This window comes from Ruminiclostridium sufflavum DSM 19573 (assembly GCF_003208175.1).
Classification (GTDB): Bacteria; Bacillota; Clostridia; order Acetivibrionales; family DSM-1351; genus Ruminiclostridium; species Ruminiclostridium sufflavum.
This window is the reverse complement of sequence record NZ_QKMR01000001.1, coordinates 1-40,491: the sequence shown is the minus strand read 5'-3', so window position 1 is coordinate 40,491 and position 40,491 is coordinate 1. Positions and strand designations below refer to the sequence as shown.

The 40,491-nt window shown below is 39.9% G+C and carries 49 protein-coding genes; 45 read left to right on the top strand and 4 right to left on the bottom strand.

The features are described 5' to 3' along the window. Positions 1-171: 171 nt before the first annotated feature. From LY28_RS00220 to LY28_RS00205, 4 genes are all read right to left on the bottom strand, one after another. Positions 172-663: a CHAP domain-containing protein gene (locus LY28_RS00220; protein WP_110460154.1), complete on the bottom strand. Its 492-nt coding sequence runs from the start codon at positions 661-663 to the stop codon at positions 172-174. Positions 664-838: 175 nt separating this feature from the next. Beyond that, complete coding sequence (locus tag LY28_RS00215; RefSeq protein ID WP_110460153.1) at positions 839-2,236, bottom strand: recombinase family protein; 1,398 nt, start codon at positions 2,234-2,236, stop codon at positions 839-841. Positions 2,237-2,262: 26 nt separating this feature from the next. After that, positions 2,263-2,739: an ImmA/IrrE family metallo-endopeptidase gene (locus LY28_RS00210; RefSeq protein ID WP_110460152.1), complete on the bottom strand. Its 477-nt coding sequence runs from the start codon at positions 2,737-2,739 to the stop codon at positions 2,263-2,265. A 60-nt stretch (positions 2,740-2,799) separates the two neighbouring features. After that, positions 2,800-3,363 carry a helix-turn-helix domain-containing protein gene (locus LY28_RS00205; protein ID WP_110460151.1) on the bottom strand — a complete coding sequence of 188 codons (564 nt, stop codon included), beginning with the start codon at positions 3,361-3,363 and terminating at the stop codon, positions 2,800-2,802. Positions 3,364-3,535: 172 nt separating this feature from the next. Here LY28_RS00205 and LY28_RS00200 point away from each other — a divergent pair, with 172 nt between their 5' ends. The 45 genes from LY28_RS00200 to tnpA form a co-directional block, all read left to right on the top strand. Further along, positions 3,536-3,790, top strand: a complete 255-nt coding sequence (locus LY28_RS00200) for a helix-turn-helix domain-containing protein (RefSeq protein WP_110460150.1) — start codon at positions 3,536-3,538, stop codon at positions 3,788-3,790. Then, entirely contained in the window at positions 3,791-3,952 is a 162-nt protein-coding gene (locus LY28_RS18980; RefSeq protein ID WP_165835443.1) for a hypothetical protein, read from the top strand. A gap of 332 nt (positions 3,953-4,284) precedes the next feature. After that, positions 4,285-4,482, top strand: coding sequence for a BOW99_gp33 family protein (locus LY28_RS00195; RefSeq protein ID WP_110460149.1), 198 nt, complete (start codon positions 4,285-4,287; stop codon positions 4,480-4,482). Between the two features lie 29 nt (positions 4,483-4,511). Then, entirely contained in the window at positions 4,512-4,661 is a 150-nt protein-coding gene (locus LY28_RS18975; RefSeq protein WP_165835442.1) for a hypothetical protein, read from the top strand. 33 nt (positions 4,662-4,694) lie between these two features. After that, complete coding sequence (locus LY28_RS00190) at positions 4,695-7,295, top strand: hypothetical protein (RefSeq protein ID WP_133250164.1); 2,601 nt, start codon at positions 4,695-4,697, stop codon at positions 7,293-7,295. A gap of 11 nt (positions 7,296-7,306) precedes the next feature. Next, positions 7,307-7,504 carry a DUF6906 family protein gene (locus LY28_RS00185; protein WP_110460147.1) on the top strand — a complete coding sequence of 66 codons (198 nt, stop codon included), beginning with the start codon at positions 7,307-7,309 and terminating at the stop codon, positions 7,502-7,504. Between the two features lie 44 nt (positions 7,505-7,548). Next, positions 7,549-7,803 carry an AbrB/MazE/SpoVT family DNA-binding domain-containing protein gene (locus LY28_RS00180; RefSeq protein ID WP_110460146.1) on the top strand — a complete coding sequence of 85 codons (255 nt, stop codon included), beginning with the start codon at positions 7,549-7,551 and terminating at the stop codon, positions 7,801-7,803. A 136-nt stretch (positions 7,804-7,939) separates the two neighbouring features. Beyond that, positions 7,940-8,476, top strand: a complete 537-nt coding sequence (locus tag LY28_RS19320; protein WP_207658039.1) for a hypothetical protein — start codon at positions 7,940-7,942, stop codon at positions 8,474-8,476. Between the two features lie 42 nt (positions 8,477-8,518). Beyond that, positions 8,519-9,673 (top strand): DUF2800 domain-containing protein, encoded by a 1,155-nt coding sequence (locus tag LY28_RS00170; RefSeq protein WP_110460145.1) that lies wholly within the window; start codon positions 8,519-8,521, stop codon positions 9,671-9,673. Then, on the top strand, positions 9,663-10,472 hold the full coding sequence (locus LY28_RS00165) for a DUF2815 family protein (RefSeq protein WP_110460144.1): 810 nt from the start codon (positions 9,663-9,665) through the stop codon (positions 10,470-10,472). Before LY28_RS00170 ends, LY28_RS00165 begins: the two co-directional genes overlap by 11 nt. Beyond that, a complete protein-coding gene (locus LY28_RS00160) occupies positions 10,462-12,447 on the top strand; it encodes a DNA polymerase (RefSeq protein ID WP_110460143.1) in 1,986 nt (661 codons plus the stop codon). Before LY28_RS00165 ends, LY28_RS00160 begins: the two co-directional genes overlap by 11 nt. Positions 12,448-12,600: 153 nt before the next feature. Continuing rightward, positions 12,601-15,009, top strand: a complete 2,409-nt coding sequence (locus LY28_RS00155) for a virulence-associated E family protein (protein ID WP_110460142.1) — start codon at positions 12,601-12,603, stop codon at positions 15,007-15,009. A gap of 254 nt (positions 15,010-15,263) precedes the next feature. Continuing rightward, entirely contained in the window at positions 15,264-15,584 is a 321-nt protein-coding gene (locus tag LY28_RS00150; RefSeq protein WP_340162523.1) for a PDDEXK family nuclease, read from the top strand. Next, complete coding sequence (locus LY28_RS00145; protein ID WP_110460141.1) at positions 15,581-16,960, top strand: SNF2-related protein; 1,380 nt, start codon at positions 15,581-15,583, stop codon at positions 16,958-16,960. Before LY28_RS00150 ends, LY28_RS00145 begins: the two co-directional genes overlap by 4 nt. 42 nt (positions 16,961-17,002) lie before the next feature. Beyond that, positions 17,003-17,260 (top strand): hypothetical protein, encoded by a 258-nt coding sequence (locus LY28_RS18920; RefSeq protein ID WP_133250163.1) that lies wholly within the window; start codon positions 17,003-17,005, stop codon positions 17,258-17,260. Further along, positions 17,211-17,522 carry a sigma-70 family RNA polymerase sigma factor gene (locus LY28_RS00140; protein WP_110460140.1) on the top strand — a complete coding sequence of 104 codons (312 nt, stop codon included), beginning with the start codon at positions 17,211-17,213 and terminating at the stop codon, positions 17,520-17,522. Before LY28_RS18920 ends, LY28_RS00140 begins: the two co-directional genes overlap by 50 nt. A gap of 348 nt (positions 17,523-17,870) precedes the next feature. Beyond that, positions 17,871-18,383 (top strand): terminase small subunit, encoded by a 513-nt coding sequence (locus LY28_RS00135; RefSeq protein ID WP_110460139.1) that lies wholly within the window; start codon positions 17,871-17,873, stop codon positions 18,381-18,383. A 3-nt stretch (positions 18,384-18,386) separates the two neighbouring features. Continuing rightward, positions 18,387-19,742 carry a terminase gene (locus LY28_RS00130; RefSeq protein ID WP_110460138.1) on the top strand — a complete coding sequence of 452 codons (1,356 nt, stop codon included), beginning with the start codon at positions 18,387-18,389 and terminating at the stop codon, positions 19,740-19,742. Then, positions 19,743-21,425: a capsid protein gene (locus LY28_RS00125; RefSeq protein WP_242981102.1), complete on the top strand. Its 1,683-nt coding sequence runs from the start codon at positions 19,743-19,745 to the stop codon at positions 21,423-21,425. A 112-nt stretch (positions 21,426-21,537) separates the two neighbouring features. Next, a complete protein-coding gene (locus LY28_RS00120; RefSeq protein ID WP_422784974.1) occupies positions 21,538-22,644 on the top strand; it encodes a phage minor capsid protein in 1,107 nt (368 codons plus the stop codon). A 115-nt stretch (positions 22,645-22,759) separates the two neighbouring features. Further along, entirely contained in the window at positions 22,760-23,347 is a 588-nt protein-coding gene (locus LY28_RS00115; RefSeq protein ID WP_110460136.1) for a phage scaffolding protein, read from the top strand. Positions 23,348-23,371: 24 nt separating this feature from the next. Then, a complete protein-coding gene (locus LY28_RS00110; RefSeq protein ID WP_110460135.1) occupies positions 23,372-24,337 on the top strand; it encodes a major capsid protein in 966 nt (321 codons plus the stop codon). 16 nt (positions 24,338-24,353) lie between these two features. Beyond that, positions 24,354-24,650: a hypothetical protein gene (locus tag LY28_RS00105; RefSeq protein WP_110460134.1), complete on the top strand. Its 297-nt coding sequence runs from the start codon at positions 24,354-24,356 to the stop codon at positions 24,648-24,650. A gap of 2 nt (positions 24,651-24,652) precedes the next feature. Next, positions 24,653-25,015: a head-tail connector protein gene (locus LY28_RS00100; RefSeq protein ID WP_110460133.1), complete on the top strand. Its 363-nt coding sequence runs from the start codon at positions 24,653-24,655 to the stop codon at positions 25,013-25,015. A gap of 2 nt (positions 25,016-25,017) precedes the next feature. Next, positions 25,018-25,335: a hypothetical protein gene (locus LY28_RS00095; protein WP_110460132.1), complete on the top strand. Its 318-nt coding sequence runs from the start codon at positions 25,018-25,020 to the stop codon at positions 25,333-25,335. Next, on the top strand, positions 25,335-25,718 hold the full coding sequence (locus LY28_RS00090; protein ID WP_110460131.1) for a hypothetical protein: 384 nt from the start codon (positions 25,335-25,337) through the stop codon (positions 25,716-25,718). Before LY28_RS00095 ends, LY28_RS00090 begins: the two co-directional genes overlap by 1 nt. Continuing rightward, positions 25,715-26,116, top strand: a complete 402-nt coding sequence (locus LY28_RS00085) for a phage tail terminator protein (RefSeq protein WP_242981099.1) — start codon at positions 25,715-25,717, stop codon at positions 26,114-26,116. The genes LY28_RS00090 and LY28_RS00085 overlap by 4 nt, the downstream gene beginning before the upstream one ends. A 26-nt stretch (positions 26,117-26,142) precedes the next feature. Beyond that, positions 26,143-26,562: a phage tail tube protein gene (locus LY28_RS00080; protein WP_340162522.1), complete on the top strand. Its 420-nt coding sequence runs from the start codon at positions 26,143-26,145 to the stop codon at positions 26,560-26,562. A gap of 39 nt (positions 26,563-26,601) precedes the next feature. Next, positions 26,602-26,904, top strand: a complete 303-nt coding sequence (locus LY28_RS00075; RefSeq protein WP_110460129.1) for a hypothetical protein — start codon at positions 26,602-26,604, stop codon at positions 26,902-26,904. Further along, on the top strand, positions 26,873-27,262 hold the full coding sequence (locus LY28_RS00070) for a Gp15 family bacteriophage protein (RefSeq protein WP_110460128.1): 390 nt from the start codon (positions 26,873-26,875) through the stop codon (positions 27,260-27,262). The genes LY28_RS00075 and LY28_RS00070 overlap by 32 nt, the downstream gene beginning before the upstream one ends. Beyond that, entirely contained in the window at positions 27,249-29,771 is a 2,523-nt protein-coding gene (locus tag LY28_RS00065) for a phage tail family protein (RefSeq protein WP_110460127.1), read from the top strand. The genes LY28_RS00070 and LY28_RS00065 overlap by 14 nt, the downstream gene beginning before the upstream one ends. Before the next feature lie 15 nt (positions 29,772-29,786). After that, a complete protein-coding gene (locus tag LY28_RS00060; RefSeq protein WP_110460126.1) occupies positions 29,787-30,146 on the top strand; it encodes a DUF6711 family protein in 360 nt (119 codons plus the stop codon). Positions 30,147-30,157: 11 nt separating this feature from the next. Then, positions 30,158-32,269 (top strand): S-layer family protein, encoded by a 2,112-nt coding sequence (locus tag LY28_RS00055; protein WP_110460125.1) that lies wholly within the window; start codon positions 30,158-30,160, stop codon positions 32,267-32,269. A gap of 149 nt (positions 32,270-32,418) precedes the next feature. Next, a complete protein-coding gene (locus tag LY28_RS00050; protein WP_110460124.1) occupies positions 32,419-33,087 on the top strand; it encodes a DUF5067 domain-containing protein in 669 nt (222 codons plus the stop codon). A gap of 87 nt (positions 33,088-33,174) precedes the next feature. After that, on the top strand, positions 33,175-34,512 hold the full coding sequence (locus LY28_RS19315) for a hypothetical protein (protein WP_207658038.1): 1,338 nt from the start codon (positions 33,175-33,177) through the stop codon (positions 34,510-34,512). A gap of 17 nt (positions 34,513-34,529) precedes the next feature. Further along, positions 34,530-34,871 (top strand): hypothetical protein, encoded by a 342-nt coding sequence (locus LY28_RS00040; RefSeq protein ID WP_110460123.1) that lies wholly within the window; start codon positions 34,530-34,532, stop codon positions 34,869-34,871. Continuing rightward, the gene (locus LY28_RS18970) at positions 34,872-35,012 is read left to right on the top strand and encodes a hypothetical protein (RefSeq protein WP_165835441.1); all 141 of its coding nucleotides are present in this window, start codon (positions 34,872-34,874) and stop codon (positions 35,010-35,012) included. It begins immediately after the preceding gene. Positions 35,013-35,117: 105 nt separating this feature from the next. Continuing rightward, positions 35,118-36,191, top strand: a complete 1,074-nt coding sequence (locus tag LY28_RS19430) for a fibronectin type III domain-containing protein (RefSeq protein ID WP_242981097.1) — start codon at positions 35,118-35,120, stop codon at positions 36,189-36,191. A gap of 90 nt (positions 36,192-36,281) precedes the next feature. Continuing rightward, positions 36,282-36,686, top strand: coding sequence for a phage holin family protein (locus LY28_RS00030; RefSeq protein ID WP_110460122.1), 405 nt, complete (start codon positions 36,282-36,284; stop codon positions 36,684-36,686). After that, a complete protein-coding gene (locus LY28_RS00025) occupies positions 36,679-37,374 on the top strand; it encodes a D-alanyl-D-alanine carboxypeptidase family protein (RefSeq protein ID WP_110460121.1) in 696 nt (231 codons plus the stop codon). The genes LY28_RS00030 and LY28_RS00025 overlap by 8 nt, the downstream gene beginning before the upstream one ends. A 4-nt stretch (positions 37,375-37,378) precedes the next feature. Further along, positions 37,379-37,549 (top strand): hypothetical protein, encoded by a 171-nt coding sequence (locus tag LY28_RS18965; RefSeq protein WP_165835440.1) that lies wholly within the window; start codon positions 37,379-37,381, stop codon positions 37,547-37,549. A 165-nt stretch (positions 37,550-37,714) separates the two neighbouring features. Next, entirely contained in the window at positions 37,715-38,365 is a 651-nt protein-coding gene (locus tag LY28_RS00020) for a hypothetical protein (protein WP_110460120.1), read from the top strand. Then, the gene (locus LY28_RS00015; RefSeq protein WP_110460119.1) at positions 38,355-39,515 is read left to right on the top strand and encodes a helix-turn-helix domain-containing protein; all 1,161 of its coding nucleotides are present in this window, start codon (positions 38,355-38,357) and stop codon (positions 39,513-39,515) included. The genes LY28_RS00020 and LY28_RS00015 overlap by 11 nt, the downstream gene beginning before the upstream one ends. 190 nt (positions 39,516-39,705) lie before the next feature. After that, the gene (locus tag LY28_RS00010) at positions 39,706-40,101 is read left to right on the top strand and encodes a hypothetical protein (RefSeq protein WP_110460118.1); all 396 of its coding nucleotides are present in this window, start codon (positions 39,706-39,708) and stop codon (positions 40,099-40,101) included. A 224-nt stretch (positions 40,102-40,325) separates the two neighbouring features. Then, the coding region (gene tnpA / locus LY28_RS19785; RefSeq protein WP_422784975.1) for an IS66 family insertion sequence element accessory protein TnpA at positions 40,326-40,491 on the top strand (166 nt) is incomplete at its 3' end.

The following is a 40,491-nucleotide window of genomic DNA, read 5'->3' as shown; positions in this document are numbered from 1 at the left end:
TACTATTATAGAGGTATTCTATTCCAAATTGGAGGAATAAGCATAAAAAATGAAGGGCTGTTTTTAGCTAAGCCCTTCATTTCCGCTGGTGAGCTTGAAAGGATTTGAACTTCTAGCCTGCGGTTTAATTCTTAAGCTTCATCCTTTATATGTAATGATAAGCGTATTTGTTCATTTGCTCCATCTGTAAATCTTTAAACCACTTGAAGTTTTAGATACTTGTCTATCGATTGTGGCGTACCACTTGCCCCCACTTTTGTATTTCCAATTTTGTTCAATAAGAATAACCTTATCTCCAGATACAGACTTCACAATTGCACTGTGGGGAGTTGAAGGCCAGAAGGCTAAATCCCCTTTTTTGGGATCTGTCACTACTGTAAGTTTTCCGCTTGTAACAGTTGGAGTTCCATTTTCACTAAGACCTGATAAGCTAACACTGTATAGTTTTTTAAAGTATTTAATTGGATATGCTGCACACTTATATGTACTATCTCCATAATCATCCGCAACGGTTCCGGGTCTATAAAGAGCGTCAACATTGTCGAGAGTATCTACTACTTGCATGCTTTTAGTTATCTCCACATCACTCTGTGCTACACATAATAGACTAAACGATAGGATTAAAAGAGCAGATAGACATAAACTTATTGCTTTCTTTTTCAAAGAAATTCCCCCTTTGTGTTTTGTTTTATATATTATAACATAAATGTAATTATAAGTAAATTAACTTGTGCATTTTTATTTTATAGTATTATATTGTTGGTAAGCAAAAAAAGAAACACTATTACAGAATTAGTTTAACCATACACATAGTAAAACTAATTCTGTAATGAGAGTATCAAAAAGAAAAGTGGATATCCAGAAACTCTCCGTCAACTTCGATATAATCAACTAAAGAGCTAATATAAAGCCTTTTCTTAGCTATATCACCGGTGGTGAAAACTTCTTCGGCATTGGATAGCAGAGCTTTGGCCTTGGTGATAGTCAGCCTTTTATCTTCCTTATCAGCAAGATCCTCCGCGAGAGAATCCTTTTCATCTTTGAGCTTTGCTATTCTGTCTGTTATTTCAGAAAGAGGAATGCCTCCGACTTGATACAAATCCATCATGCGGGATATCTGTTTGTCTATCTCGGTAACTCTATTTAGTAGTATGGCTTTATCTGATTTGACCGGCAAAGCTTTTCCCTTAACTTTTTCGTTAAAGTATTCTTCATTATAGGCCAGCTTTAAGATTTCATTTTGAACAAATTCGTCAAGCTCTCCTATAGGCCACTTTTTATTTTTGCAGTTAGGGTCCTTTATCATTTTAGAATCTGTCTTACCTCTGGAGTGGCATACATAATTGCCATGATTCCCGCAAAAACGAGCTCCACATCTTTTACAGTATATCAAACTGGTTAAGAGATTGTTTGCTCTAAAAGGATTCTTTTGAAAGATAGTTTTTGAATCTTCTCTTTCGGGGCTTTGTAAAAATTTTTGAGTCGCTTCAAAAGTATTTATATCAATAATAGGGGTGTGATTTCCGGCATATTCCTGACCGCTAAATTTAACTTTTCCAATATATACTGAATTACGAAGTACATTTAAAACGAGAGTATGGCTAGCCCAGTTTCCGTACTTATTTGTGTACTTACTACTCATGTATTTCCGTATAGAATTAATGCTCTGTCCTTCAAGAAACAACCTGAAAACTTCCTTGACCTGTAAAGCTTCATACTCATTAATAACCAATTTACTGTCAATATAATCATATCCTGTTGGTGGTGTGGGTCCTCCATGGAAGTTACCGTTTCTGGCCCGGCCTATTCGGCCCATTGTGAAACGCTCAGTAATCTGATCCTTTTCCAACTGGGCAAAAACTGACAGAATGCCTACCATAGCTCTGCCGAATGGGGTACTGGTATCAAAATTTTCACTCATCGATACAAAATCAATTCCGTTTGCAAGGAAGACATCTTCTATAAGTGTAAGCGTATCTTTTTGTGATCTGCTTAAGCGGTCGAGTTTATAGACAACTACAATATCAAGATTTTTGCTTTCAATATCGACTAGGAGCTGTTGTAGTGCCGGACGATTTGTGTTACCGCCGGAATATCCGCCATCGGTATAAAACTTATATACAGCCCAATCCTTTGCTGTGCAATAGGCTTTTAAACGCTCAATCTGTTCCTCTATGCTGTAATTCTCAAGTTGGTTTTCTGTAGATACCCTAACATAGCAACCGACTCTTTTCATTTATGATCACTCCCCTTATTATATAGTCATTGCTTATCTATCATTTTCCTAAACACACCAAGAGGCTCAAAGTAAATTATGTAATCATCATATATACGGCATAGACCATACTTTTCTTTGTAATGGTTGATTGCCTCTTCCAAAAATTCTTCTATGACATCTAAGTACAAAGCAAGTTCATACCTGTTACGGACTCCTGACTCATAGGCTTCAATCAGCTTATCCGGGGGCACTAACTTTTCATAGGCCCAGTTACGTGCCCGTTTTTCCTGCTTCACGTTTTCTGTTTTTGTCTGGTCAAGGATATCTCCGCAGCTAGTGTAATAATGGCCGAGTTCTTCAGCTAAAATGCAGGTCTTTTCAGTTAAGGTGGGTAAGTCCTTGCGGATACCGATTTTTTTGTCTTTTATAAGACCTTTAGCTCTTGACTTAAATTGTTTCTCTTCTACACATAAATTATCGCTTTCGGTTTTTACGAGAAGCTTTTCATATTTATTCAGCATAGTTTACCTCAATATTGTCAAAAAATTTTACAATAAATACAGCATACAGATTTAAACCTTTTATAACTCGTCCAGGTCTTGACGCATTAAGCCTTCTTCTTCCTCCGTCATAGGAGCATCGTTGTGAGCAGCTGCAAGGTAGGGTTCATCTTTGCTATCTTTTATATTTGTTTCAATTCGTCTGTAAATTTCATTTCTGATAAAATTTGCATTATTATTTATAAATGTTAGTAAATCATATAAAACGGGTTCTGTAACTTTTTCAAATATGGTTCCGTTTTTTTCATCAAGTACCCTGTAAACTGGTTGATATCCTCCGCACCTATATATAGAAAATGAAAACTGCTTAAATACATTTTTGTATTCATTTATACTAGATAAATCGCATTTTGTTTCAATTTCTTTTTTTGTGTTTTGATCATCACTTGTCCATCCCATTAAATATGCTGGTGTAGTCTGTAAAGCTTTAGCAAAAGAAGCGATTTTTGATTGAGGGATATCGCTTTTTCCTAATTCAATTTTATTAATTGAGGATCTTGATTTATATCCCATTTTAGCTGCTAATTCTTCTTGAGACATGTTTAATTCCTCACGGCGAGATTTTATCCTATCATACAATTTCATAATTTTTCTCCTATACGCTATAAACTTTTGTTTACTTAAAATATAGCATTGAGTAGATTTAAAGTCAACAAAAATATGCTTTTTATAAAAAAAGTGTTGACAATAATTCTACATGATGCTAAATTTAATATGTAGAATATAATTCTACAAAAAAGAAAGGGGTATGATAAATATGACGAACACGATTGAATTAGAAATAGCTATTAAAAGAGCAGGTTTTACAAAACGAGAGTTGGCGAAAAAGTTAGGATTGTCAGAGATGGGGCTTTATAAAAAAATAAATAATATAACAGAATTTAAAGCAAGTGAAATTTCTACATTATGTGAAGTGCTTTCAATTGAAAACAAAGATGAGATTTTTTTTGCTCAAAAAGTAGAATTTAATTCTACAAAAAATCAACAAGCAGCGTGTAGGGAGGTGAGTTAAGTGGATTTAGAAGAAGTGTACGAAAAAACTCCTTTATTTAAAAAGAGAGACCTGAAAAAAGCCGAGCAGATTATGGGCATCTTAGATGGGTTATCAGTAAAAGATGCAAAGAATTTGCTCAGCGGAATATCCAGTTATTTGGAGAGTATAGCAGTTATTTAATTAGACAAGTATATATCTCAGTTTGAATCTTGTTGAATTTGTCTATAAATTCTTCAACAGTAAGCTTTGAGATATCAACAGTTTTCTCCAAGTAGAAAAGAGTTAATTTATCAATACGTTCTTTAATGTATTGTTCAGGCATTAGCTTTAACCCTCCCTTCAAACAAATTTTATCATACTTTTGTAAGAAGGGGCAAGCAGCAACCAGAGAAGTACCTTAAATAAGAGTTGATTAGGTGGATTGCGAAGATTATCCAGTTATTCTGATAAAAATAAGAACAGTAATAGTGTACAAACAGTAGTAAATACAGTAATAGAGGGGGGTGCATTCCATGAAAACGAAAAAGGCAAAAACGACAAGCAAAAATGATAATAAAGCAAAAAAAGATGTGCCAGAAAAGAAAGCACCTATAGTCCGTTTTTTCTTAAAAGATGGAACGCAACTTGATACTCTTGAGGGGGTTGTCGTTCCAGTAAATGAGAGAACAGAAACGGCTTACAGAATGCTTGCTGAAATGTATATGAAGTAATTTTTTTTAAGGAATGGAGGGACAAGAGGATGACAAACTGTGCAGCGATTGGTTACATGATTCTTGCAGCCAAGCCTATTTTGAGCAACGACCAGATCGAAAAAATAGCTGCCGAGATGGATTACCTGATGGACATAGTAACTGACCAGCAAGCAGAAATTGAGTATGCTGAGTTTTAGTCAGACCGTGAGTTTAAAGGGGGAGGGATTGCCGTGAGTATGGGTTGTAGCAGTAATCGATGCCCGGCGAACAGCAATTACCGTTATGGGGATACCTATCTCGGCTCAGGAGTCTGCTGTAAAAATAGCACATCACCGGATATGCTCGACCAATACGCAGAACATTGCGGCTTTATCCGAGTAACAGATTCATGGATACTCTGGAAGTGGGGTGTTTCATATGATGACCTGAAATGCGGTAATTGCTTACACTACGAAGGCGAAACGCACGGAGTATGCACCAATGAGAAAGTTAAGCCCCATACGAAGGGCGTAACTGTAAATGGTAAAAAGATGTACATAGACTCTAAAGAATACTATAGCGGAGCTCGTGCCTGCAATGAATTTAAGAAAAAAGAAGGTGAAAGGTTGGCAAAGAAAACATATTGGACGAAGTGCGGAATTGAATTTCAGAAATCTTCAAACGCCGATGTAACAGGTTATAAGGTTGATGTAACAAATACTGAATGTACAAGCTGTCCATTTACAAATGCAGTTACAAAAGGTTGGCCGGCTGTTTTCGATCATTGGGAATGCCGAGCCGGCTCACAAAAACCTAACCACAAAACAGAGTGGACCGGCAGCTTGGAGGATAAAAATACAATTGGTATAAACAGCCTTGATAATCAACTTATGGAGAAAATACGCCAGTACTGTACTGAGCATCCTGATTTGAGTGCAAATTATAATGCTGACCATCTGGCCGACTGTCGACGAACGTTATCCATAGGCTGCAGCTCAAATAAAAAAGGCATCGCTGCTAAAAAGGTTTTAATTGAAAAGTTCTTTCCGGATAAAAGTGAGTCTGACATACCGCTTTTGTGTATAGACTGCATTTCTTGTAAACCTGCAGAGCATGGAGAAGGACATCCTTTTCAGCATAAATGTTATAATGCTTCCCACCGAGTTGGAGCCGAATTTTATTTCGATGAAAGTTCAATAGCTTGTAAAAATTTTGTACAGGTAGGAGATGCTTCCTACGAAGATATTGAGTCAATGGACTTAGAAGACCAACTCGATTGCTTGCTGGAGGATGGGGATAGAAAAGATAAACAGGATGAAATTCAAAATGCCTGGACAACTGGGATGGATGAGGATGGTAATAGGATGGATATCTTTGAACCAGTTGAAATGGAATCTATACCTACCCGGTCATGTGGGAAATGTGATGCAGGTCACTGGTATAGCGAAGAAAACACATACGTTAGTGTAGTTGCCGATGATGGGATAAAAACTACAAAACGTCCCTGTGAGCCACATACCCATTACTGTTATCAGTTTACCGAAGGACAGAAAAAGATTGCCTCAGATAAAGATTTTAATTCGGATACGTGTCCCGAATGGTGCCCGTTGGAGAGAGAAAAAGCAGCAAAAACTATGCTGGAAACGACAGATGCTAACCAGAACGCTACCGAAAAGAAAAAGCCCCGTATCGGTTCGAGTGGCTGCGGAAGAATGAGAGAGGATTGCCCGTATTTCTGCAAGCATAATGATGGCTGCTCGGTTCTGTTGTGCCGAGGAGAAGCGCTAAAAGCTACAATTAAGCTCTTTGGTGATGTTGACTGTGATGTTTACAGTATGGCTGCTGAAACAGTGAGAAGTAAGCCAGAGAACACTCCTCTGGATAGCGTTAGCAGATTTATTCGAGGTCAGGAATCGGAAAATGAAAATGTAATAGAAAGTACAGACATTGTAAACAAAGAGGGTGAGAAAGCTTTTGACTATTCCACAGTGGATGCCGATACGGCAGAATTCCTGCATGATAAGGCTAATAAAATTACTGAAATCAGAATCAAATCAGTAATATCTATTGGCAAAGAGCTTAAAGAAGCACAGGACAAGCTTGCTAATAACAAAAACGGTACCTTTGGAGCTTGGGTCAGTAGCATTGGCATTACACGTCAAACAGCATACAACTATATAAACGGTTATGAATTTATTGCCAAAAATTTTGACAATATCGGAGCAGCCGAGGATATTTCTCCATCATTATTATTTGCAGCAGCCAAAAAGGATGCTCCTCAGAAACTCACAGAGCAGGTTGTCTCGGGGGATATAACTTCACTTAAAGAGTACAAGGTCATGGAAGAAAAGCTCAAAGCTGCTGAAAAACGAGTTGAGATAGCTGATAACGAAAAATTCATTGCTGAAAATAAAGCGATAGATGCGGCACAGCAGGCAAAGAAAGCCAAAAAGGATAGGGACGATGCACTTCGCGCATATGAGCGCGACCTTGATTCTCTTCACCAGCAGCTTGAGCAGTCCAAGCGTAACTCTAATCCGACGAAGATTAAAGAGCTCGGTAACATTATATCCGAGAAGCAGCAGGAGATTGAAGACCTCAGACAGCAGCTTAGGGACAAGCCAATTGAAGTACTGGCAGTAAAAGAAGTCATTCCGGAAGAGGTCAGATTGGCAATATACGAAAAAGTGTCCCGGCTCTATGAAGGACTAGGAAAGCTTACTGAAGCTGAAATCCAGATTTTTGCTGAGGATGTTTGCGAAGATTGCCGGGAAGAAGTCATAAAAGGCACAGAAGATGCTTCGGAGGTACTTGCAGATATTGCCCATACCATCTGGAAATTGACAGAGTGAGGTGATTAAGAATGAAACATGGTAAAACCCCTACTGTAGCGCAGAAAATTCTTATTGCCGGTTATAAGCATAGAAGTAAGAACTTGAATCCGGACAATTGGATGGTAGTTAAAAATCTTCCGGACGAGCTGGTGATAAAAAACAGAAACAGCAATTCAATAATACATATCGCTATTGACAGAAAGCGATGTCCCTACAAAGGCAATTGAAAAGTAAATTAATAAATAATTAAAAAATTTAGGAGGATGTAATTATGAAAGCATTAGGAATTGTAAGAAGAGTAGATGAGTTGGGCAGGGTGGTTCTGCCAATTGAATTAAGAAGAACTTTCAGCATTGAGGAAAAGGACGCATTAGAAATTTACGTTGATGAGGACTCAATCATTTTGAAGAAGTATGAACCGGATTGTATATTCTGCGGAGAAGCCAAATACATTCAAAATTTTAAGGGAAAGAATATCTGTAAAAAGTGCCTTGAGGAACTTAAGGAGGGCAAAGGAAACTCATGAAAATGAAATCTGATATTCAAAGAGTGCACCCGCAAATAGAGATATGTCGCTATAAAAAAAGAAAGCACCTTAAAAAGGCGCTAACTAAAATACTCAAATTAAGTATAACACTATTAAAGAAAAGAGGTCAATCATTATGAAAATTTCAATTGAATTTAATGCAACAGAATTAAAAGATGCAATAATCAGCGGTACTCTTCTCCACCTTGTAGAAAGTGTTAAGACTGCTGATTCAGAGGCAAGACAGGCAGTTGAAACTATTAATGGTGCAGTACCGGCACAGCAAACACAAGCAATGGCACAGCCGCAACAGCAGCTAAACAATGCTGCTGCCCAGCCACAGCAACAAATTTATAACTCGCCGATTCAGCAGCCCCAACAAATGCCACAGCAGCAGGCATATCAACAACAACAACCGGTAACTAACCAACAAGCCACTCCCGTTCAGTTCCCGGTGCAGCAACAGCCTGTTCAAGGAGCTATACCAATTACCGCTCCGGTCTATACACTTGAACAGCTAAGTGTTGCAGGTACACAGTTAGTTGACTCAGGACGTATGGCAGAGCTTCAGCAATTACTTTCATCATTTGGAGTAAGTTCTCTTATGCAGCTCCCTAAGGAACAGTACGGAACATTTGCCACTCAGCTACGCGCAATGGGGGCGAAGATATGACCGAGAAAGTTCTTGTAAAAAAAAACTGAAAAGAAACACGCCCTGCTGAGTGCCAGCGGGGCGCATCGCTGGCTGAACTGTATACCCTCTGCCAGATTAGAAGAAAAGATTCCGGAAACAAAATCTGAATATGCCGATGAGGGCAGTCTGGCTCATGATATATGCGAGCTGAAGCTCCGGAAAGCATTTATTGAACCGTTAAGCACCCGGGCATTCAACAGCCGGCTTAAGAAGCTTCAGGAAAATCCACTATATCAGGATGAAATGATGAGGCATACAGATACATATGTGGACTATATTTCCGCAATCGCCCACAGCTTTCCGTCTACTCCATACATAGCGGTTGAGAAGGAAGTAAAGTATGAAGCGTATGCACCTGAGGGCTTTGGTACAAGTGACTGCATAATAATCGGGGGGCAAACAATGTATGTCATTGATTTCAAATACGGTAAGGGTGTACCGGTGAGTGCGTATAAAAATCCACAAATGATGCTTTACGCACTGGGAGCCTATACCGCATATGCAATTTTGTTTTTAATTACTAATATAAAACTTGTGATAGTTCAGCCTCGATTAGACAGTATTTCTGAATGGGAGCTATCGCTTGCGGATCTGCTTGCATGGGGTGAAAGCATAAAGCCCATAGCTGAGAAAGCTTTTAAAGGTGAAGGAGAATATATCCAGGGGGAACATTGCCAGTTCTGCAGAGCAGCAGCCATCTGCAGAAAGCGTATGGATGAAAACTTGCAATTAGAAGAATGCGGAGGAATAACGCCTCCTCTTATCACAAATGAGGAAGTCGGCCAGATACTACTCCGGGCTCAGAACCTAGCCTCCTGGGTTAAAAAATTAGAAAGTTACGCTCTTAATGAGTGCCTAAATGGTAATGGAATAACTGGATGGAAAGCGGTACATGGTAAAAGCACCAGACAATTTACTGATCAGGACTCGGCTTTTAACACTTTAAAAGCAAATGGTACCAATGAGGTAATGCTTTATGAAAGGAAACCGCTAACGATAACTCAGCTTGAAGATTTAATAGGTAAAGCAAAATTTAAAGAGCTGTGCTCTCCATACATAGAAACACCGCCAGGCAAGCCAACATTGGTTTTAGAAAGCGATAAACGAGAAGCGATACAGCAAATAAGGGCTGCGGATATTTTTAAAGACGAAGGGAGAAACGATAATGAGCAATAGTATTCTTGATGTAGTGACCGGGACGGTAAGATTAAGTTATGTGCACCTTTTTCAGCCTTATTCAGCACAAGCAGGACAGGATCCTAAATACAGTTGCACCATACTCTTGCCAAAATCAGATATAGCAACAAAACAAAAAATAGATGCTGCTGTCAATGCAGCTATTCAACAAGGTATATCAGGGAAATGGAATGGGGTAAGACCTCCTGTTTTAGCCATACCTGTTCATGATGGTGACGGAGTAAGGCCAAGTGATGGGATGCCATTCGGGAATGAGTGTAAAGGACATTGGGTATTTACAGCTTCGAGTAAGCAAAAGGTAGAAGTAGTAGATATAAATTTAAATCCAATAATTGACCAGACGCAAGTGTATTCAGGAATATATGCGAGAGTATCAATCCGCTTTTTCCCTTTCAACACAAACGGCAAAAAAGGTGTAGGCTGTGGACTATATCCGGTGCAGAAATTAGAGGACGGTGAGCCTTTAGGTGGCCACGTATCAGCTGCAGAGGCATTCGGCGGCGGAGCTCCTGCATATCCGCAGCAACCATATGGGCAGCCGGCACCAAGTCAACCATATGCAGCACCTGCACAGCCGATTTATCAACCACAGCAACCAAACTATGGGCAACCGGGCTACGGACAGCCGACATATAATCAGCCGCAGCAGCCTAATTATGGAGGGCAACCGGCATTTATACCGTCAGTAGCTCCCCAGCAGCCCAATTACGGCCAGCAACCACAGCAAATTGATCCTATAACCGGGAAACCTTTGGTGGGTGGAATTTATGGAATATAACAGGCATTTTAATGTAGACCTTGAAACATACTCATCTGTAAATTTAAAGAAATCAGGACTGTACAAATACGTGCAGTCTCCTGATTTTGAAATACTCCTAATGGCGTATTCATATTGTGATGGCCCGGTATCGGTAATAGATATTGCTCAGGGTGAAAAAATACCTGATTGGATAAGATACGCACTGCAGGATGAAGGCACTCTTAAACACGCATATAACGCTCCGTTTGAATGGTATTGCCTGAGTAAATTCTTTAATACTCCGTTAGGACAATGGAGATGTACAATGCTGCATGGCTTGTATTGTGGTTACACAGCAGGACTTGCAGCAACAGCCATTGCATTAGGACTGCCTGAGGATAAAAGGAAAATGAGTATAGGCTCTGCACTAATCCGGACTTTTTGTGTACCCTGTAAGCCTACTAATAAAAACGGAAATCGAACCAGAACGCTACCGCACCATGAGCCTGAGAAATGGAATTTGTTTAAAGAATATTGCCGGCAGGATGTTGTAACAGAGATGGAGATAGAACGGAAGCTTTCAAACTTCCCGGTACCGGAGCAGGAGCAGAAGTTATGGGAACTTGACCAGCAAATTAATGCTTATGGGGTCACAGTTGACCAGAAACTTATCGAGGGAGCTCTGCATTGTGACCAAATTGTAACAGGAGAACTGACGCGGGAGGCGGTTATGCTTTCCGGACTTGAAAATCCAAAAAGTGTGAAGCAATTAACTGAATGGTTAACCGAGGAAACAGGCGACGAAGTGGAAAACCTTCAAAAAGCTACCGTAACAAGCTTAATTAAGACCATAGACAGTGACAATGCCAAAAGGATGCTTGAGATTCGTCAGGAGCTTTCAAAAACTTCAGTTAGAAAATATACCACTATGTGCGAGGCTGTTTGTGAGGATGGGCGCGTCAGAGGGCTCTTGCAGTTTTATGGGGCTAACAGGACAGGGCGCTGGGCCGGAAGATTGGTTCAGGTACAAAACCTCCCGAGAAACTATTTAGAAACACTCTCCCATGCTCGAGACTGTGTAAAAGGGAAAAAGGTAAATGCGTTAAAGCTGATATACGGAAATATACCAGACACGCTATCACAGCTTATTAGAACCGCCTTTATTCCCTCAGAGGGGAATGTATTCATTGATGCGGATTTTTCAGCTATAGAGGCCAGAGTAATTGCATGGTTATCCGGAGAACAGTGGAAACTTGATGTATTTGCAACCCACGGAAAAATATATGAAGCTTCGGCTTCCCAGATGTTCGGTGTACCTTTTGAATTGATTGTAAAGGGTAATCCTGAATATGAGCTCCGACAACGGGGCAAGGTTGCAGAGCTTGGTCTGGGGTACGGAATGGGTGCAAACAAATTCAAGGACACTGCAGAACACAAATATGAAATGTTTTTTACCGAGGACGAGGCGAAAGACATAGTACGTCGGTGGAGAAGCGCAAACAAACGTATTGTTGACCTCTGGTACAGTATCGAGAATGCAGTCATCGAGGTTATGAAAACCGGGTATCCTGTGGGGATTAAAGGCTTAATGATTGCGCGGGAATGCGATTACAACAACAATCAAGATTTTTTGACAATTACTTTGCCCAGTGGCAGAAAGCTTTTTTATACCCGCCCTGGGCTTCAAATAAATGAATTTAACAAGGATTCCCTATATTACTATGGAATAAACCAAAAAACGAAAAAGTGGGAACTAGTACCGACATATGGCGGTAAGCTTGTAGAAAACATTGTACAGGCAATAGCCAGAGATTGCTTAGCTGAAAGCCTTATGCGTTTAAAATCTGCAGGGTACCAGACAGTAATGCACATACATGACGAAGTTGTATTGGACACACCTAAATCTACAGACCTTGACAAGGTATGTGAGATAATGGGGCGGCCGATAAGCTGGGCACCAGGGCTATTACTAAAGGCAGACGGATTTGTGGCAACATTTTATAAAAAGGATTAAGGAGAGTGATATGCATGACTTGTCCGTATGGAATTTGTGATGAATGTCAGAGAAACGCAGGGTGTGACTACTGCGACGAATTTATTCCCGGCCTTTTTGAGGATGACACAGACGAAGAAAATATATAAATAACATTAAGAGGTGAATCTCCGAGTGCTTACATATAATAAACAATTATCTATATCTGCTGCGGGCAGCCGTAAGGCAATAAAATGGCCAATACAAACAATATGGTGGTCAGAACTTATATTAAAATTGCAGACTCCTGTCAGAGGAAATGAAACATTAGCTGAATATTTCCGTATGACAAAAGGCCAGCAGGATGATCTGAAAGATGTCGGCGGTTTTGTAGGCGGTACCGTTGCCGGCGGTAACAGACGTAAGGCAAATGCCATAACCGGCAGGGATATAATATCTCTTGACCTTGATAACATTCAGCCTGGCGGAACTCAAGACGTACTCAGAAGAATTGACGGACTTGGCTGCGCCTACGCTCTATACTCAACCCGTAAGCATGAAGAGGTCAAACCGCGCCTGAGAATATTACTTCCCATGTCTCGTACCGCATCTGCGGACGAATATGAACCTTTGGCCAGAAAATTAGGCCAGATTATCGGAATAGAAATGTGCGACCCGAGTACCTTTGAAGCATCGAGGCTTATGTACTGGCCGAGTTGCTGCGTGGATAGCCAGTATGTATTCCAGTTTGGTGATAAACCTTTTCTGGATACAAATGGAGTTTTGGCTATGTATGCAGATTGGCATAATGTAACTGAATGGCCGGAGGTTCCGGGAGTGCAGCAGGCCCATATTAAGCTTGCCGCAAAGCAGGGGAATCCTACGGATAAAGCCGGTATTGTCGGTGCCTTCTGTAGGGTTTATGACATATATCAAGCTATGGATAAATTTCTTCCGGGAGAGTATATCCCATGTGATGATAGCTCAGGCCGGTTCACCTTCACCGGCGGTTCAACTACAGGAGGAGCTGTTATTTACGATAACGGCCAATTTTTATATTCGCATCATGCTACAGACCCAGCCGGGGGACGTTTGGTAAATGCCTTTGACCTGGTACGCCTCCACAAGTTCAGCGACAAGGATGAAGAAGCAAAGCCTGATACACCGACAAATAAATTACCGTCGTATGTTGCAATGTGTGAGTTTGCTGTAGCTGATACTTATGTGGCCAGCTTATTAAATCAGGAACGGTATGAAAAGGCTACACAGGACTTCGGACAGCCTGTAGAGGGCAATGCGAATTGGATAAGCAAGCTGCAGGTAAGTGCGACAACAGGTACTCCTGCAAAAACTACAGATAATGTATTACTTATACTTGAAAATGACCCGCTGCTGAAAGAAAAAATAGCCTATGATGAATTTGCTAATAAAGGACTGGCCCTCGGGGCGCTTCCGTGGGACCAGAGGCAGGAACGCAGAGTGTGGTCAGATAATGATGATGCGGGGGAGAGATGGTACATGGAAAAAACTTATGGAATAACAGGCAAGGACAGAATAAGCGATGCATTGGCACTATGCGGCCGTAAGCATGCGTTTGACGATGTAAAGAAATATTTAACAGGTCTATCCTGGGATGGAGTTCAGAGACTAGACAATTTATTTATAGAGTACCTGGGTGCCGCTAATACACCATATGTTAAAGCAGTAACACGTAAAGCATTTACTGCAGCGGTAGCACGTGTCATGGAGCCGGGAGTAAAGTACGACACCATGACAATATTAACCGGTCCGCAGGGACTTGGTAAATCAACACTGCTTAAAAAGATGGGGCGCAAATGGTTTTCAGACAGTATTAAGACCTTTGAAGGGAAAGAAGCTTCAGAGCTTGTACAGGGTGTTTGGATAGTAGAAATAGGAGAACTGGAGGCTTTTAATAAATCTGAAATAGGACGCATTAAACAGTTCTTGAGCCAATGCGAGGATATATTCAGAGCGGCATATGGCCGTCATGTGAGCTGGTATCCTCGCAGGTGTATATTCTTTGGTACAAGCAATAACGGTGAGTACCTGAGGGATAAAACAGGAAACAGAAGGTTTTGGCCCATAGACCTGGCAGTTTCTCAGCCGACAAAGAATGTACATACTGATTTGGATGGTGAAATAAATCAACTATGGGCTGAAGCTTTCATAAGATGGCAGGCCGGTGAGCCTTTATATCTCAGCAAGGAACTTGAGGTAATGGCGCAGGAAGAACAGGAAAACCACAGAGAACATAGTGCAAGAGAAGGTTTAATTCGAGATTTTGTGGAGAAGCGAGTACCGCCTGATTGGATAAAATGGCCGTTGGAGAGAAGGAGGCTGTTTTGGGCGGGCGGTATGGTGGGAAACGTTGAAACGGCGGAGCGTGACAGGGTATGTGCGTTAGAGGTATGGGTGGAAGCGTTAAACGGTGATTATAAAGGAATGAAATATTCAGATGCTTCAGAGATAAACGGTGTTATATCCATGATGGATGACTGGAAAAGGTTTAACAAGCCAATGAGATTTGGTTATTGCGGATTGCAAAAAGGGTTTGAAAGAAATGTTACCTTTAAAGGATTTTGAAAGTAACATTTTAAACAAAGGTAACAAAAAATGTTACTTTGTTACCTTGATGTTACTTTCAAGGTAACTGCGAAAACGATTGAAAACACAGGGCTAAAGCCATTTTGTTACTTTGTTACTTTTATTTCTTATATAAATATAAATTAGGCAGTTAGGTGTATAGGTGTATGCCTAATGCGCCTAATGTATATATCATATACGCGCGAGGGGTTACGAGGTAACAAATAAAAAAATGCTGGAAGAAAGGGTTAAACATGAAAAGTCAAATCAGAGAAAAAGATATAGAATCATATCTTGTAAAAAGAATCAAGGATATAGGGGGCAAGGCTTATAAGTTTATATCCCCCGGTAATGCAGGAGTGCCTGACAGGGTGATACTGCTGCAGCATGGGGTATCAATTTTTGTGGAACTGAAAGCACCCGGTAAAAAGTCTACGGCATTACAGCAAGTGCAGCAAAAAAAGATAAGTGAGTTAGGGTTTTGGGTGCAGGTAATAGACAGCAAGCAAAGGGTGGATGAACTCATTGAAATGGTTGGGAAGCTTGAAAGCATACGAAAGGGCGATGCAAAGTGAAATACATACCCCATGCATATCAAAGATATTGCATTAACAGATTACTGACTGACCAGGCATTGGGGCTTTTCCTGGATATGGGACTTGGCAAAACGGTTATAACCCTTACAGCAGTTAACGACTTAAAATATAACAGGTTCGTTGTCAGTAAAGTGCTTGTAATAGCACCAAAGAAAGTAGCGGAGGCAACTTGGAGCAAAGAGGCTGCAAAGTGGGACCATTTGAAGCTGCTGAGAGTTATTCCGGTATTGGGCACCTTGAAAAAACGCATCAAAGCACTAAATACACCGGCAGATATATACGTCATTAACAGGGAAAACGTATCCTGGCTTGTAGACTATTACCGGAACTCCTGGCCTTTTGACATGGTAATTGCTGATGAGTTCAGCAGTTTTAAGAATCCGCAGGCAAAAAGGTTTAAGTCCCTAACTTGGGTAAGAAAGCATATAAACCGTTTTGTCGGACTTACAGGCACACCGGCGCCAAACGGATTAATGGATTTATGGGCACAAGTATATTTGCTTGATGAGGGCGAAAGATTGGGTAAGAAAATAACTCACTTTCGGGAGCGATATTTCGACCCTGATCAGAGAGACAGGGATCATGTATTTTCATACATGCCGAAGCCCGGAGCTGAAGAAGTCATACAGCAGCTATTAGGTGACATATGCGTTAGCATGAAAGCAGAGGACTATCTGGAGCTGCCTGATTGTATTTCGGTTACGGTACATGTGGCACTTGATGATAAAGCAAAAGCTGCATATAAAAAGCTTGAAAGTGAGATGCTGCTTGAGGTCGATGAAACCACGATTGATGCAGGAACGGCTGCAGTACTGACAAATAAATTACTGCAATTATGCAATGGTGCCGTGTATGACCAAAATAAAGAGCCTATTGAGATACATAACTGCAAAATTGAGGCTTTCATGGAACTTGTGGAAGGCCTGAACGGTCAGCCGGCACTGGTTTTTTATAATTTCAAGCATGACCTTATCCGGATAAAAAAGGCATTGGTGAAATCAGGATTAAGAGTCAGGGAGCTTAAGACACCGCAGGAGGAAACTGATTGGAATAACAGGCAGATAGATATTTTACTTGCCCACCCTGCTTCAGCTGCTTATGGACTAAACCTACAAGACGGAGGGAATCACGTTATATGGTTTGGCTTTAATTGGTCTTTGGAACTATACCAGCAGGCTAATAAAAGACTCCACCGGCAAGGACAAACCCAAAAGGTTATAATTCATCATCTTGCAGTCGAGGGCGGAGTTGATGAGGATGTTATGGCGGCATTGGAGGACAAAGGGGCTACACAGGACAGGCTTATGTCTGCGCTTAGGGCTAGAATAGAGAAGGCAAAGGCAGGAGGGGATTAGTATATTGTAAAAATTTTTGACAATATTGAGGGGGATAATAACGTGAAGGAGCTGGCGAAGGAATACAAACTATCACTTAAATTACTTAGTAAGCGAATTGATGAACTTAGTATTCATAAAAGAGAGCTGGCCCTTCAACCGTATAGCCTTATTCGTGAAGGAGAATTAGAGGAGCTTAGGCAAAGGCTTAAGCCTTTAAATTCAATGCTGAGTGACCTGAAAACCGTGACAAAAGAAGTAGAAAACTACTATGACAGGAGCTGGTGGAGAAGTGAAACGTTCACGCAGAACTCAAGATAGGCTTGAGAGCCTTTATACATTGGATTCATATATGGATAAGGCGGCTACAAATGCAGAAAATATTAAAAGGATGAAGCGGTTGCTTAAGGTTGCAATGCAATTTTCATTAACTGACCGCCAGCGTGAAGTAGTTCGATTGCATTACTTAGAAGATAAAAAGGTTGTGGAAGTAGCCGAAGAGTTAGGTATTAGCAGGCAAGCAGTATACAAATTGTTAAGAATATCAAGAAAAAAACTGCAGAAATTAAAAAATATTTTTTAAAATGTAAACCTTTTAGGTTGTCAAAAGGGCGTTTTTTGACCTTATATATAGAGGGTATTTTTTACCCTAATAAAATTTAATATCAAAGGGACTGAAAAAGTAGTTGTCATTTGTGGCAGCTGCTTTTTTATGAGCCTATTAATAAGGAGTTCACATAAAATTCATTGTTTGTGTGTTTTTTATTCACATTAGGGAGTTAATATAAATACATAAGTTTTTTTCATATAGATTTTACCTCCTTTTTCTTAAACTCCTTTTTAATAGCTCCGCTAGCAACGGAGCTTTAACTATGAATGAAATTGAGCCTTCGGGCTCTTTTTTAATGCGTTTGAAAGGATGTGAGCCTGAATGGCTAAATTAACAGCAAAGCAAGAAATGTTTGTACAGGAGTACCTGATTGACCTAAATGCCACTCAGGCGGCAATCAGGGCAGGATATAGTACAAAAACAGCAAATGAGCAAGGTAGTAGGCTATTAGCAAATGTTAGTGTTCGCGCACGTATAGATGCTGCACTGGCTGAACGCTCTCGGCGATTGGGCATAAGTCAGGACAGAATAGTAAATGAGCTTGCGAGGATTGCTTTTGTTAACCCGGCAGATGTAATAGACTTTGAAAGCGCAACTGTAAACAGTGCAGCAAATGATGATGATACAGCTGCAATACTTTCTGTAAAAGTGAAAAAGTCATTTAGCGATTCAGGAGAGACTACCGAGCGTGAAGTAAGGATGAATGATAAGGTTAAGTCTCTGGAGCTGCTCGGTAAGCACCTTGGAATGTTTAAAGATAAAGTGGAGGTATCAGTAATGGACGAGGAAAAGAGCAAGCTTGACGGCATTATAGCCCAGATGCGAGGTGAGTAGCATTTGAGCAAGGAAACATTATTACTTTCTGACAAATACAAAGCCTTTATCCGGCACACTGCTCCGGTTGAGTTCTTAGAGGGCACCACAGCGGCCGGCAAAACGACAGTTGGAATTTTCAAGTTCATGCTCAGGGTGGCTGAGAGCGCAAAGAAATATCATATCATAGCCGCCAAAGATACCGGTACTGCTGAAAAGAATATCATTAACAAAGACCTCGGAATTATAGATGACTTCGGAGTACTTACAGAGTACAACGGTAACGGCTCTAAAGATGAAAAGATACCGCATATCGTTTACCATACGAGTAACGGTGATAAGATAGTCTATGTTATGGGTTATGCTGATAAAAAGAAATGGCAAAAGGCGCTGGGTGGTCAATACGGATGCCTTTACATAGATGAAATAAACATAGCCGACATTGATTTCGTAAGAGAAGCAGCCATGCGTGCCGATTATGTAATGGCCACACTCAATCCTGATGATCCTAACCTGCCTGTGTACAAAGAATATATAAACTGCAGCAGGCCTCTTCCTGAGTGGGAAAAGGAAACGCCTGTAGAAATCAGAAGCATGTTAAAAGAAGAACCAAAGCCCGGTTGGGTACACTGGTTCTTTTCTTTTACGCATAATTTAGGACTGAGTAAAGAAAAAATAGCGCAGATCATCATGAATGTGCCGAAGGGTACAAAGCTGTATAAGAACAAGATACAGGGCTTGAGGGGCAGAGCTACCGGCCTTATTTTTGGCAACTTTACAAGAGAAAAGAATGTTATCAACAGGGAGCGGGCAAAGAAATACAAGTATATTTACTTTTCGGCCGGCCTTGATACTTCATACAGTCAGGAAAGCCCTGATACATTCGCTTTTATTTATCTCGGCATTACTGATAAGGGTAAAGGCATTGTCCTAAGCGAGGAAGTATATAATAATGCTGATTTAACAATACCCCTGGCACCTTCGGACATAGCACCGAGGTTTTTTGCATTTCTGGAACGAAATCGGAAGGAATGGGGTTTTGCTCGTGACACATTTATCGACAGCGCTGATCAGGCAACTATTACCGAGCTTAATAAATATAAGCGGGAGCACGCTTGCGTGTACAACTTCCTGAATGCCTACAAAAAGATTACGATCATTGACCGTATACATCTTATGCTGGGCTGGATTGACTGCAACGGGGTTGTGTTCTATGAGGTTGTTGATAGCTGTCTGCATCACATCGGTGAGCTTGAAAGCTACAGCTGGAAGGAAGATAAATACGAGCCGGAAGATGCAAACGACCACACCATTAACGCCAGTCAATATGGTTGGATACCGTTTAAAACTAAGATAGGGAATTACAAGGAGGCACGATAGATGGGATGGGTGAGAGATATGATTACAAAGGCAGCTATTAAGATACTTAAAATACAACCGGCACTGGAAAACAGAAATATTATTGTCAGAGAGTCATCATCCTTTGAGACAAATGCCCTACGTAATAGGCTGTGGTATCGTGGTGAGCCGTCAGAGCTTGAACAGTTTTTTAAACAAACTGCACTTGATCCTGTTAGCAAAGGTCGCTTTTGGGCAGCTGTACCCAGTGACGGACTTTCAATCAGAAAAATACATTCCGGATTGCCGGCCATGATTGCAGATAGGTTGTCTGATATTGTTATTGCAGATATGGACAGCATTGAGTTAAAGAATCAACCTGACACAGAGCTCTGGAACGAAATCAGTAAGGATAATAAAGCTGATAAGCTCCTGGGTGAAGCGATAACAGATACCCTTATTGAAGGTGATGGAGCCTTTAAGATAACGGTTGATACAGACATAACGGAATATCCCATGATTGAGTTTTATTCCGGAGAGCGTGTTGATTATACATACAAGCGCGGACGGCTGCAGGAGGTTATATTTTATACGGACTATGCGGTCAAGGAAAAGGAGTACCGGCTTGCTGAAACCTACGGAAAAGGATATATCCGGTATAAGCTCTATGATTCGTTCGGCAAAGAGGTATCGCTAAATATGGTATCTGAGACAGCAGCTCTGCAGGATATTACATTTACCGGTGATTTTATCATGGCAGTACCGCTGATGTTTTTCAAGTCCCCTAAATGGCAAGGCCGGGGCAAGTCAATATTTGACGGCGGCAAGTCGGATGATTTTGACGCTCTGGACGAAGTAATTTCACAGTGGGTTGATGCAGTCAGATCAGGCAGGGTGCAGAAGTATATTCCGGAAGATTTGATACCGAAGAACCCGGAAACAGGTGCTTTATTAAAACCGAATCCGTTTGATAATCAGTTTATTGCTATTGGCAGCAGCTTCTCTGAAGATGCAAAGAGTCAGATTAATACTGTTCAGCCTCAGATTATGTATGAGGCTTTTGTTGCCAGCTATGCCTCAATACTTGATGTTTGCTTGCAGGGGATAATAAGTCCTTCCACTCTCGGTATTGACCTGAAAAAGACTGAAAATGCCGAGGCGCAAAGGGAAAAGGAAAAGGCTACATTGTACACCAGGGGGAAAATAATTGATGCCCTGAATGAGGTTATACCGCAGTTGGTCAATACGGTCTTAAAAGTATATGACACAATGTCCGAAAAAAATGCAGGAGAATACGAAGCTGCAGTAACGTTTGGGGAGTATGCTTCTCCTGCTTTTGACACTGTGGTGGAGACCGTGGGAAAAGCTAAGTCATTCGGCATAATGTCAATTGAGCGCTGTGTTGAGGAGTTATACGGGGATACATGGACTGACGAGGAAAAAGCAGCAGAGGTTGCGAGGTTAAAAGCCGAACAATCCGCGGTAATGGATGAGCCGAGCGTAGCTGGGCAGGATGGTGACATAACAGATGATGAAACCGGAAATATAGAAGGTACTAAGTCTTTAAACCTTAACGGCGCACAGATGGCCAGTCTGTTAGCAGTGGTAAGGTCAGTTAAGGCCGGGGAGATATCAAGTGCCGCTGCAATTGCTTTAGTAACAAGTTCATTTGGCATGACCGATTCTCAGGCAAGAAGCATTCTTGAAGATAATAACGCAATATAAGGGGTGAGAGATAATAGCAGATAATTACGATATCCGAAAAATATTTGATGATATGGCCCTTGACCTTATTCGGTCCCAAAGGCGTAACTTTTTAAGGCACCAGGGAGAACAGTTGAAAGAAGGATTCGACTGGGAGCAGTGGCAGCTTAGTAAGCTCCGGGAACTGAACAAATACCGGCAAGCCAATAAAAAAATAATTGGTAGCTATAGCAAGGAAATAGACGACCTGATAAACGATGCCCTGTCAAACAGCTTTAAAAATGGCGAAAAGAAAGTAGAAAAGGCAATTGAGCGCATACAACAGTTTGTAATAGAAACACCCGAGGAGGGGGTGGACCCTGAACTGTTACAAAAGTATACGAACAGGGAAATCGCAGCCCTAGGTGGTGCACAAAGTGTGATTGATGCTGCCGCCACTCTCCCTAAAGCAACCGGCGCTGATACCTTTTTTGGAGTGAATGAAAAGAAGCTCGAAGCCCTGCAAAAGGTTGTTAGGCAAGATATGCGTAAAGCTCAGAATGCCGTTCTTAGAAAGATGGATGATGTTTATCGGCAAACGGTCTATAAGGCTCAGATTTATCAAAGTACCGGCGCTGTTACTATAAGTCAAGCCGTGGATATGGCTACAAAGGATTTCCTAGCACAAGGCATAAGCTGCATCCAGTACAAAGACGGTAAAATGGTTAATGTTGCCTCCTGGGCAGAGATGTCACTAAGGACTGCAAGCCACAGGGCTACAATGCTGGGTGAAGGCGAAAAAATGGATGAATGGGATTTGCATCTTGTAGTTATCACGGCTCATGGCAATACCTGCGAATTGTGTTTACCGTGGCAAGGCAAAGTTTTGATTGATGATGTATATTCTTCCGGGAAGGCTGATGGAAAACATACGCTTTTATCTGTGGCTATTGCTGCCGGACTATTCCATCCCAATTGCCGACACTCAAGGGCGATATTTTTCCCAGGCATTACAGAGCTACCAAAGCAACTAGTTTCGGATGAAACCGCACTTGCAAGGTATGAAGCCGAACAGAGACAGAGAACTATTGAAAACAATATACGGAAATATAAAAGGCTTGAAGCTGGAAGTATTGATACTGAGAATGTAAATAAGTATGGTTACAAAGTTCAGGAGTGGCAGGGAGCATTAAGACAGCATTTGAAAGATAATACATATCTCAAAAGGGATTATAGCAGAGAAAGAAGTGCTTATAAGTAGCACGTCGAAATTAAGGATTTTTATTTTTCCGTCTTTTAGTTACTGCAGACGATAAAGAACAGTTCATCACTGGTCAAGACCAGGATAAAAAATGTAGATGAAAGGATGAAATACTATGACAAAAGAACAGTTTATTGCACTCGGGATAACCGAGGAGCAGGCAACAAAAGCGGCAGCGGCATCCGCGGAGGAACTCAAAACCTATATACCTAAAACTCGTTTTGATGAAGTCAACGAAGCTAAGAAACAAGCCGAAAAAGATATTCAAACCCGTGATACACAAATCGAAGAGCTAAAAAAAGTAGATGCTGCGGGGTTGAAGGCCGAGATTGAAAAGCTTCAGGGTGAAAACAAGGTTAATAAGGAGAAGTACGAAGCTGACATGAAGGATTTGGCCCTTACCAATGCTATTAAGATAGCTTTGACAGGCAAGGTACATGACGATACTCTGGCAGCTGGATTGGTTGACAAGACCAAACTTGTAATTGATGGTGATAAAGTTGTCGGTCTGGATGAACAACTGAAGAGTCTTAAAGATACAAAAGCTTTTCTGTTTAAGCCTGAAGGTCCGCAGACACAGCAGCCAGGATTCAAGGTGGGAGTTGATCAGCAGCAGCAACAGCAGGGACAGAGGTTAAGCCTGAAAGATGCTATTGCTGCAAAGATACAAACCCAACAGCCCCAGCAAGCACAAAAAACCTAATTATTTTTAAGGAGATGATATTTAATGGCTATTACATTGGCAGAAGCAAGTAAAAATGTACAGGACGATTTACAGTCAGGGGTGATTGATGAATTCAGAAAATCCAGTTGGATTATGGATAACATCACCTTTGATGATGTTGTATCTCCTGTAGGCGGCGGTGCAACAATGACGTATTCTTACGCAAGATTAAAAACACAGCCCACAGCTGGATTCAGAGCAGTGAACAGTGAGTACTCGCCACAGACAGTTGAAAAAGAATTATTCCATACAACTCTGAAGGTATTTGGTGGCTCTTACGAAATTGACCGTATTATCGCAAATATGGGTGGCATCGTAAATGAGATTGATCTACAGCAGGCACAAAAGATTAAGGCAGCGAATGCATTATTTAACGATACTTTTATTAACGGAGATAGCGGCGTTGATGCAAATGCTTTTGATGGACTTGAAAAAGCTCTTGTCGGTAGTTCGACCGAGTATAATGCTGGAAGCTCCGGAACGGTTATTGACCTGTCAACGTCTGCAGCGATTACTACAAATTACATGCAGTTTCTTGACATGCTGGATGAATTTTTGTCTGGACTTGATGGAGTACCCGGTTTTATCGGGGGTAATGCAAAATTAATAGCAAAGCTCAGAGCGTGTGCGAGACGCGCAGGTATGTATATGACCAACAAGAATGATTTCGGAACTCAGGTTGAGTCATATGGGAACATTCCGTTTGTTGATTTAGGAGCAAAAGCAGGAAGCAATGATGATGTAATTGCTACTGACGGTACTGAAGGAACAACATCATTGTATGTTGCCAGATTGGGACTTGACGGTTTACATGCCGTTTCAATGGCAGGTCAATCACCTATTAATACCTGGCTTCCTGATTTTACAACATCAGGTGCAGTAAAGAAAGGTGAAGTCGAAATGACAGCCGCTATTGCATTGAAAGCAACAAAAGCGGCCGGAGTATTCAGAAAAATTAAAGTTAAGTAGGATTGGAGGTAGCTAAATGGCTAAGATTCATGCACCAAATAAGCAGTATACCGGCATTTCAGCAAGTGTTGGCTTTGCAAAAGGGATTGGTGAAACATCTGACACAGATTTAATTGAGTGGTTTAAAACCCACGGATACACAGTTGAGGAAGAATCTAAGAAGGATTCCGAATTAAACGACGAATTTATGGGCTTATCGGTTGATGAATTAAAAGCCTATGCCATTGAAAACGACATAGACATAGGTAATTCAACAAGCATCAACGGTATTATTAAAAAGATACAGGAAGCAAAAAAGAAAGCCGGTGAGTAAATATGGCATACGTAACTGCAGATTACTACAAAGATACATACGGTGGGAATATCATACCTGATGAGTACATTAACCGGCAGCTTGAAAAAGCTTCAGATCAAATTGACAGTATGACCTTTAACCGTATCATAGCTATTGGAATCAATGAGTTAACAGATTTTCAGCAGAATAGGGTAAAAAAGGCTGTATGCGCTCATGCAGACTTCCAATACCAGTATGGTCCCTATCTCAATATGCCGGTATCAGGATACTCTGCAGGAAGTATTAGCCTTTCTTTTAAACCGGTTGAAGCAGGGGGAATAAAAACTTCTGAGGAAGTAACAAACCTGATTAAAGCTACAGGACTTATGGATAGGAGGTTGTAATCATGAAGCTACCTTTTCCGGATTGGATACTTGTTACACCGGTTAAAGTCTATCAGGAAACGACAGGCGAAAACGGGATATCAGAGGAACTAATCTTTGACGGTAAGTGCTGCTATGATGATAAAACAAAGCAGGTACTAGACAGTGAGCGCAGATTGGTTACTCTGGCCGGCAAGGTTATTCTTAAAGGCGATATTTATCCGGATAAAGAGATATCCGGATATGTTATGTTTGGGGAAAAGAAAAATGCCATATTTCGGACAGCCCGTCCTTATAATCCTGATGGCTCTGTATTTTCTACTGAACTGGAGTTGATTTGATGGCTATTAAAGTAAATGTAAAAATGAATCATGCTGCTATTGGCAGATTGAGCACTGCACAAAAGCAGGCGCTTGAAATGACCGCAGAAGCTGTTAAGTCTGATGTCACATTATCGGCTATGGTACCGAAGCAGGCAGGTGAGCTGGAGCGTAGTGCATTTATTGATACGTCAAAATTAAGTAAGGGCAAAACAAGACTGGGCTATGATACTCCATACGCAAGACGCTTGTACTGGCATCCTGAATATGATTTTAGGACTGACAAAAATGCAAGTGCTCAGGGCAAATGGCTGCAAACGTATATTGACGGTGCTAAAAGGAATTTTGCAAAAGAAGCCTTTAGGAAACTATACAGAAAGCTGACCGGGGGTGTAGTTAAATGACATTGACATTGGCTGAAGTAAAGGACTGGCTAAAAACGCAGATAACTTGTCCTAACTGGTATATCGGGAAGATTGACGGCAGTAAAGAACAGTGTATTGGCGTTTATAGCGTAGCCGGGCCTGTTCCTAATATTGCAATTGGAGGCTTGGAATGTACGGGCTATGCAACAAAAGCAATATCTATACTGATTCACTGGGGCAAATATGCCGATGTGGCTGAGCAAAAAGCACAAGAGGTATATAACTGCATGTTCGGACAGCAACCTGTTATAAACGGAACAAGGGTTATTCATTTTGGTATGCGTACCTCTGAACCGGTGGGCATAGGCACAGATGATAAAAATATTTATGAATTTGTGATTGAAACAGTAATTTATTATGAAAGGAATGGTGATTAAATATGCCAGAAACAGGGGTTTTTCCCGTGCATAACAATAAGTTTAAAATCGGTACTGCCGGCAGAGCTTCAACAACAGAACAAATGCTGGTAATAAAAGACCTTGAAACCTTCAGCCCGTCCATTGATGGTAACACCGAAGAATGGACACCTATGGATACCGCAGGCTGGATTAGGAGAGCAGTAACCGGCAAGGGGCTAACATTTAGTTTTTCCGGAAAGCGCCACTATGGAGATCCCGGAAATGATTACATCGGCGGCCTGCTATTAGGTACAGGCCAGGAGGTAGAAAGTAAATTTGAGTGGGAATTCCCCTCAGGGGCAAAGCTCACAATGGATTGCGTAATCAATCTGACAACGCCTGCAGGTGGAGATAGTACAAATATCGATAATCTGGAGTTTGAACTATTAAGCGATGGACTTCCAGTATTCACGCCGGCTGCTTAAATGCGGCTGGTTGTTTTATTTATGAGAGGAGACTAAACGATGTCAAAAGTTATTAATATTACAGATAAACTAATAAGCGAAAAACCGGTTATTCAAATTGGGGACAGAAATTACCCTGTAAATGATGGAATGTCTACTGTACTCAAATTTGAGGAATTAGCAGTATCGGGAACCAGCGAAAACATGGTTGAGGCTATATTAATAGCACTGGGAGAACAAGCAGCGAAAGAATTAGACGTTGCCAATATGCCCATTGCAAATTTTAAGGTATTATCAATTGCTATAATGGCCGCTGTACAAGGGGTAGAATATGAGGAAGCTGCTGCACGATTTCAAGAATAGTAATGATGAGTCATTTTATGACCTGAGAGAGGATTGGCATTTAATTGAGGCTAGTCTTGCTGCCCAATACGGAATTAGAATACGACAGCATACGGATATGCCTTGGGAAGAATTTTGTACTTTAGTGGCTGGATTAATGCCTGAAACTCCATTAGGCAGCATAGTTACTATTCGGTCAGAGAAGGACCGTAAAGTTATAAAAGGCTTTACGTCGGCACAAAGAAAGATTTACAACGATTGGCGGCTGAGAACGGCCAACAAGCAGCTTGAAAATAAGGAGCAGCTTGATAAGAAAATGAAAAATTTTGAGGTAGTGTTTGCACAGATGTTTGGAGGTGATGGCAATGGCAGAGGATAGTGTTGGTAAGATAGGTCTTGACCTGGGAATTAATTATAACCAATTCAACAAGCAATTAGGCGGCATTGCCGATAATGCCACAAACATGGTAGGAAGTGCTTTTAAGAAATTAGGCGGGATTGTAGCCGCAGCGTTTGCTGTGGGGAAGATTGTTGAATTCGGTAAGAGCTCAATTGAGCTTGCGTCTAATCTTTCCGAGGTACAGAATGTTGTTGATGTAACCTTTGGAGGTATGGCCGCAGATATTAACAATTGGTCTAAGACTATGCTGCAGGGATTCGGCTTGTCAGAGCTGTCTGCGAAGAAATATTCTTCCACCCTGGGTGCTATGATGAAAAGCTCCGGATTAGCCGGCACTCAGATGGAAGGTATGTCAAAGAAGCTCACAGAGTTATCGGCTGACATGGCCTCCTTTTATAACTTATCTAATGATGATGCTTTTGAAAAAATCAGGTCGGGCATAAGTGGAGAGACTGAACCGCTTAAGCAGCTTGGCATTAATATGTCGGTGGCCAATATGGAAGCGTATGCTTTGACACAAGGTATAAAGAAGCAGTATCAGGAAATGACTCAGGCAGAACAGACATTACTTAGGTACAATTATCTTTTATCTGTCAGCAAAGATGCTCAGGGCGATTTCGCCCGGACATCCGGAAGTTGGGCGAATCAGGTCAAGTTACTCGGTGAGCAGTGGAAAATCTTTCAAGGGACAATGGGAGCCGGTTTTATAAATATTCTTGCACCGGTGATTCGTGGACTAAATCTCCTGATACAAAAACTGCAGATTGCAGCTCAATATTTTAAGGCATTTACATCTATGCTCTTTGGGGATGCTTCGGGTGGTTCCGTAAGTTCTGCGGCAGATACAGCATCTGCATCTACAGAAGAAATGCGCAGTGCCGTTTCAGATGCCGGCAAAGCAACTAAAAAGGCAGGAAAAGATGTAAAAGGAGCATTGAGTGGTTTTGACCAGCTAAACGTATTGACTCAGGCTGCTGCAAGTAATGCTTCTGATGCGGCAAGCGGTATGGCGGATATGGGTAACATGGATTTAGGAAAAAATACAGATTCAGGAGTAACAATTGACCCAAGTCAGCTTAAGCCGGTAATAGCGATAATGGATGCGTTTAAAGAGCTTAAAATAATAGCCGGTGAAGTTAAAGACTTTTTTGCTGATAATTTCGCACCTGTCATATCGCTTGCCGCATCCCAGCTAGTGCCTGTTTTTAATGGGTGGAAAGATTCAATTGTAAATACACTAAGCTATTTTAAAGCTATCGGCGAACCATTAAAACAGTGGTTTGTCGGGGATTTTGCAGTAAACATAAAAACAGCTATCCTCACGGTAACAGATGTGTTTGCCGGCCTGCTTGATTCTGCTCGTAAGGTATTTGATGGGTTAAGGGTTGAAGTGGTAGAACCTATACTATTATGGTTTGTTTCTGATGGCCTGCCGATGATATCACAATTTGCTGAAGAAGCTATGCACTTATTTCAAACCCTGTTTAACAGTGTAAAGCATATATTTGATATGCTATGGGAACAGGGAGTAGAGCCAGGACTAAACGTCGTATCAACGATGGTAATTGGAATACTGGACATTTTAAGAAGCTTTTGGGATGACTGGGGAGTTTCAATTTTCAGCGGATTAAAGGAAATGATTACAAACGTAACAGGCATAATTGAAACGTTTTGGACATCCTTCTTGAAGCCTATTTGGGACAACATATTAAGTACACTAAGCTGGTTATGGGAGAAGCATTTAAAAGGCTTAGTCAAGGAGATAACTGATTTCGTTGGTACGCTAATAACAGCTGCACTTGATATATATAACAAATTTATACAGCCGGTACTTAAATTTTTAATTGCTGAGCTGGGGCCTAAATGGGCGGTAGTATTTAACGGTATCATAGATGTTGTCGGTACCGCTGTAGCGATTATCTCTGATGTTGTCAAAGGTATCATAAAGGCATTGAGAGGCATAATAGATTTTATTGCAGGAGTATTCACAGCCGACTGGGAAAGGTCATGGAAAGGCATAAAGGAGTTCTTTGGTGGAATCTTCGACGGAATTGTGGGAATTTTTAAAGGTGCTATAAACCTTATCATTGACGGGCTAAACGTCTTAATTGGTGCTCTTAATACGGTTAAATTTGATATGCCTGACTGGGTTCCCGGAATAGGAGGCAAGGAGTTCGGCATAAATATTCCCAAAATACCGAAACTTGCAAACGGTGGTTTGGTTTCCGCACCTACTCTGGCAATGGTCGGTGATAACCGTAATGCAGTAGCAGACCCAGAGGTTGTAAGTCCTCTCAGCAAGCTTCAGGAAATGCTGGGGGGAAGTAACCAGGAAGTTGTAAACGCATTAATGCTAATCGTTGAACTACTTAAAAATATTAACCTTAACCCGGTATTAAAAGTGGGAGAGATAGAATTTGGTAGAGTTGCAGCAAATGCGGTGAACACAGCGTCAAAGCAAACTGGCAGACAGCTTATTTTGACTTAGGAGGGTGACTGGCTCATGATATTAAAAATAAATGGCGTTAACATAGCAGAGTCACCTAAAGAGTTTTCTGTCACACCTATGGACCTTGACGATGGGAGCACCACAGTAAGAACAGCTGATGGTATATTACACAGGGATAGAATAGCCGTAAAAAGGCAAATAGACATGTCCTGGGGACTTTTAAAATGGGCTACTTTAGCAACTCTGCTGCAATCAATGTCAAATACCTTTTTTGAGTTTTATTACCCTGACCCAATGGAGGGGACATACATAACCAAAACATTCTATGTCGGTAATCGCCCATGCCCGGCTGCACTATCCAAAAACGGAGAAATTTACTGGAAAGATTTAAAAGTTACACTAACAGAAAAATAGGAGGGATTACCTTGTACAACATACCGGATTTATATAAGAGCTTGTTTAAAACCGAGAACCGGACACTTGATGCAAAGATAGTTATAAATGGTATAGATTATACCGGTGCGGAAATAGTTGAGTTTGAAATTGACGATAGTATATGCTCAGGAGAAAGTTTGGAAATAGGCTCTGCTATATCGTCTATACTTACCTGCACTATAAGAACGGCTGATGTATTAGCCAAAAATGCAAAGGTACAGCCATATATACGTTTAGGGCTGGATGTTGAATGGAAAAATGCTAATGTGGAGTGGATGAATGCAAATTTCAACTGGGAAGGGGAATATTCAGAGTGGATGCCGCTGGGCGAATTTTACATTGACGGTCGGAAATTCAGCGAAGGTACATGGAAATTCACCTGCTACGATAGGCTTATGATGGCCAATCAGGCCTATGAAACAACACTTGAATTCCCGGCTGCAATGGATGCGGTGATGAATGACATATGTGCCCAGTTAGGTATTAGCAGAGACAGCAGGCTTCAGATAAATTCAGGATATATGATACCTTTTAATTACGATTACACAATATCTGAGGTTATCCGGTATATAGCCTCCTCTCATGGAGCATGTGCGAAGATAACAAAAGAGGGTAAATTAGGCTTTGTGAAGTTCAACAAAGATGATGCCGCATTAGAATCGATTACACCTGCGGATTACAGTAACCTGTCACACGATGGAGAAGTCAAAACCATTACCCGTATAGTAGTAACCTATAACGATGATGGTGAATACCTGGAAGTCGGAACCGGCGATGAGTCAGAGACACTGAGATTTTACAACCCATTTGTGACTGAGGCAATGCTGAATACTATATTCGCCGCTCTTAATGGCTACTCATACAAACCTTATGACATGCGGTGGCGTTGCTATCCGTACCTTGAAACAGGAGATAGGATAAACGTAACCTATTTCGAAACTCCTGCGCCGGTATGGAGTGAAGTACCTATCCCTTGGAATACTGCAAATTTTAACTGGGAAGGAACAGCCTCATTTAGCACACTGATACTAAACAGCCGAATAACCTTTGGAGGCGGATTAAGCGGAAAGTTATCAGCGCAGGCAGCCGCCGAACAGCAAGCCGAATTTAAGGGAACTCTGACACGAAAGGTAGAGAACCTAAGCAAAACAACCATAAAAGAGGATAAGCCTTATTATGGCGTAACAGTAGGACGTGCAAACGGACTGAATATAAAGAAGTCTGACGGCAGCTCCGAGGTTGTCTTAAACAGCGACCAGTTAACCTTTAAAGTGGGCGGTGTAGATAAGATATACTTTGACCCGGTATCGGGTAAGTATAAATTTAACGGAACACTAGAAGCCGTAGATGGTGTGTTTAGCGGTACTGTATACGCAGAAAATATAGATACGTCAAATGCCAAAATAAAAACGGCACAAATAGAAGAACTGCATGTCGGGGCAGGCGGGAATGTAACGTTAGATCCTACTGCGACTATCAGTTTCGGGCAAGTGTCCGGAGCTGAGAGTGCTGTAACAACAATTACTAATAACACATTATCTACTACTAATGTAATTGCACAAAATTTAAAAGTAAATAGTGCCAATATAAACGGTACATTAACCGCAGATAAAATAGCAGGCGGTACCCTATCAGGGGTAAGCTTTAAAACAAGCTCTTCTATAAGCGACAGCAGAACCGAAATAGTTCCAAACGGTTATTATGCCGAAATCAAGCAGTATGATACAGATAATACTAATAGGTTAACGCTAAGAACTGATGATAATGGCGGGAAAATTAGATTTTATAACGAAGATGGAATGCTTGTAAACGATATATCACTGTCTTATGACGGATTGCTTATTAATGCATCCAACGGTAATAAAATATATATAGGAAATCCATCCGTAATAACAAAGATATATGGAACATTTGATACAAGCGGTTCTGCTACGGTAAAAATAGGTGGAAGCTCCAGTGCAATAGGATTTTTCGGAAAAGATGCAATAGCGAAACAATCCGCAGCACTATTAAATGGCTCTGCGACATTATCGGATGTTATCGCTAAAGTGAATGGTATAATGAATCAGTTGGCGAATTATGGGCTTATTGAGGTATCATAATCAATATATAATTTAAATAACTATCATAAAAAGGGGGCTAAACATCCGTGTGCATTGATTAATATTGCGTTTTTTGTTACAAGATAAAACTAATTGTAAAAAATTTCTTTTAATGCTAGAATAGAGTAAAAAAAGAAGGGGCTAGGGTTATGGATAAATTGGTTAATTGTAAAACCTGCAAGGCAGAAATCGCATCATCAACGAAAAAGTGCCCGCAATGTGGTGCTAGAAACAAAAAGTCAATATTAAAAAATTGGTGGTTTTGGGTTGCTGCGGTTGTAATTTTAATTGCCGTTTTGGTTAACTTGGGAGATGACGCCGATAAGGCCGCTATTACTCAAGCAAAAGTAACATCTCAAAATCAGAAGGAAGAGCCTAAGAAAAAGGAACAAGAGGGCGATAAAGAAAACATTATTACTAAACCTAACGATAGTATAGAAACAAAAAATTTTAGAGTATCTTTAGAATCTTTAAATAGGCCAAAAGGAAGCGAATTTAACACACCAGCCGATGGCAAAGAATTTGTTGCTGTAACACTTCTAATAGAGAATATATCAAGTAAAGATTATACAATAAGTTCTTTATTGATGTTTAACGCATATCAGGATGGCTTTTCAATAAATGAATCAATTTCAGCTCAGATGGCGAACCCTGATATCAATACTCTAGATGGGGCTTTGGCCGCAGGTAAAAAGCTGCGAGGCGAATTGGCATATGAGCTGCCTACCGATTGGAAGGAACTTGAGATTAATGTGGATTTAACAAAATTGAGCCTCAGTACAGACGGTGAAATCAAGATTAAATTAAAAAATGAATAACTAAAAATTAATATGATATCTTAAAAGCACTCTCACACGAGGGTGCTTTTTACGTTGTAAATAAATTAAGAAAGGAGCTGAATCAATATGAATAAATACTGCAATCTTTACGGAGAAAACAAAATCAAGGATGAATACCAAAAAATAAATAACGGCTTTGAGCTTGTACAAGGTGATGTTGAGAATGTATTAAATTCCGAGTCTGGCCGGGAAGTGGCAGAGACACAAAGAGAAGTAAACGAAGTAAATAGGCAGCTCAGATACGCCAACACTAAGCATTACGGCGAATACAATCCTATTACTGTTTACCACACAAACAACATAGTAAGTTACTTTGGCAGCTCTTATATGTTAAAAGAGAATACGGATGGTACTATATTGGAGTCGCAAGGCTATGCACCGCCAGAATATCCGCAAGAAGAAAACGACCGCTGGAAATTGGTCGGCAAAAAAGGTGATAAAGGAGATACCGGCGCAGTACCTAACATACAAATCGGTACAGTAACAACTTTACAACCAGGAAACACAGCTACAGTGAGTAGGCATTCCGGAAGTCCTGACACAGAACCGATATTTGATTTTGGAATACCGAAAGGAATTGACGGTACCGGTGCAGGGGACATGACAAAGAGTGTATATGATACAGATAATAGCGGGATAGTAGATGATGCTGAAAGATTAGGCGGACAACTACCGGGTTATTATGCTAAAGCAAATGATTTGTCGGTATTAAACGCTACTGTTATTAACCGGGTACCTTTTAAAACTACAAATAATATAGCATATTACGTTCGGACAGATGGCTCAGACTTAAACGACGGCTCTGCCAATGATTCTGCACATGCATTTTTAACCATAAGCAAAGCAATTAATGCTATACCACAAATAGTAAACCACGATGTCCTTGTTTCTATTGCACCGGGAACATATAACGAAGATATTACTGTTAGTGGGCATTCTGGACAAGGAGGCATAAGAATAATTGGAGCTAACAGCCTAGCTGATAGTGTAAATTACATAATAACCGGTAAAATATTGGTTAAGGGACATAATTGTGCTAATAGTTTTTTGCTGCAAGGAATAAAAACAACATATGCAACCAACGGAGGATTTTCTATACGCTTTATAAGCGGAAGCAATCTATTTATTGTGCAATATTGCACGGTAGCACCAGTAAGCTATGTAACTGGTAGTTATGGTATTTGGGCTTATGCATTTAGTGGAAATATACTTAACTGTAATGTTAGCAATATAAATTATGCTATAGGCGCAGCCAACAACAATATCCTGTCTGGTGATAACGGTGGTTCAGGGAATAATATTGTTCTGACGGCAAGTAATGCTGGCATTATAGGCAAAAGAGGCACACAGCCAACCGGCGATATCGCAGAACAAACGAATAATGGCGGAGCTATTAGGGCTTAAAAGAAAGGGTGGTTACTATGATGGCAGTCGTTTGTAAAAACGGTGATAATGAAATTTTCAGTATTGTAGAAGATGTGAAAAGGGTATCTGATAATGAGATTATAGGACAGAACACGCAATTAGCTGGTATAAATTTGGAGGTAGCTACATTTAAAGTACTTAACTACGATGCAGTTTATGTTGATAATAAAATAGGGTTTACCAAAAATGAAGAAAAGTTTTTTGTAGGAGACATTTTTGATATATCTCAGGAAACTGATAAAAGGGACCTACTAGGGAAATCAGAAACGCAGTCATTACAGCAACAAATGAGCGACCTAAATATTGCTATAGCAGCTCTGATAGGAGGTGCGATATAAGTGCCAACGTGGAAGAAAAATATATTTGTAAATGCAGTAAAATACAGGATGGAAACTGAGGGCAAAACGGCAGAGGAAATTTTGGGTGATTATGTAGCTCTGACAGAAGCTGAAAAGGCAGAGATTTTAAGTGCCATTTAGTTGTTAACTTTTAATTATACTTTTATTTTCAATAAATTATCAGACTTATAATTATATGTATTTTAAAGTATAATTTAAAAAATATTAATTAGGAGGTAAATTTAAATGAAAAATTTTAGTAAGTCATTAAGTTTTATTGTAGTGTTTATTGCTATGATGGCAGTTATGTGTAGTGTTAGTTTTGCTGAAGAGCAGCAGTATACTGAAAATTTAATACCAGTAATGACTAGCAATACAGAGCCTAGCGGTATAGTTACATCTAGTAATAGTGATGCTAACTGGCAGGACTGGAAAGCTTTTGATAGAGGGATTGGAGCGGGAAAGTCGTGGATGACAAATAATTATGCTCAAACAGGATGGTTAGCATATGAGTTTCCAACCTCACAAGTTATAACAAAATACACTATTACCCCGTATTTATATCTTGATGAAAACTCTCCTAAAAATTGGACTTTTGAAGGCTGGGATGGAAGTCAATGGATTGTCTTAGATCAAAGAACGGATATTAATGGTTGGAGTACAAAAAAAGAATTTACATTTCAAAATTCTACAGCTTATATTAAATATAGAATAAACGTTACTGCTCTTGCTTATAGTACAAGTACTATGAGGTCTCTTGTTATCTGTGAACTTGAAATGATGGGACCGGCTACTGCTTCAGTACTAGCTCCTACTAACTTAGCAGCAGTACCGGGAAATGCAAAAGTCGATTTGTCTTGGACTGCAACGACAACAACAGGAACAGCAATATATAATGTTAAGCGTGCCACAACAGCAGGTGGCCCATACACAACTATAGCAAGTAATGTCACAGAGACTACATATACTGACACAGCAGTAACTAATGGAACTACATATTATTACGTTGTAAGTGCTGTAATAGATGAAGTTGAAAGCCCAAATTCTAATGAAGCTTCAGCAATGCCAACAGAGCCTGTAATTACTGGGAATAGCGCAGTTCTCGAAATAACAATGACTAATGGGCAAATTAAAGAATATGATTTAACAGCTGTTGAACTTCAAAGCTTTTTAACGTGGTATGATGGAAGCGCAAATGGGACTGATAAAGCTTATTATATACTAACGAAAAAGAATGGTATTAAGCCTTTCTTAAGCAGAAAAGAATACATAGCATTTGATAAAATATCAAGCTTTGAAGTAAAGGAATATGCTGAATAGCGGCAATAAAACTAAATAATTAAGGACAAAGAGAGATTATTCAGAAATGGATAGTCTCTTTTTTGCATCTCAAAAACTTCAGGAAGAAATATGGAAAAAGGAATTTTTAAAACCGTGATAGCTATGCTTGCAACATTTTTAACGTGGCTTTTTGGAGCATGGGATACAGCCTTATGCGTATTAATATCTTTCATGGCACTGGACTATTGTACGGGGCTTATAAAAGGCTGTGTCTTTAAAAAACTAAGTAGCGATATCGGACTTAAAGGTTTAGCACGAAAAGCAGTTATATTTGTGGTGCTGATAGTAGCTGTTCTGCTAGACCGACTATCTGGCAATGGGCAATGGATATTTCGGACGCTTGTTTGCTATTTTTACATAGCAAATGAAGGGATAAGTATTTTAGAGAATTGTGCTCAATTGGGATTGCCAGTGCCGGTAAAGATTAAAGATGCGCTAGTACAACTTAAGGATGGAGGGAAGAAAAATGTCTAGTGTAAAATTTAAGTACCAGGATGAGATATATGTAATTCAAAAACTTGTTGATGCGGTAAATGCTCTGTGTAAAGATATGGGCAAAAGTTGTACATGTACATCTGGATACAGGAGTTTAGAAAAGCAAAAGATTATTAATGCTCAAAAACTAGCAGAAAGTAAGGGCAATTATCAGGTGTCCAGCGGAGCAGTATATAACTCAAAAGGCCAGTGTATTGCTGCAGCATTTGGCGCATCAAACCATTGTTTTTGCATTGCGATGGATGTATCAGACGAGTGGTTTAAAGAATTAACAAATGCCCAGCTGAAAAAATACGGTTTGGTTAAGCCTATGGACTACGAACCGTGGCATGTTCAGCTGTTGGAGCATAACGGAATTTCAGACGTACAAAAAGAGCAAATAAGAGATAGCGTTTTGAAAGGAGTTGATAAAGATATGGATGTTAAGGAATTTCAGGCGATAACGGGTTTAACAGCGGACGGTATAGCAGGCCCTAAAACAAAGGAAAAAGCAAAAGAGGTACTGCAGTGCTGTCAGGGAATACTGGGCATTCCAAATTTTAAGACAGCCGAGGAATTGATAAAAGGTACACAGTCAAGCCCGGATATATGGCTGCCATTACTTAAAGTAATCACATATTTTGATTCTTTTTTAATGAACATATATAAAAAAATGAGAGGGGAGTAGTTATATGAAAGAGAAATTTGCAAAGCTTATAGATGTAAAAACAATAGTAACCTTTGCCCTAGTAGGGGCGTTAATCGGATTTGTAGCTACTGGTAAGCTGGAGGCAAAAGAGGTAGTGCCATTAGTTACTATGGCAGTCTCCTTTTTCTTTGCTGTAAAATTAAATAAGGCTTAATTATAATGCCCTCAGAGTTATCTTTGGGGGCTATTTTTTTTTACCATTGTGTTGTTTATTGTTTGCTTTACAAATAAAAAAAAAACTTCCTTCATATTGACGTTGTTAACAAAAATGTGGTAATATATTTGCATGAGAGTTTATGGCTAATTGGAGGGGATGTTAATGGAGAGGGTTTGTGGAAAAGAATTATTGGAACAAGATTTTCCAAGGAAAATCCGTACAGAATTTGTTAGAACAATAAAGCAATCATATAAGATTGTAAAGGTACTTGAAGGTGATTGGGATTATTTGGGTTCGGTTCTTGGAAAAAATATTATAACTTCGTTTAGTAACGTAGTTGTTGAATGTGAATTTATGCGTAAAATTGATGAAGGGGAATTACCATTTACCTATAAAATTCTTTCCAATAAGGCAAGTACCCATTTTCATACGGAATTTTTATCTAAAAACTTCATATTTACAATAAGCCAAATTGATAAAAATGGAAAACTACCCAGAAAAGCAGAATTTAGAATTAATAATAGTTTTAATAATCAATTACCGTTATTGGTAGAAAAAGAAAGCTTTAGTGAACAATATTATGCAATACTGACACATGGAAAATATATTAAAGGATTATCATTTTCAAATTTAGGAATACCAGACGAAAAAAATGGGAGATGGTTAGATAATTGTCTTATGAGATTAATGTCTGAACCATTTGTTATGACTGAACCTGAAGCAGATGTGGTGCCAGAAGAGGAAATAACAGAGGAAAGAATTGTATCAGCTAAGGAATATCTAAGAAAGAGGATGTTAGGTGATGCTAAATAATAATAAAGTAATTCCCGAAAGAGTAAGAGAAGCTAGGATATCTAGAGATTTAACAACAACACAATTAGCAGAGTCATTAGAAATTACAAGACAATGTATTTCGCAATACGAATTAGGACACTCAGAACCAACACATTCAATTTTGAGAAAGATGGTTGAAGTTCTGGAATTTCCTGTAGCTTTTTTTTATAAACCATTACCTCAAACGAATAACTTAGAGAGCATCTCTTTCTATAGCCCAACATTTTTTAGAAGCTTAAAAGCAGCAAGGAAAAGCGGAAAAAATAAAGTTACTATAAGGACAGATTGGCTGGAAGAAATATATTTATATTTAAATCAATATGTTGATTTTCCAGTTGTAAATGTTCCAGATATGAGTAAATATTTAACTGGGAAAGAACTAAGTCAGGATGAAATAGAAGATATAGCTGAATATGTAAGAAAAAACTGGGGGCTTGGGATAGGTCCTATAAGTAATATCCTACTGCTTCTTGAAAAAAACGGATTTGTAATAGCTAGAAATTCAATTAAAGATAAAAAAATAGATGCTTTTTCTCAATGGAAGGGAGAGACTCCTTACATTTATTTGAGTTCGGATAAGGATTGTGCTGTAAGAACGAGATTTGATGCTTCTCATGAACTTGGGCATCTACTATTGCATATTGATTCTGATCAACATAATTATGATGATGAAAAGTATATTAAAACAATTGAACAAGAAGCTAACAAATTTGCAAGTGCTTTTCTTCTTCCGAGGGATAGCTTTGGACAAGAAGTTATGTCTACATCTTTAGATCATTTTATTAATTTAAAACGTCGTTGGAAAGTATCAATTCAAGCGATGATTTATAGATGTTCAGATCTCGGCATATTAAATGAAAACCAAATTTTATATTTAAGAAAGCAGATATCAATAAGGAAGATGAGAACAAATGAGCCTCTTGACGATGAGCTTATCCCTGAGAGTCCGGTTATGTTAAAGCAAGCAGTAGAAATCATTCTGGAAGAAAATAGCCTTAATAATGAAAAAATTGTTGATGAGTTATGCTTACCTATAGAAGAGATAGAGGCACTTACAAATTTGCCGAAGGGAACATTATCGCTTTCGGGGCATGTCATACCTTTAAAATTAAAGAATCATAGGTCTTAGTTTATGATAATATCTGTATTTTATCTCTAAACTTATTTATTTTGCTTTCATTACCAAGCAACAAAAGGAGCGAAGCCTAAGCCTCGCTATCAGGAAATTATGTGTACTATCCTGTGGAAATAGTTATTTAATGAGAAATAATATATAATATAGAAAAGAATACCTGTAAATTTTAATAGGAGGATGGTCTATGAAAAAAAGTATTGCTAGTTTGGTTTTAGCTCTTGTTATTACCTTCTCTATCTTTGCAATACCATGTTCAGCTATGTCAGGTAATTTTAATGTTGTATCAAGTGATAAAACTGATATTGGGGTACCAGGTCAGGCTTTTGCTGTTGGACAAACTCTAACATATGGGGTTGGCAATCGCACATCAGGAACAATACGTGTAATACTTTTATATAATGCATCTGGTGCTTTATATGATGGTACTACGGAAATGTCATACTTTTATTCATATGGGAATACAAGTGAATCCAGAACTCGTACAATCAATGGAACAAACTATCAGCCTGGATATTACTGGGTGAAAGTGGAATATGTTGATACTGCAGTAAGTGGTACGATGTTTTTAAATCAAGATTAAGGTTTGTTTATATAAAAATATTTTTACAGGTATAATAAAAAACTGCGAAATGTGTGTTTACTCCCAGTTCCGCAGTTTTTTATTATAGGTAAGCGCTCAATAAAAGAGCGCATTACACATTAACCATTCATTTGAGATAATACTTCCAAAGAACCTTTAGACTTTTTCAAGTTTTTCGTCAATGACTAAAAAGTCCAAAGCAATTTTGAGGAGGCTATCAGAAAATGGATAAAATCACAGATGCCAAAACCGAATTCAGGCGGAGGCAATGGACTCAAATAATTCAGGACTGCCAGAACAGTGGTATGACAGTTGTAGGCTGGTGCAGCCAGAACAACGTGAATACAAAATCATACTACTACTGGCTACGAAAAATTCGTTCCCTGGCAT

What these genes read in the sequence shown, in the direction of transcription:
- LY28_RS00100 (WP_110460133.1), top strand. Translation starts at nt 24,653, where the DNA reads ATGGCATACGTAACTGCAGATTACTACAAAGATACATACGGTGGGAAT.
- LY28_RS00135 (WP_110460139.1), top strand. Translation starts at nt 17,871, where the DNA reads ATGGCTAAATTAACAGCAAAGCAAGAAATGTTTGTACAGGAGTACCTG.
- LY28_RS00065 (WP_110460127.1), top strand. Translation starts at nt 27,249, where the DNA reads ATGGCAGAGGATAGTGTTGGTAAGATAGGTCTTGACCTGGGAATTAAT.
- LY28_RS00140 (WP_110460140.1), top strand. Translation starts at nt 17,211, where the DNA reads ATGACAGGAGCTGGTGGAGAAGTGAAACGTTCACGCAGAACTCAAGAT.
- LY28_RS00090 (WP_110460131.1), top strand. Translation starts at nt 25,335, where the DNA reads ATGGCTATTAAAGTAAATGTAAAAATGAATCATGCTGCTATTGGCAGA.
- LY28_RS00020 (WP_110460120.1), top strand. Translation starts at nt 37,715, where the DNA reads ATGGAGAGGGTTTGTGGAAAAGAATTATTGGAACAAGATTTTCCAAGG.
- LY28_RS00010 (WP_110460118.1), top strand. Translation starts at nt 39,706, where the DNA reads ATGAAAAAAAGTATTGCTAGTTTGGTTTTAGCTCTTGTTATTACCTTC.
- LY28_RS00030 (WP_110460122.1), top strand. Translation starts at nt 36,282, where the DNA reads ATGGAAAAAGGAATTTTTAAAACCGTGATAGCTATGCTTGCAACATTT.
- LY28_RS00180 (WP_110460146.1), top strand. Translation starts at nt 7,549, where the DNA reads ATGAAAGCATTAGGAATTGTAAGAAGAGTAGATGAGTTGGGCAGGGTG.
- LY28_RS00015 (WP_110460119.1), top strand. Translation starts at nt 38,355, where the DNA reads ATGCTAAATAATAATAAAGTAATTCCCGAAAGAGTAAGAGAAGCTAGG.
- LY28_RS19315 (WP_207658038.1), top strand. Translation starts at nt 33,175, where the DNA reads ATGAATAAATACTGCAATCTTTACGGAGAAAACAAAATCAAGGATGAA.
- LY28_RS00210 (WP_110460152.1), bottom strand. Translation starts at nt 2,739, where the DNA reads ATGCTGAATAAATATGAAAAGCTTCTCGTAAAAACCGAAAGCGATAAT.
- LY28_RS00205 (WP_110460151.1), bottom strand. Translation starts at nt 3,363, where the DNA reads ATGAAATTGTATGATAGGATAAAATCTCGCCGTGAGGAATTAAACATG.
- LY28_RS00060 (WP_110460126.1), top strand. Translation starts at nt 29,787, where the DNA reads ATGATATTAAAAATAAATGGCGTTAACATAGCAGAGTCACCTAAAGAG.
- LY28_RS00075 (WP_110460129.1), top strand. Translation starts at nt 26,602, where the DNA reads ATGTCAAAAGTTATTAATATTACAGATAAACTAATAAGCGAAAAACCG.
- LY28_RS00165 (WP_110460144.1), top strand. Translation starts at nt 9,663, where the DNA reads ATGAGCAATAGTATTCTTGATGTAGTGACCGGGACGGTAAGATTAAGT.
- LY28_RS00095 (WP_110460132.1), top strand. Translation starts at nt 25,018, where the DNA reads ATGAAGCTACCTTTTCCGGATTGGATACTTGTTACACCGGTTAAAGTC.
- LY28_RS18965 (WP_165835440.1), top strand. Translation starts at nt 37,379, where the DNA reads ATGAAAGAGAAATTTGCAAAGCTTATAGATGTAAAAACAATAGTAACC.
- LY28_RS19430 (WP_242981097.1), top strand. Translation starts at nt 35,118, where the DNA reads ATGAAAAATTTTAGTAAGTCATTAAGTTTTATTGTAGTGTTTATTGCT.
- LY28_RS00185 (WP_110460147.1), top strand. Translation starts at nt 7,307, where the DNA reads ATGAAACATGGTAAAACCCCTACTGTAGCGCAGAAAATTCTTATTGCC.
- LY28_RS18975 (WP_165835442.1), top strand. Translation starts at nt 4,512, where the DNA reads ATGACAAACTGTGCAGCGATTGGTTACATGATTCTTGCAGCCAAGCCT.
- LY28_RS00040 (WP_110460123.1), top strand. Translation starts at nt 34,530, where the DNA reads ATGATGGCAGTCGTTTGTAAAAACGGTGATAATGAAATTTTCAGTATT.
- LY28_RS00160 (WP_110460143.1), top strand. Translation starts at nt 10,462, where the DNA reads ATGGAATATAACAGGCATTTTAATGTAGACCTTGAAACATACTCATCT.
- LY28_RS00200 (WP_110460150.1), top strand. Translation starts at nt 3,536, where the DNA reads ATGACGAACACGATTGAATTAGAAATAGCTATTAAAAGAGCAGGTTTT.
- LY28_RS00215 (WP_110460153.1), bottom strand. Translation starts at nt 2,236, where the DNA reads ATGAAAAGAGTCGGTTGCTATGTTAGGGTATCTACAGAAAACCAACTT.
- LY28_RS00125 (WP_242981102.1), top strand. Translation starts at nt 19,743, where the DNA reads ATGGGATGGGTGAGAGATATGATTACAAAGGCAGCTATTAAGATACTT.
- LY28_RS00070 (WP_110460128.1), top strand. Translation starts at nt 26,873, where the DNA reads ATGAGGAAGCTGCTGCACGATTTCAAGAATAGTAATGATGAGTCATTT.
- LY28_RS00105 (WP_110460134.1), top strand. Translation starts at nt 24,354, where the DNA reads ATGGCTAAGATTCATGCACCAAATAAGCAGTATACCGGCATTTCAGCA.
- LY28_RS00195 (WP_110460149.1), top strand. Translation starts at nt 4,285, where the DNA reads ATGAAAACGAAAAAGGCAAAAACGACAAGCAAAAATGATAATAAAGCA.
- LY28_RS00050 (WP_110460124.1), top strand. Translation starts at nt 32,419, where the DNA reads ATGGATAAATTGGTTAATTGTAAAACCTGCAAGGCAGAAATCGCATCA.
- LY28_RS00115 (WP_110460136.1), top strand. Translation starts at nt 22,760, where the DNA reads ATGACAAAAGAACAGTTTATTGCACTCGGGATAACCGAGGAGCAGGCA.
- LY28_RS00085 (WP_242981099.1), top strand. Translation starts at nt 25,715, where the DNA reads ATGACATTGACATTGGCTGAAGTAAAGGACTGGCTAAAAACGCAGATA.
- LY28_RS00025 (WP_110460121.1), top strand. Translation starts at nt 36,679, where the DNA reads ATGTCTAGTGTAAAATTTAAGTACCAGGATGAGATATATGTAATTCAA.
- LY28_RS00110 (WP_110460135.1), top strand. Translation starts at nt 23,372, where the DNA reads ATGGCTATTACATTGGCAGAAGCAAGTAAAAATGTACAGGACGATTTA.
- LY28_RS00150 (WP_340162523.1), top strand. Translation starts at nt 15,264, where the DNA reads ATGAAAAGTCAAATCAGAGAAAAAGATATAGAATCATATCTTGTAAAA.
- LY28_RS19320 (WP_207658039.1), top strand. Translation starts at nt 7,940, where the DNA reads ATGAAAATTTCAATTGAATTTAATGCAACAGAATTAAAAGATGCAATA.